48 protein-coding genes are annotated in these 57,671 nt (G+C 71.8%); 21 read left to right on the top strand and 27 right to left on the bottom strand.

The genetic code is table 11. From position 1 onward, the window contains the following. The first annotated feature begins 9 nt into the window (after window positions 1-9). The 5 genes from ACIB24_RS22510 (at window position 10) to ACIB24_RS22490 (ending at window position 3,856) form a co-directional block, all read left to right on the top strand. Window positions 10-297 (top strand): WXG100 family type VII secretion target, encoded by a 288-nt coding sequence (locus tag ACIB24_RS22510; RefSeq protein WP_398284454.1) that lies wholly within the window; start codon window positions 10-12, stop codon window positions 295-297. Between the two features lie 100 nt (window positions 298-397). After that, window positions 398-907, top strand: a complete 510-nt coding sequence (locus ACIB24_RS22505; protein WP_398284453.1) for a hypothetical protein — start codon at window positions 398-400, stop codon at window positions 905-907. 10 nt (window positions 908-917) lie between these two features. Beyond that, a complete protein-coding gene (locus tag ACIB24_RS22500) occupies window positions 918-2,279 on the top strand; it encodes a hypothetical protein (protein ID WP_398284452.1) in 1,362 nt (453 codons plus the stop codon). 57 nt (window positions 2,280-2,336) lie between these two features. Further along, the gene (locus ACIB24_RS22495; RefSeq protein ID WP_398284451.1) at window positions 2,337-2,672 is read left to right on the top strand and encodes a hypothetical protein; all 336 of its coding nucleotides are present in this window, start codon (window positions 2,337-2,339) and stop codon (window positions 2,670-2,672) included. A gap of 2 nt (window positions 2,673-2,674) precedes the next feature. Beyond that, complete coding sequence (locus tag ACIB24_RS22490) at window positions 2,675-3,856, top strand: S8 family serine peptidase (protein ID WP_398284450.1); 1,182 nt, start codon at window positions 2,675-2,677, stop codon at window positions 3,854-3,856. A gap of 804 nt (window positions 3,857-4,660) precedes the next feature. Here ACIB24_RS22490 and ACIB24_RS22485 read toward each other — a convergent pair. From ACIB24_RS22485 to ACIB24_RS22430, 12 genes are all read right to left on the bottom strand, one after another. After that, window positions 4,661-5,002, bottom strand: coding sequence for a hypothetical protein (locus ACIB24_RS22485; protein ID WP_398284449.1), 342 nt, complete (start codon window positions 5,000-5,002; stop codon window positions 4,661-4,663). 152 nt (window positions 5,003-5,154) lie between these two features. Further along, entirely contained in the window at window positions 5,155-6,618 is a 1,464-nt protein-coding gene (locus ACIB24_RS22480) for an alpha/beta hydrolase (protein WP_398284448.1), read from the bottom strand. Continuing rightward, complete coding sequence (locus tag ACIB24_RS22475) at window positions 6,615-7,454, bottom strand: hypothetical protein (protein ID WP_398284447.1); 840 nt, start codon at window positions 7,452-7,454, stop codon at window positions 6,615-6,617. Before ACIB24_RS22475 ends, ACIB24_RS22480 begins: the two co-directional genes overlap by 4 nt. Window positions 7,455-7,456: 2 nt before the next feature. Beyond that, window positions 7,457-7,900: a hypothetical protein gene (locus ACIB24_RS22470; RefSeq protein WP_398284446.1), complete on the bottom strand. Its 444-nt coding sequence runs from the start codon at window positions 7,898-7,900 to the stop codon at window positions 7,457-7,459. A gap of 1 nt (window position 7,901) precedes the next feature. Next, entirely contained in the window at window positions 7,902-8,444 is a 543-nt protein-coding gene (locus tag ACIB24_RS22465; protein ID WP_398284445.1) for an LppA family lipoprotein, read from the bottom strand. 68 nt (window positions 8,445-8,512) lie between these two features. Then, window positions 8,513-10,204 carry an alpha/beta hydrolase gene (locus ACIB24_RS22460; protein WP_398284444.1) on the bottom strand — a complete coding sequence of 564 codons (1,692 nt, stop codon included), beginning with the start codon at window positions 10,202-10,204 and terminating at the stop codon, window positions 8,513-8,515. Window positions 10,205-10,290: 86 nt separating this feature from the next. Continuing rightward, window positions 10,291-10,593, bottom strand: coding sequence for a hypothetical protein (locus ACIB24_RS22455; protein ID WP_398284443.1), 303 nt, complete (start codon window positions 10,591-10,593; stop codon window positions 10,291-10,293). Between the two features lie 25 nt (window positions 10,594-10,618). Next, window positions 10,619-11,800 carry a glycoside hydrolase family 113 gene (locus ACIB24_RS22450; protein ID WP_398284442.1) on the bottom strand — a complete coding sequence of 394 codons (1,182 nt, stop codon included), beginning with the start codon at window positions 11,798-11,800 and terminating at the stop codon, window positions 10,619-10,621. A gap of 4 nt (window positions 11,801-11,804) precedes the next feature. After that, the gene (locus tag ACIB24_RS22445; protein WP_398284441.1) at window positions 11,805-13,328 is read right to left on the bottom strand and encodes a glycosyltransferase family 2 protein; all 1,524 of its coding nucleotides are present in this window, start codon (window positions 13,326-13,328) and stop codon (window positions 11,805-11,807) included. A 131-nt stretch (window positions 13,329-13,459) separates the two neighbouring features. Beyond that, complete coding sequence (gene murD, locus ACIB24_RS22440; protein ID WP_398284440.1) at window positions 13,460-14,767, bottom strand: UDP-N-acetylmuramoyl-L-alanine--D-glutamate ligase; 1,308 nt, start codon at window positions 14,765-14,767, stop codon at window positions 13,460-13,462. 19 nt (window positions 14,768-14,786) lie between these two features. After that, window positions 14,787-16,298, bottom strand: a complete 1,512-nt coding sequence (locus ACIB24_RS22435; protein WP_398284439.1) for a diguanylate cyclase domain-containing protein — start codon at window positions 16,296-16,298, stop codon at window positions 14,787-14,789. Between the two features lie 38 nt (window positions 16,299-16,336). Then, complete coding sequence (locus ACIB24_RS22430) at window positions 16,337-19,081, bottom strand: putative bifunctional diguanylate cyclase/phosphodiesterase (protein ID WP_398284438.1); 2,745 nt, start codon at window positions 19,079-19,081, stop codon at window positions 16,337-16,339. 169 nt (window positions 19,082-19,250) lie between these two features. Here ACIB24_RS22430 and ACIB24_RS22425 point away from each other — a divergent pair, with 169 nt between their 5' ends. After that, entirely contained in the window at window positions 19,251-20,123 is an 873-nt protein-coding gene (locus ACIB24_RS22425) for an alpha/beta fold hydrolase (RefSeq protein ID WP_398284437.1), read from the top strand. Between the two features lie 26 nt (window positions 20,124-20,149). Here ACIB24_RS22425 and ACIB24_RS22420 read toward each other — a convergent pair whose 3' ends face one another. Both ACIB24_RS22420 and ACIB24_RS22415 read right to left on the bottom strand, forming a co-directional pair. After that, complete coding sequence (locus tag ACIB24_RS22420; RefSeq protein WP_398284436.1) at window positions 20,150-23,509, bottom strand: glucodextranase DOMON-like domain-containing protein; 3,360 nt, start codon at window positions 23,507-23,509, stop codon at window positions 20,150-20,152. 72 nt (window positions 23,510-23,581) lie between these two features. Further along, a complete protein-coding gene (locus ACIB24_RS22415) occupies window positions 23,582-25,144 on the bottom strand; it encodes a methyl-accepting chemotaxis protein (RefSeq protein WP_398284435.1) in 1,563 nt (520 codons plus the stop codon). 225 nt (window positions 25,145-25,369) lie between these two features. Between ACIB24_RS22415 and ACIB24_RS22410 the strand changes: the two genes are divergently transcribed. The 3 genes from ACIB24_RS22410 to ACIB24_RS22400 all read left to right on the top strand — a co-directional run bounded on the left by ACIB24_RS22410 (window position 25,370) and on the right by ACIB24_RS22400 (window position 28,823). Beyond that, window positions 25,370-26,017, top strand: coding sequence for a hypothetical protein (locus tag ACIB24_RS22410; RefSeq protein WP_398284434.1), 648 nt, complete (start codon window positions 25,370-25,372; stop codon window positions 26,015-26,017). A 64-nt stretch (window positions 26,018-26,081) separates the two neighbouring features. Continuing rightward, entirely contained in the window at window positions 26,082-27,596 is a 1,515-nt protein-coding gene (locus ACIB24_RS22405) for a flotillin family protein (RefSeq protein ID WP_398284433.1), read from the top strand. A 15-nt stretch (window positions 27,597-27,611) separates the two neighbouring features. Next, a complete protein-coding gene (locus ACIB24_RS22400; protein ID WP_398284432.1) occupies window positions 27,612-28,823 on the top strand; it encodes a toxic anion resistance protein in 1,212 nt (403 codons plus the stop codon). 22 nt (window positions 28,824-28,845) lie between these two features. Here ACIB24_RS22400 and ACIB24_RS22395 read toward each other — a convergent pair whose 3' ends face one another. Beyond that, window positions 28,846-29,814, bottom strand: a complete 969-nt coding sequence (locus ACIB24_RS22395) for a patatin family protein (protein WP_398284431.1) — start codon at window positions 29,812-29,814, stop codon at window positions 28,846-28,848. A 36-nt stretch (window positions 29,815-29,850) separates the two neighbouring features. Here ACIB24_RS22395 and ACIB24_RS22390 point away from each other — a divergent pair, with 36 nt between their 5' ends. Next, window positions 29,851-30,306, top strand: a complete 456-nt coding sequence (locus tag ACIB24_RS22390; protein ID WP_398284430.1) for a globin domain-containing protein — start codon at window positions 29,851-29,853, stop codon at window positions 30,304-30,306. On the opposite strand, the gene ACIB24_RS22385 is transcribed toward ACIB24_RS22390, so the two are convergent. After that, complete coding sequence (locus ACIB24_RS22385) at window positions 30,303-31,196, bottom strand: M15 family metallopeptidase (RefSeq protein WP_398284429.1); 894 nt, start codon at window positions 31,194-31,196, stop codon at window positions 30,303-30,305. The genes ACIB24_RS22390 and ACIB24_RS22385 overlap by 4 nt on opposite strands. 45 nt (window positions 31,197-31,241) lie before the next feature. On the opposite strand from ACIB24_RS22385, the gene ACIB24_RS22380 reads away from it, so the two are divergent. The 5 genes from ACIB24_RS22380 (at window position 31,242) to ACIB24_RS22360 (ending at window position 34,801) form a co-directional block, all read left to right on the top strand. Beyond that, window positions 31,242-32,021 (top strand): deoxyribonuclease IV, encoded by a 780-nt coding sequence (locus ACIB24_RS22380; RefSeq protein ID WP_398284428.1) that lies wholly within the window; start codon window positions 31,242-31,244, stop codon window positions 32,019-32,021. Window positions 32,022-32,228: 207 nt separating this feature from the next. Beyond that, a complete protein-coding gene (locus tag ACIB24_RS22375; protein WP_398284427.1) occupies window positions 32,229-33,410 on the top strand; it encodes a L,D-transpeptidase in 1,182 nt (393 codons plus the stop codon). Window positions 33,411-33,477: 67 nt separating this feature from the next. After that, window positions 33,478-33,846, top strand: coding sequence for an ArsR/SmtB family transcription factor (locus ACIB24_RS22370; RefSeq protein WP_398284426.1), 369 nt, complete (start codon window positions 33,478-33,480; stop codon window positions 33,844-33,846). Then, the gene (locus tag ACIB24_RS22365; protein ID WP_398284425.1) at window positions 33,843-34,340 is read left to right on the top strand and encodes an SRPBCC family protein; all 498 of its coding nucleotides are present in this window, start codon (window positions 33,843-33,845) and stop codon (window positions 34,338-34,340) included. The genes ACIB24_RS22370 and ACIB24_RS22365 overlap by 4 nt, the downstream gene beginning before the upstream one ends. A gap of 89 nt (window positions 34,341-34,429) precedes the next feature. After that, entirely contained in the window at window positions 34,430-34,801 is a 372-nt protein-coding gene (locus tag ACIB24_RS22360) for a DUF427 domain-containing protein (protein ID WP_398284488.1), read from the top strand. 28 nt (window positions 34,802-34,829) lie between these two features. Here ACIB24_RS22360 and ACIB24_RS22355 read toward each other — a convergent pair whose 3' ends face one another. The 3 genes from ACIB24_RS22355 to ACIB24_RS22345 all read right to left on the bottom strand — a co-directional run bounded on the left by ACIB24_RS22355 (window position 34,830) and on the right by ACIB24_RS22345 (window position 37,999). Then, window positions 34,830-35,324: a nitroreductase family deazaflavin-dependent oxidoreductase gene (locus ACIB24_RS22355; protein WP_398284424.1), complete on the bottom strand. Its 495-nt coding sequence runs from the start codon at window positions 35,322-35,324 to the stop codon at window positions 34,830-34,832. Window positions 35,325-35,436: 112 nt separating this feature from the next. Continuing rightward, window positions 35,437-37,131 (bottom strand): glycerol-3-phosphate dehydrogenase/oxidase, encoded by a 1,695-nt coding sequence (locus ACIB24_RS22350; protein WP_398284487.1) that lies wholly within the window; start codon window positions 37,129-37,131, stop codon window positions 35,437-35,439. Between the two features lie 127 nt (window positions 37,132-37,258). Continuing rightward, window positions 37,259-37,999 carry a hypothetical protein gene (locus ACIB24_RS22345; RefSeq protein ID WP_398284423.1) on the bottom strand — a complete coding sequence of 247 codons (741 nt, stop codon included), beginning with the start codon at window positions 37,997-37,999 and terminating at the stop codon, window positions 37,259-37,261. Window positions 38,000-38,300: 301 nt separating this feature from the next. Between ACIB24_RS22345 and ACIB24_RS22340 the strand changes: the two genes are divergently transcribed. Next, entirely contained in the window at window positions 38,301-38,609 is a 309-nt protein-coding gene (locus tag ACIB24_RS22340) for a WhiB family transcriptional regulator (protein WP_398284422.1), read from the top strand. Window positions 38,610-38,715: 106 nt separating this feature from the next. On the opposite strand, the gene ACIB24_RS22335 is transcribed toward ACIB24_RS22340, so the two are convergent. The 4 genes from ACIB24_RS22335 to ACIB24_RS22320 all read right to left on the bottom strand — a co-directional run bounded on the left by ACIB24_RS22335 (window position 38,716) and on the right by ACIB24_RS22320 (window position 44,173). After that, window positions 38,716-39,894 carry a D-alanyl-D-alanine carboxypeptidase family protein gene (locus tag ACIB24_RS22335; protein ID WP_398284421.1) on the bottom strand — a complete coding sequence of 393 codons (1,179 nt, stop codon included), beginning with the start codon at window positions 39,892-39,894 and terminating at the stop codon, window positions 38,716-38,718. A 249-nt stretch (window positions 39,895-40,143) separates the two neighbouring features. Then, complete coding sequence (locus tag ACIB24_RS22330) at window positions 40,144-41,214, bottom strand: hemolysin family protein (protein ID WP_398284420.1); 1,071 nt, start codon at window positions 41,212-41,214, stop codon at window positions 40,144-40,146. Beyond that, window positions 41,207-42,547, bottom strand: a complete 1,341-nt coding sequence (locus ACIB24_RS22325; RefSeq protein ID WP_398284419.1) for a hemolysin family protein — start codon at window positions 42,545-42,547, stop codon at window positions 41,207-41,209. Before ACIB24_RS22325 ends, ACIB24_RS22330 begins: the two co-directional genes overlap by 8 nt. A gap of 171 nt (window positions 42,548-42,718) precedes the next feature. Continuing rightward, window positions 42,719-44,173 (bottom strand): GuaB1 family IMP dehydrogenase-related protein, encoded by a 1,455-nt coding sequence (locus ACIB24_RS22320; protein WP_398284418.1) that lies wholly within the window; start codon window positions 44,171-44,173, stop codon window positions 42,719-42,721. 174 nt (window positions 44,174-44,347) lie between these two features. Between ACIB24_RS22320 and ACIB24_RS22315 the strand changes: the two genes are divergently transcribed. From ACIB24_RS22315 to ACIB24_RS22305, 3 genes are all read left to right on the top strand, one after another. After that, window positions 44,348-48,238: a multifunctional oxoglutarate decarboxylase/oxoglutarate dehydrogenase thiamine pyrophosphate-binding subunit/dihydrolipoyllysine-residue succinyltransferase subunit gene (locus ACIB24_RS22315; RefSeq protein ID WP_398284417.1), complete on the top strand. Its 3,891-nt coding sequence runs from the start codon at window positions 44,348-44,350 to the stop codon at window positions 48,236-48,238. A gap of 72 nt (window positions 48,239-48,310) precedes the next feature. Continuing rightward, window positions 48,311-48,487 carry a DUF6104 family protein gene (locus ACIB24_RS22310; RefSeq protein ID WP_398284416.1) on the top strand — a complete coding sequence of 59 codons (177 nt, stop codon included), beginning with the start codon at window positions 48,311-48,313 and terminating at the stop codon, window positions 48,485-48,487. 2 nt (window positions 48,488-48,489) lie between these two features. Continuing rightward, window positions 48,490-49,110 carry a GDSL-type esterase/lipase family protein gene (locus ACIB24_RS22305; RefSeq protein ID WP_398284415.1) on the top strand — a complete coding sequence of 207 codons (621 nt, stop codon included), beginning with the start codon at window positions 48,490-48,492 and terminating at the stop codon, window positions 49,108-49,110. 14 nt (window positions 49,111-49,124) lie between these two features. On the opposite strand, the gene ACIB24_RS22300 is transcribed toward ACIB24_RS22305, so the two are convergent. From ACIB24_RS22300 to ACIB24_RS22285, 4 genes are all read right to left on the bottom strand, one after another. Next, a complete protein-coding gene (locus tag ACIB24_RS22300; RefSeq protein WP_398284414.1) occupies window positions 49,125-50,582 on the bottom strand; it encodes a SulP family inorganic anion transporter in 1,458 nt (485 codons plus the stop codon). Between the two features lie 111 nt (window positions 50,583-50,693). Beyond that, entirely contained in the window at window positions 50,694-51,662 is a 969-nt protein-coding gene (locus ACIB24_RS22295; RefSeq protein ID WP_398284413.1) for a zinc-binding dehydrogenase, read from the bottom strand. Window positions 51,663-51,758: 96 nt separating this feature from the next. Continuing rightward, window positions 51,759-52,832, bottom strand: coding sequence for a hypothetical protein (locus tag ACIB24_RS22290; protein ID WP_398284412.1), 1,074 nt, complete (start codon window positions 52,830-52,832; stop codon window positions 51,759-51,761). 320 nt (window positions 52,833-53,152) lie between these two features. Next, window positions 53,153-54,430 carry an NADP-dependent malic enzyme gene (locus ACIB24_RS22285; RefSeq protein WP_398284486.1) on the bottom strand — a complete coding sequence of 426 codons (1,278 nt, stop codon included), beginning with the start codon at window positions 54,428-54,430 and terminating at the stop codon, window positions 53,153-53,155. A 332-nt stretch (window positions 54,431-54,762) separates the two neighbouring features. Here ACIB24_RS22285 and ACIB24_RS22280 point away from each other — a divergent pair, with 332 nt between their 5' ends. After that, entirely contained in the window at window positions 54,763-56,436 is a 1,674-nt protein-coding gene (locus ACIB24_RS22280) for an acetolactate synthase (protein ID WP_398284411.1), read from the top strand. A gap of 40 nt (window positions 56,437-56,476) precedes the next feature. After that, on the top strand, window positions 56,477-57,499 hold the full coding sequence (locus ACIB24_RS22275) for a LacI family DNA-binding transcriptional regulator (protein ID WP_398284410.1): 1,023 nt from the start codon (window positions 56,477-56,479) through the stop codon (window positions 57,497-57,499). The last annotated feature ends 172 nt before the right edge of the window (window positions 57,500-57,671 follow it).

Here is a 57,671-nt window from a genome sequence, read left to right as displayed (position 1 = left end):
GGGGTAATCGTGGGAGAGATCAAGGTCAACTTCGGGTCGCTGAGCAGCGGCGCCGCCGGCATCGGCGCGTCGTACCAGGCGCTCCAGTCGACGCTGGACGGGCTGGAGTCGCAGCTGGCGCCGATGGTGTCCACGTGGACCGGTGACGCGCAGCAGGCGTACTACGCGCAGAAGACCAAGTGGGAGCAGGCGTCGGCGGCGATGGCGACGATCCTGGCCCAGATGGGGCAGGCGGTCGACCAGGCCGGCAGCAACTACCAGCAGGCGGAGACGTCCAACCGGAACCTCTGGGCCTGACGCCCGGCCCGCAACGGGTCTCGGAGCTTGCGCTTCGAGACCCGTTGCGGGGTAACGGGACACGGGGTCCCAGGCCGGTTCGTACCGGAGGGGAAGCACGATGGCGGAAGGCCCGAAAGACTACCTGTACGGCCAGGATGAGAGCGTCAAACTCACCAACGTAAAGTCCGAGAACGACGTCAAGCCCCTCGAGGGCTATCCCCTTGACCTGCGTCCGGACCAGAACTGGCCGGGGCTCAAGAGCCCGGCCGGCTCCATGTACATCGACACCGACGCGGTCGAGCAGATCTCCAACTGGCTCCTCACACAGCTGGACGCGATCACCAGGGCTTTGACGCTCGCCAAGGACGCGGGAGGCGCCTCGTTCGGACCGACCAGCTGGCACGAGGCGAACCAGCTGGCCACCGCGAGCCTGATAGTTGCTCAAACTGTTTCGGACTACACACGGTCCCTGCGGGAGAGCATCCAGGTCGCATCCAAGTCGGTGGCCGGGGCATCCGAGACGGTGCGCCTGGCCGACGGAACTTCCGAGCAGGACATGTCGAACGTGGAGTCGAACATCGGCGGTGGGTCGGCGCAACCGTCGGCGAACTCTTTGTGGAACCAGTGAGGACGAAGCGATGAGCGACCAGGGGGACGGCGGCGCGCCGCAGATCGTCGAAAGGACCGCGGCGATCCCGAGAGACAGCAGTGGGCACCACTACACACGTACTGCCGAGCAGGTGGCGGCTGAATTCGCACAGCTGAATCCGAAATCGATCAGCGCGGCCTGCGTGAGCTGGCGGCAGGCGGCGAGCCTGCTCGGCGAACTGGCCAACGGGCTGAAGACCCAAGCAGCGATACCCCTGCAGGACGCCTGGCAGACCCCCGAGTCCTCCGCCAAGGCCCAGGAGCAGTTGCAATTGGCGCAGGCCACAGCCGCGGCGCTGGCCGATCAATGCATGCAGATGGCCCATGCGACCGATTACGCCGCGAAGTACGCCGAGTGGTACAAGGCCAATCTTCCGGACGCTTCGTTCACCCGCGCCGTCGGGGCTGCTGTGGGTGCGGCGGCAAGCAATGACCAGGTCGCCGTCGACTACATGACCGCCTTCCTCTCTCGCTATAACGAGGTGACTGCCAGCCTCCCGGCAGAGGTGCAGCAGAAGTTGTCCATGTCTGTCGTACAAGTTGACGACTGGAAGGCCAAGCAGCCAGAGAAGGTCGGCAGCACTGAGACCGGCACCATTCCCGGTGCGGGCGGGGGCGGCATCGGCGGCTCGGGCGCCCTGGGCGGCGGGTCCGGAGGCGGCGCTGGGGGCGTGCACATACCGGCCGGGATCGCCGGTGGCGGAGCCGGTTCCGGCAGCGGAGGTGGCGTCGCCGGCGGAGGCGGGGCCGACGGCCTCGGCGCGGCCGGTCCCTACGACGCGGGCAGCTCGCTGGCCGGTGGCGGCGCCGCAGGCGGTCTGGGCGGTGCGGGCGGCCTCGGGGCCGGCGGCCTCGGTGCCGGTGGCGCCACTGGCGCCGGCGGAGCCGCCGGACTCGGAGGTGCCGGTGGAGCCGGTCTCGGTGGGCTGGGTGCGGGACTAGGGGCCGGTGCGCTCGGCACCGGAGCCGGTGGTGCGCTCGGCGGCGGCAAGATGGCCGGTCTCGGTGGCCGGCTCGGGCTCGGTAAGGGTGGCGCCGGAGCAGGCGCCGGAGGCATCGGCTCGGGTGGCGGCCTCGGCGCCCGGCCCGGGGCGCTGGCCGAAGAGGGCGGTGTCCTCGGGCGCGGCGCCGGTCGCGGGGGCGTCGGTACCGGGCCGGGCGGGAACGCGGGTCGCCTCGGTGGTGGCGCCGCAGCCGAGGAAGGAGCGGCCGGTCGCAACGGCATGATGGGCAACCAGGGTGGCCGCGGCGGCCAGGACGAGGAAGAGCACGAGCGGTCGACCTGGCTCCAGGAGGACGACGACGTGTGGGGCGGCGACGGGGACGAGCCTCCGCCAGTGATCTCTCAGTAGTCTGCTCGCGACTCTGCGGTCTCTTCCGCACCAGCCCGGACGACGGAAGTAGGCAACGTGGCGTCGAAGCGTCAGGTTCGCACGACGACGACGACGGCGGCCCTGGCCGCATTCCTGATCGGACTGTCGCTCGCCGTCGCGCCATCCGCCACTGCGCGTTCCCTGCCGAAGGCGGGGAACGAGCAGTGGTGGTTCACCGCCCTCGGCCCCGAGGGCCGCGACGACTCCTCCGGTTTCGGCATCGCCCGCCCGCTGAGGGCGATCGTGGACAACGTCCCGGCCGACGCCCCCACCCCGATCTTCGACGAACTCGGCCTCGCCGCCCTCCTCGTCGCAATCGCCGGCGGCGCCATCGCGTTCATCCGCACCCGCCGACGACCCCACTCAGGTTGACCATGACGCGACGACTCACCGCCCTCACCGCCGCCCTGCTCCTGGCCGCGACCGCACTCGGCATCGGAACCGCCGCTCCGACGTCCGCCCGCGCCCTGCCGAAGCCTGACGAGGACCAATGGTGGTTCACGGTCTGGGGCATCGAAAAGGTCTGGGCCACAGGCGCTCGCGGCCAGGGCATCACGGTGGCGGTGATCGACGACGGGGTCGACGCCTCCCGGCCCGAATTGAAAGGGCGCGTCCTACCCGGGCTCGGATTCGACGGCAGTAACCCCTGGAAGAACTCGACGTCACGCGGGCATGGCACCGCGATGGCGGTCTACATCGCAGGCCAGGGTCACGCCTGGGCCGGCGCAGGAGTAGCCCCCGAGGCGAAGATCCTGCCGATCACCAACGGCCCCGGTCTGACCGATCTTGGCAAGCAGATCCGCTACGCCGTTGACCACGGTGCAAAAGTCATCAACATGTCCATCGCCACCGAGAACCCCTGCGACGACGCGATCGACCTCGACATCCCCGCAGCAGTCAGGTATGCCGTCGACCACGGAGCGCTGCTGTTCGCGGGCGCCGGCAACGATGGACGAAGGACGGACAACGTTCCTGCGGACTGTCCAGGTGTGGTCTCCGTGGCAGCCGTTGACGATCGGGCGAAGGTCTGGACCAAGTCGACCAGGAGCAGCAGCGTGGCGCTCGCTGCGCCAGGAGTGCACATGGCCAGTCGGAACTCCAAGGGTGCCGAGGGTTACTCGGACGGCACGAGCGACGCCACCGCGCTCATGTCAGGAGCTGCCGCTCTCGTCTGGTCCAAGTACCCCGACCTGACCAACCGCCAGATCCTCGCCCGCCTCTTGGCCTCGGCCAAGGACATCGGCCCGAAGGGGCCCGACGACGCCTCCGGTTTCGGTATCGCGTTGCCCCTGACCGCGATCCAGAAGAAGATCCCCGCCGACGCCCCCAACCCGGTCTTCGACGCACTCGACCGGGCTCTTCCCCCAGGCAGCGGAAATCCGACGTCCAGCCCGACGCCCGACACGGACACCGGCGGCGTCCCCGGCGCCTCCAGCGGGACCGCAGCTTCCTCGGGCCCGAAACCGGTCGTCATCATCGGCGGACTCGGCGCCCTGCTCATCGCAATCGCCGGCGGGGCCATCGCGTTCATCCGCACCCGCCGACGACCCCACTGACACTGAGCCGAGGGAGTCCACCGACCGAAGCTCCTGCAGCCTCAGTCGGACCAGTCACTGGGATGTGCCCGACGAGCATGACTGGCGGCCCGTCCTTGCCGCTGGCACCCCCTGCGTCGCAAGACTTCCTCGACCATCTTCTCGTAGCTGATGGTGTCGCCGTTCATGGCGTGGAACTTGGTCGGCAGGTCGTTGATCGAGCCCTGTCGTCCGTGACCCACGGCTTCGGGTTGATGTCGTCCGGGCCGGGAACGTCGACGACCACGCTGCGGACCTGCCCGTCCGCACCGCGTAGCACCTCGACCGCGATCTGGCCCTCGTCGTCCTTCTTGGAGGTTTACGGTCATGGCTTGTCAGCCACTGGACGTGGCCCGTACTCGCGGTCAACTGCGATCGACCGGTTTCCTCGGACAACGGTTCGTCGCTCCACGTGCCTCGCGCCTGCGAGGCGTCGCCGGAGGCTCCCCAGCCGATATAGATGGTTATGGATCGCAGAGGCGTGATTCGGCTGCGCCAGACAAGTTCTGTGGCCTTGTCGGACCAGCTCCCTACCCGGTCCTGCTGTGAGGCCGGGATGGTCAGGCTGACGGCCAGGACTCCTTGATCCGGCCAGGAGTCCTGATACGCGACATCGGCCGTTGTGATGCCCAGCTCACTCGCCAGTTCCGATTGAATGCGAAGCCTCTCGCGCTCGTTGGCGGCGGCGTCCGGACCGTCCCTTCGACGAACAGGCCGAGGCGATCGCGGCGCAAGCGACTACCTAAGGGATGAGCATGATCACTCGGCGTCGAATCAACACCTTGGTCATGCGTCGTCCGCCACCGGACGCGCCCCATACTTCGCCTGCAGCGCAGTCCGCCCGGTGTCGCCATCGAGCGGAGTCACGGTCTGTTGCCCCTGGATCTGCGGCTCGCCCGCCATCCCCCAGCTGATGAACAGAGTGATGGTTCTCAGAGGGCTGATGGTGCTCCGCCAGACCAATTCGGTCGCCTTGTCGGCCCAGACCGTCAGCCGATCCCTCTCGGAGGCGAGCAGGTCCATGCTGACGGCGACCAACCCGGTGTCCGGCCAGGCGCCCTGGTAGGCCACGGAGATGCCGGCTACTTGACCGGGAGGTCGCCGCCTGCTCACCGTGGCCAGCGCCACGGTCAACTCCTGCTCGACCCGATGGGCCTCGGCGACGTTCTGCGCAGTCCGATCCGGTCCCTTCGGGCCGGCCCCGGCCGAGGAGCAGGCCGTGGTCAACAGGAGTACGCCCCATCCGACCGGCGCCCCGAGCAGCGTCCTACGACTCATGGTCACCGAGGCACGCTCCCTGCTGCTGCACCCGGGTCCCGACTTGCCTGGTACCGGTTCGTCGTCACGGTGGTGCCCGAGGGGTTCTCCAGGAAGGGCGACGCACCGTCCTTGAATGTCTTGACCGAGGCGCTCGGTGACGCGTCGACCGCCTCGGCTCCGGGGATGTACGACTCCTTCATGCTGTGGGCCGTACCTGCACGGTGCTCCTGGCCGAGGACATCGAACGTGACGGTGGTGCGGTTGGCCGTGTCAGGGTTGTCGACAGCGTCCAGGTGAGGAACGACATCGGAATTGTTCTCGAGTGAAAGCACCTGAACATCACTCGGAACGGAGATCGCGGCGACCGGTGACCCGGCGGTCACGACGTGGGTCACGTTGTAGGGGGTGTGGCCGGCCATAGCGGTCGCCACGATGCCGCCCTGACTGTGCCCAACGAGCATCACCGGCGGTCCGTCCTTGCCACCGGGTACCCCGCTGCGTCGCAAGGCTTCCTCGACCATCTTCTCGTAGCTGGTGGTGTCGCCGTTCATGGCGTGGAAGTTGGTCGGCATGTCGTTGATGGTGCCGCTGTCGTTCGTGACCCAGGGTTTCGGGTTGAAGTCGTCGGTGCCGGGGACGTCGACGATGACGCTCTTGATCTGCCCGTCCGGCCCGCGCAGCACCTGAACCGCGATCTGCCCCATGTCCTGCTTCTTCGTCTCGTTGACGTAGTCGAGGCCCCGGATCAGGTCCGCGACGTTTCCCGGCGGCGTCCCCGGGACGGCCGGATCCTGGGACCGGTCGGCGAGATACCCGGGGCTGTCGGGGTATTGCGCAGCGAGCAGGCGCTGCGCCTCCAACTGGCTGACCTGGATACCCGTCGTGTTCGAGATGAGACTCGGCAGACCGCGCAGCAGGTGGTCGACGACACCGGGATGCTCCGTCACCAACCACTGCATACCGTCGACCAGCTGGTCCTTGCCCAGGTAGGCCGCACCGCCCGTGGCCAGCAACGCCAACGGGTTGACCAGCAGGAACGCGGCCGTCCCCAGCCCCGTCGCGGCCAGCATCCCGTCCAGCAAGCGCATCGACTCGGCCTCGAGCGCATCGGTGGCCTGGTACTTCAGCGACGTCAACCGGATCGTCGCCGCGTGCGCCGTCAGCTCCCCCGCCAGCAGCGTCAGACCGTGCGGCCCATCAAGCGCCTCCAACAACACGGCCTCGACCCTCGCCGCCCCACCCGGGTTCAGCACCGCAGACGCCAGCAGGTTCGGATCCACCAGGACGGCGTGCCCGCGCGCGACCGCCGCCAAGAACGTGGCCGCGGTGTCCTCGCTGAACAACGCGAGCCGCTCCAACTCGGCGTACTCCACCCGGACACTGGCCGCCCCACCGGTCACGTTCTCGACGACGACCGGCGGCTTCGGCTGCGAGGGCGCGTCCGGCAGGACGAACGGACCACCGAACGGCGAGGGTTCACTCACGCCGGGCCCCCTTCGCCCGCACCCAGATCGAGGGCCGTTGTCATCAGCGGGGCCAGCCAGCCGGGCAGGTCGGCGGCCTTGGCCGGGACCAGAGCGACCGGCTGCCGCGGCGTCCCGTCGGGTCGGGGCCGCAACCCGACCCACCCGGCGTCCGTCGCCAGCCACACCACCCGCCCACGCAGGCCCTCGGCGCCCCCGGGCCCAGGGACCGCCGCGAGCACGTCGACCAGCAGCCGACCGACGACGGCGTAGGGCAGTGACCCCGGCTCGTCCAGCGCCTCCAGGGGCACGACCTGCTCACCTGACGCCTCGGTCGCGGACTCGAGAACCGGCACCAGCCGGGCGATCTCGGAACCCAGCCGGACGGCGGGGGCCAGCGAGAGCTCGACCCCGCCGGCGTCGTCCGTGCGCACCAGGCAGACCACCAGCTCACCGGCCAACGCGACGTGCGCGAGCCGGCGCCCGGCCGGCACCTGGGCGTCTACGCGCAGCAGCACCTGCGGGGCGGCCAGGACGGCGAGGTCGGCCTGCACCGACGGGTGCACCTCGGGCTCGGCCTCGGGCCCGACCAGGACGCCGGACGCGCGCAGCTCCTCGTCGGGGTTCCGGACGTCCCCGGGCGTGGCCCCCTCCAGGGCGGCGGCGATGCGGGCCGACTCGGAACTCGATCCCGGCATCGACTCCGGGTCGGCCGCCAGCAGCGGGGGCGGTTGCAACTCCCCGGGCAGCGGCCGGGGCGCGAACTCGGCCAGCCGGCGCCACGCCAGCGCCGACAGCGCGAGCCGCCGCGGCTCCGCAACCTCCCGGGACGTGAACACCACCTGTGGTCCGGTCACTCTCAGCCCCCGATCTTCAGCTCGAGCCAGCGCGCGTCGCCGGGCGGCGGCAGCGACGCCCACCCGTCGCGCAACTCCTGCGCCGCCGTCTCGATGCCGCGCACCGCGTCGCCGGTGGCGGTCGACGCGACCCGCTCCAGGTCGTTCCACCGGTCCTTGAACCAGCCGGTGACCGCCTTCTCGGCGGCCGCGATCGCCGCCAGCCGCTCGCGCACCTCGGCCGCGTGCGCGATCAGGGCCTGAGCGGCCTCGTCGAGGGTGTCGGCGCTGGTGTTCGCGTGCGTCGTCTCCTCCCGCACCCGCTGCCGCCACTCCTCGGCCGCCGACGACGCCCACGTCGCCTGCTCGCTGCGCTGCAACCGGGCCTGCGCCTGTTCGCGCACCCCCTGCGCCTGCTCGCGGATGCCCACCGCGAGCCGCTCCAACTCGTCCGGGTCGCCGTACACGTCACTCCCCCACCGACGACGAGGACGACGAAGACGACGAAGACGACGGGGTGGGCGACTGCGCGAACGGGTCGGGCGGCACGTAGGGCGTGGGCTCCACCTGCCGGATGAAACACGCCCCGTAGACGGAGAGCACCACCCGACTGCCGTCCAGGAACCCGAACTCCACGGTGTCGCCGTAGCGGCCGTGCAGCACGACGTAGAAATTCGTCGGGCCCTTCTGCATGGCCTGCGACCCGGTGAACCCGTACCTCGCCCCCACCGCCGCCACCGCCTGCTCGGTCCGCGGCCAGTCCCCGACAGCGATCACCCCGACCGCATCCCCGCTGTCGTAGGTGGCCGAACCAGCGCCCTCGACCTTCGTGAACGGCGGCGCGCAGAGGCCCTGGTTGAAGACGGCCGACATGGTCGTCTTCCACCGCAGCGACGGCGTCACCTGCGAGAACGCCTCGCGCATCGCATCCAGCATCGCCAGATAGTCAGCCTGCGCCGACTCGAAACTCGGCCTACTCCGCAACTCCTGCTCGGCTTCCACGGAATCCATCCCTCTCGAACACCCGGCCGCCAGAACGACGGCGATCACGAGAACCGTCCAGGTTCGAAGCGCCCGACTCATGGGTGCCACCAGCCGTCCTGGTCGGTGTAACCGAAGTTCGTTCCGCGGACCGCCACGTCCTGCCGGTCGGCCACGACGGTCGCCAGGTTGTACTGGCTGGTGCTGCCGTCGTTGAGGTAGGCCGTGTGCAACGTGACCCCGTCCAGTTGGTGCCCGGCATATGCGGACCCCGGCGGAGCCATGGCCGCGCCCGTCTGCAACTGGTTCATCCCGGGCATGACGGTCGGGTCGGCACCGAACCGATCGAGGTCGCCGACCGGGTCCCACTTCGCCTCGGCGTAGGAGGCCGTCCCGGTCGGCACGTTCAACTGGTCGGTCGTACTCACGCCGAGCCCAGGTGAGCCGAAGAAGGCCGCTCGGTCGACCCCGGTGCCCGGCTGCTGCAAGGCGTACCCCGTCGTCGTCGACCCGTAGGAATGCCCGAGGGCGGTCAGGTCGGGGTCGGTCGACCGGGAGGCGTTGATCCCGCGGTAGAACTCGGCCAGGTGGTTGCCGCCGTCCTTCGCCGCCCCGGCCAGGGCGACGGAATTCCCCGAGGCAAGGCTTCCGGGGTCGACCTGCGGCGACTGGTACCCGATCCATGTGACCGCTGCGACAGAGTCACCATTCGCCAGCCTCGAGGCCCGCAACTGCAACTCGCGCATGTGGCCGTCGTACCCCTCCATCCCGGCCACCGACGACCCCAGCCCCGGGGTGAAGACCGCCACGTGCTTCGCGGTGTCGACATCGCCCACCGCAACGATCGCCTGCGGCCGACCCCGGGTGAGGTCCAGCCCCAGGATCTGGTGGCCTGGCTGCCCCGCCAGGGTGGTCACCGTGGCCAGGGCGGCCTTCTGCTCGCGCAGTCGGTCGAGTTGCTTGTCGAGATCGGCGTAGATGTCCGGGTCGTCGGCACCCACGTAGCCCCCGCCGCCCCCGTGGTTGCGCATCGCCTCGATCACCTGCTGCCTGCGGTAGTCCCGCTGGGCTTCCAGCACCGCGATCTGCTGGTCCACCGACGCACTCTCCTGACCGAGCCGGATGCGGTTGGCCTGGTCCCGAAACCGGGCCGGCACCCCGTCCCGGTTCCCGATCCACTCCGGATGCTTGTAGACCACCGCCCGCTGCTCGGCCGGCGAGAGACTGTCCCACCAGCCTGCGTTCTGCGCCGCCGTCCCCATCCCGTCCGGACCACCGCTCGGCGGCGCGTACAACCCGTCATCCCCGAACGCATCACCCACCTGCGTCGCCGCGCGCAGACTCGCCGGGTCCTGCGCCGCCAACTGGCTGCCCAGGACGCCGGAACGCAGCACCCGACACAGGTCCGCGTCCACCTCCGCCGCCTTCCGCACCGCCTGATCCATCCTGGTCACGCACTCCTGCACCAGGCCCCGACGCTCGGCATCGGCCACATCCGCATCGTGCTGCGTCGCATATCGCCGGCCCGGCCCCTCGACATCCGTGACCGTGCCCGTCTCACTGATCGACAGGCCGTTGGCCCGCGCGAAGGCCTCCACCGCCTCCACCGCCGCGCGCACCCCCGTGATCGCGTCCGCCGCCTCGAACAACCCCCGCCGTACCGCCGAGATCTCCATCAGCCGGTCCTCCAACTGCTCCCGCAGCCCGGCCAACTCCGCAGCAGCCCCCTCGGCGGCCCGCCCCACCCACCGCCGCGCGCCCGCCCGCCGCACCTCGTCGTCCAACGACAACAGATGGTCCTCAACCCTTTTCAGCCCTTTCCCGGCCGCCTCGACCGGCCCGGCATCCCAGCTCCGGACCGTCGACCACCCGGCACTCACGGCACGTCCCCACCGAGATCCGCGAACGCCGTGCCGCTCACGTCGTCACCGCGCTGGTAGCTGCGCGCCGAGACGTCGAGCTTCTCGCCATAGCCCTCCATCCGGGCCGACCAGACCGCGAACTGCTGCCGCCACCGGTCACCGACCTGGTGCATCAGCAGCGCCGCGTCGGCCCCCGGGATGCCGACGACGGCCCCCACCAGCGCGTCGTCCGGGCTGAGCCGCCTGGCCTGAGCGGCGGCCGAGGTGGCCGCACGGTCGCACGCCCGCAGCTCCTCGACGACCACCTCGAAATCCATGTGTCCCCCACTCGATCGGTCGAAACTACAGGCTGTCGAAGCAGGCCCGGATGGCCCCTTCGCTGGCCGGATACCCGGTGAAGTCGAGATGGCCCCGCTCCGTCGGGATCTTCGTGTGCGCGCCGTCGCCGAAATCGACCTTCCAGAAGTAGATCCCGCCGACCCGGCGGTCCTTTGTGACCCGGCACACCGCCTCGTACCAGGTCGGCTGGATCGTCGGGTCGTAGCTGCCGTGCGGCGAGAAGCTGCTCGGCTTGGTGTAGGCGCCCGACCAGGTGCCGATGCCGACCTCGCTGAACAGGATGTCGGGCAGCTTCCCCTTCGAGTGCTTGTCCAGCCACCGGTTCCAGGACGTCACCAGGTCCTTGACGTCGGCGTCGGCGTCGACGTAGGCCGGGAAGTAGGCGTCGACGCCGTGCACGTCGGCCTTGGGCGGCTTCAGCCTCAATGCGTACGAGTCCCAGTTCGCGTCGTAGGCCAGCTCGCCCGAGAACCGCTTCCGGGCGCTCTTGACCAGCCACTTCCAGTACCCGGACCTCTCCATGCTGTTCAGCTCCGTACCGAACGACACCGTCGCGACCCCTTCGCGCTCGGCCAGGCCCAGGTACGGCCACAGCATCGCCAGGTAGCTGTTGAACCAGTCCGACGGGGATTTCGGCTTGATGTTCCCGCGCCAGCCGACCGGTGGGTCGAGCGACTTCTCGTCCAGGATCGGGCGCAACGTGACCCGCAGGCCGGCCTTGCGGGCCTCCTCGACCAGGATCTGCATCCGCTGCGCCGACGGGGTTCCCGTGCGCGGACCGACCCGGCTGGACCAGCGGTTCTTCGTGTAGAACGGGAACGAGACCGACAGCGCGTTGGCGTGCAACCCGACGACGTAGTCGACCGTGGTCCGGGCCCGCTTCGCCACGACGGCAGCCGAGGCCCCGTCGTCCTTCCAGTAGACCTGGATGCCACGCTGCACATCGCCCGGCCGCCAGGGGTTCTCGACCCGCGGGCCGGGCGGCGGGGTCGGCTTCGGCTGAACCTTGACGACGCCCGCGAGGTCGGGGTGGTCGGTCCCGATCCGGACGCCGAGGCTGCTCGCCACGTCCTTCGCCGGGCCGGTCACCGCGGAGAGGGTGACCGGGTGGTCGCCCCAGACGAACGGGACGGCCACCACGACCGAGACCACGGCCGCGGGCAGCAGCATCAACCGACCCAGCATGCGCTCAGACCGGCTTCGCGATGACGGTGAAGCTGTTCTCCTTGCGGCGCAAGAACTTCAGGAAGCCGCGCAGCCCGCCGGCCCCCTCGAGCAGGGAGAACACGGGGATCAGCACGATCACGAGGATCGGCTCGTACCAGCGCCGCTTGCGCTCCCGCGACGACAGGGCGTTGAGCCGCAACCCCTCCCAGTAGGTCCAGATGATGTACCCGAAGTTGATGCTCCACAGCAGCACCGCCGACTGGGTCACGGGCGAGGTGTTCATCGACCCGGTGGCCCAGGCGATCAGCAGGACGACGCCCAGATGCTGCAGCGGGCCGAGGATCCAGGTGAACACCGACAGGCCGAGGAAGGCGCGGTACCGGAACGGGATCGACCGGTTGAACGCGAGCCCGACCAGACCCCAGGCCCACCGCTCGCGCTGCCGGACGAAGTCGCGCACGGTCGCCGGGGAGGCGCCGTAGCAGCGGCCGTTGAACCAGTCGCTGCGACCCGGGTACCGGTAGCAGAAGTTCAGCGCGAACTGCGAGTCCTCCACGATCGACGACGGGCCGAAGTCCCAGCCGATCGTCGCCTCCACCGACGCGCGGATGACCAGCAGCTCGCCGTGCACCCCGGCCACCGGAGTGCCTGTCCCGGTCAGGGCGCGGAACCGGGCGAAGTCGTCGGCCGGGCGGACGGCGTCGGCCAGCCACGTGAAGTAGTTGGCCGCGTTCTCGCGCGGGTAGCTGAGGATGCCCTGGGCCAGGTGCTTGGCGTCGGCGCCGGCCCGCCGCTGGCGGTGCACGAACTCGGCCAGCGCCTGCGCCGTGTCGGGCCCGACCCCGGTGTCGTCGTCCATGTGCAGGACCCAGATGTCCTCGCGCGCCTCGCCTTCGGTGATGCGCAGTTCGTGCGCGTAGTGGTTCGCCCGGGACTTGAACCGGGTCCCGGCGGGGGTGGCGTAGGACGCCGGGACGGTCAGCACCCGCAGCTGCTTGTGGCGCCGCGCGAGCCGCCGGATCTTGCCGCCCGCTTCGCAGCCCTCCTCGACCACGACGTCGACCCGCAGGTGCATGAAGTGCGCGGGCAGGTGCTTCACGAAGCTCAGCAACGACCGCTGCAGGGCCGGGTAGGTGTCGTCACGCGCGATGCTCGGCACCACCACGATCAACGACTCCTGCGTCACCAGCAGGGGCGGCGGGCTGTGCTGCTGCCGGCGCCAGCGCCACTTGAGCATGGCCACGCCCTGCAACCCGACCAGCACGCCGACGATCGGGAAGCACCACACGATCGTGACCGCCCAGCCCAGCGGCGTGCGGTTGACGTGGTACGAGCCGATGTACCAGACGAGCAGGATCGCGAAGGCCACGAAGAACGGGCTCAGGTGCGGCCGCCAACGCGCGTACTCCTGGTTGATCCGCACGGCCCGCCCCGACGACACCCCGACCAGGGGCGGAGGTGGCCAGCGGTCGGACCAGCGGGCCGGCCCCGCCTCGCCCGGGGCCGAAGACGGCGGCTCGGCCCGTGCGTCGGCGAGCTCCGTCATCCCCCGGTCTCCCCCAGCTCACCCGTCACAGAACACCACGAACCCACGCGAACCGCGTGGACGGTGTGAAATCTGCTCCGATTATGACCAGAGGTGCCGACGGGATGCCAGCGGTTCGCGGGCGAGCGCCGTCACGTCAGCTCGCGGACGGCGCGGGTGAAGACCTCGGCGCGTTCGCGGTAGTCGCGGAAGACGCCGAAGCTCGGGGCGGCCGGTGAGAGCAGGACGACGCCGTCCGGCACCGCCCAGGCGTGTGCCAGACCGACGGCCGTCACCAGGTCCGGACATTCGACCACGTCGACTTCCGCTGCACGCGAACGCAACTCGGCCGCGATCCGGGGCCCGCTGTCGGGCACCGTGAACACCCGCAGCGCTCCCCCGCGGGCCGCCAGCCCGTCGGCCAACGGCCCGTAGTCGATGCCGCGGTCGTCCCCACCGGCCAGCAGCGCGAGTCGACGACCGGGGAACGCGGACACGGCGGCGAGGGCGGCCAACGCGTTGGTGCTGAGGCTGTCGTCGACGAAGTCGACGCCGCCGACGGTGCCGACCGGGGTGAGCCGGCTGGGCAACGGCTCGTACGACGTCGCGGCCTTCTCCAGCAGGGCGGGGTCGTCCGCCCCCGGCACCCCGAGCCGCTGCAGGACGCGGGCGGCGACCAGGGCGTTGCGCCGGTTGTGGTGCCCGAGCAGGGGCAACACGTCGACCCACGCCGGGTGGGCATCCCCCACGAGATCCACGGACGGACCGAGCAACGACCGGTGGCGCGTCAGTTCGGCGTCGGCCGCGGGCACCACGACGGTCTCGACCCCGGGCCGGGTGCACAGCGAGAGCTTGTCGCGCACGTAGTTGTCGTACCCGTGGTGCCAGGTCAGGTGGTCCTGGGCCAGTGACGTCACGGCCACGACCCGCGGACCGGCCGTCACGCTGTACGCCTGGTAGCTCGACACCTCGACGATGTACCAGTCGGCCGGCGTCTGCGACGGGTCCCAGGGCGGCGTCCCGAGGTTGCCGCCCACGAAGACGCCGGCCCCGAGCCCCCGAGCCAACGCCCCGGCGACGGCCGTCGTCGTGCTCTTCCCCTTGGTCCCGGTCACGCAGGCGACCCGCGACCGCGGCGCCGACTCCAGCCACAATCCCAGCCCACCGAGCACCGAAACCCCCGCGCTCGCAACGGAAAGCGACTCGGCACCGTACGGGCTGATCCCCGGGCTGCGGACCACCACGTCGCACGCCACCAGGGCCTCGAACCCACCGGCGCCGAACCCGAGAACCGGGCGGTCGTCGTCCAGCCGACCGCCCTCCCGGTCGACGACCGCGGCCACCTCGACGCCCTCGGCGGCGAGCCGTCGCAGGGTGGAACGGCCCTCGACACCGACTCCCCACACCCCGACCCGCAACCCGCGCAGGCCGGACCAACCGGGAGTACGGGCAGGAGTCACACCCCGAGCCTACAAAGGCTCAGGCCGTCGGCTGGGCGATGCGTTGCTCGGCGATCGCGCCGTGGCGTTCCTCGGAGAAGTCCTCGACCCGGTTCTTCCCACCCGCCTTGGCCGCGTACATCGCGATGTCCGCGCACCGCACCAGGTCGGTCGCGGTGCGCTCACCGTCGCTCAGGGCCAGGCCGATGCTGCAGCCGACCGTGACCGCCGCGTTGCCCATCGCCACCGGCTCGAGCAGCCGGGCCCGCAGCGCGTGCGCGAGCCGGGTGGCCGCCGACCGGTCGGTGCTCGGCATCAGGACCGCGAACTCGTCACCGCCGAAACGGGCCGCCATCCCGTCCTTCCCGACGACTTCGACCATCCGGCGGGCGATCTCGACCAGCAGGGCGTCGCCCCCGCCGTGCCCGTAGGTGTCGTTGACCGTCTTGAAGTCGTCGAGGTCGATGACCATCACGGCCGCGGTGACACCGCGCGCCGCGGCCTCCTCGAGCGACACGGCGAGCCGGTGAAACACCACCGCCCGGTTCGGCATGGCCGTCAGCTCGTCGTGGTGGGCCCGGTGCTCGAGCTCGGCGTGGGCCCGGCAGGCGGTCTCGGCCATCGACATCTGCGCGGAGAGGGAGCTGAACGCATCGATCACCGACTCGGGGATCCGGCGGTCCAGGCCGAGCAGCAGCAGGTCGCCGTCCTCGCAGGTGTCGCCGTGGACCGCCCCCAGCACGTCGTGGTCGAGTTCGATGACGCGCCAGTGCCGGCGCCCACCGACCAGCCCGTCCAACGACTCCCCCGCGCCGCGCGCGGCGGCCTCGATCGGCACGGACAGGCCGACCAGGTCCTCGGCGACGCCGTAGGCCCGCAGCACGCGCGCCCGGACCCCGTGACGGACGACGGTCAGCACCACCAACCCGGGCGTCCGGGTTACCAGCTCACCTCCGGCCCTGGTGACGATCGAGCGCACCTCGTCCAGGTCCGTGCAGCCCAGCAGGCGCCGGCTGGTCGCGGCCAGCAGCGCCTCCCGGGCGCTGGTCTCGACCTGCGACTCGAGCGACCCCTTGAGCACCCGGATCAGCAGCGTGAAGATCATGAAGATCGGGATCAGCGACAGCACGCTCGGGTCGAGCGCACCGAAATCCGCATTCGGGTTGAACCGCACGGCCAGCGGCAGCACGGGCACGAGGAGGCCCGCCCGGACGGCGGCCCGCCGGGTGGAGCCGTAGAACGACTGGGCCACGACGATGCCGACGCACACCCCGGTGGTGGCCCGCGGGTCCTGGACGGCGGCCCCGAACACGACCACCAGCAGCGGCAGCAGCGGGTCGACGACCAGGACCTGGCCGCGGGCGTAGGTGAGGACCATCGTCAGCGCGATGGTCGCCATGGCCGCGAGCGCGACGCCCACTTCCGGGCCCGGCCGGGACGTGTCGAGCTGGCCGGTCAGCGCGACGGTCGCCAGCACACCGAAGACCACGGTGATCAACCGGATCCGGTTCAGGACCGGCATGGCGCTCAGGCGCCGGCGCAGCGAGTTCACATTTCTTGATCGGCCGCCGAAGCGCCGGAGTCAAGCGCTCAAGCGGGTTGACTGGCCGGGGTCACCCGGTCCCCGAGCAGCTCAGGGTCGGACGGCCGGCCCAGCAGGTAGCCCTGGATCAGGTCGCAGCCGAGCTCGTGCAGGACGGCGAGTTCCTCCTCCGTCTCGACCCCCTCGGCCACCGTCTTCAGGTTCAGGGCCTTGGCCATCTCGACGAGCGAGCCGAGCAGCGCCTTGCCGCGCTCCTGGGCCATGCCGACGACGAAGGACCGGTCGATCTTCACGATGTCGACGGGCAGGTGGGTCAGGTGGGCGATGGACGTGTACCCGGTGCCGAAGTCGTCGACGGCGATCCGGACGCCGAGCTCGCGCAGCTCGGTCAGTTCGGCGGCGGCGTCCGAGAGGTCGGAGAGCAGGACGGTCTCGGTGATCTCGATCAGCAGGCGCTCGGGGGCCACCCCGGCCTTGGCCAGGGCCGCCTTCACGTCGGGGACGAGCCGGTTGCTGCCCAGGTGGCGGCCCGAGATGTTGACCGACATGTAGATGCCCGGCAGCTGCCCCGCGGCGTCCCAGGCGGTGAGCTGGCGCAGCGCCTCGGCCAGCACCCAGCGGTCGAGTTCCAGCACCAGCTCGGACGACTCGGCCGCCTCCACGAACACGTCGGGGGCGACGACGCCCAGCTCCCGGCTGGTCCACCGGACCAGCGCCTCGACCCCGGCGGTCCGCCCGGCCGTGTCGACGATCGGCTGGTACTGCAACCGCAGGTCGGCGTCGTCGAGGGCCTGGCGCAACCCGTCGTGCACCTTGTGCCGCAGCTCGACCAGGCGGCGCAGCTCGTCGTCCAGCAGTTCGATGTGCCCGCCGCCCTTGCGCTTGGCCGAACGGATGGCGTCGGCCGCGTCACGTAGCAGCGCGGTGGCGTCCTGCAGCCCGTCGAACGCGACGACCACCCCGGCGCTGGCCCCGACACCCGGTGGCAGGCCGGCGTCGCGCAGCCGGGTGGCGTTCAGCGGCGCGAGCTCGGTCAGCGTCAGCTCGCCGAGCCGGTCGAGGATGCGCCGGGCCAGCTCCATCAGCACGTCGACCGAGTCTGTCTCGGTGATGATGACGAACTCGTCGGAGTCGAGCCGGGCCACGATGTCCCCGGTGCGCACGGTGGTCGAGATCGAGGTGGCCACGTGCTTCAGGACGGCGTCCCCGGCGCCGGGCCCACCCAGGTCGTTGATCAGCCCCAGCCGGTCGAGGTCCACGTGGATGACGCCCAGCCCGCCCGCGGTCCGGTTCACCCTGGCCAGGCCGTGCTCGAGGGCGACGAGCGCCGACGCGCGGTTCAGCAGGCCCGTGAGCCCGTCGTGGGTGGATTCGTAGCGCAGCTGGTCCTCCAACTGCCGGCGCGCGTCGAGCGACTGGGACAGCCGCTGGACCGACGCCTGCACGGCCCGGCCCATCGCGCCCGGGACGGTCTTCTGCAGCGACTCGTGCCGGGTTTCACCGGCGGCCAGCGCGTCGGCCTGCTGCTGAAGCAGGATCAGGTTCTGGGCCATCTCGTCGAACGCGCTGCTCACGTCGTGCACCTCGCGCGGACCGCCGGTCGCGGTGACGGGTTCGAGATCTCCGTCGGCGATCCGGCGGGCGCGGGCGGCGACCTGGGCCAGCGGCCGGGTGACGACCCGGGTGAGCAGGCCGACCCCGGCCAGGGCCCCGAACGCCGCGGCCAGCATCACGAACCAGATCTGGCGGTAGGCGTCGTCGGCCTGCGTGCGGATCGCGCGGGCGTCGCCGCTCACCTGCTGCCCGGCGACCTGCACCAGACCCTTCAGCGAGTCGAAGTGCCGCAGGCCGATGGACAGGAAGGCCCGGGTCAGCAGGTTGGTGCCGGCGAGGTCGCTCCTGGGCGCCACGCCGTCGAAGGACTTCGAGGCCCAGCGTTTACCGAGCCGGTCGAAGAAGACGCCGATCAGCCGGGCGTCGCCGCTGTTGTCCACCTCGGTGAACTTCTTGGCGATGGCCCCGGCCGACGACAACCGCAGCTGGTTCGAGTAGGAGCGGTAGAGCGCGTTGGCGGTCACGTACGCGAGCCGCGGGCTGGTGACGTAGCTGTTCGGGTCGATGGCCGGGAACTTGGTGGCCACGGCGACGTCGCCCAGGGCGAACACCGAGGCCCCCTCGTTGGCGAAGGCGACGACGAGCTCGTAGGCCTGCCGCAACGACTCGAGGTCGCGCCGCAGCGCCGAGATGGCCGAGCCGGTCACGGCCAGCGCGTCCACGCTCTGCTGCATGTCGTCGATCTCGGACAGGACCTGCGTCTGGACCACCTTCTGGGCCTCCCACAGCCCGTCGAGCGCGATGTTGCTGCGCGCCCGGGTCAGGGGCCCCTTCATGGCCGCGCGGGCCGCCTCGGTCCGGGCGCGGACCGGGGCCACCCAGGCGTCGTCCGGCAGGGTGGCCAGCGCGGCGTCGGTCGCGGCCTGGCTCTCGCTGAGGAACCGGTCCACGTCCAGCCCGATCGCCTGGCCCACCTCCCGACTGTCGACCTTGCCGAGGTTGGCCAGGACGATCGTGGTCGGGATGCGCTCGCGGGCGACGGCCGCGCCCAGCGCGACCACCTTGACCAGGTGGCTGGTGCTCACCTCGACGACGCGGGCCTGCCCCCGGGCCTCGGAGCGGCCGGCGGCGGAGACGTAGAGCTGCAGGCCGATGGCGGTCAGGGGCACGAGGACCAGCGCGGTCAGCCATACGGCCAAACGCGCCGGCCGTCGGCGGCCCAGCCCCACGAACCTCACGCTGCGTGAATCGGCTGATCTCCCCCGATGCTTGAACCGAAGCCGGCCCGCGGGGGACACGCCGCACCGTTCCTTGCCCGGCCCGGCGCCCGCCGGGAGGCTGGGCGGCGACGGACACGGAGCACGAAGCACGGCGCACGGATGCCCGATTCGGACGTGAGGGCATGACATGGGCTGGATTGCGGCACACGCCCGGACCCTGACCGCCGCCCTGCTGGCGCTGGCACTGGCCGCCTGCGGCGGCGGAGGGTCGGGGACGACGCCGCCCACCTCGAGCGCCCCGGCCTCGCCGGAGCCGACGGTCGCCTCGCTCGAGGGCAGCTTCGTGGTGAACGGCTTCGGCGGGCACGGCCTCTACCTGAGCTGCCGCGGCACCGGCTCGCCCACCGTCGTCTACCTGCACGACAGCGTCGCCGCCGGCGCGGGATCGGCCCCCCGCAAGGCCGGCACGGCGTTCGCGTCGATCGTGGAGGACGATCAGCGGGTCTGCCTCTACGACCGGCGCGGAGTGGGCGACAGCGACCGGGTGACGGGGCCGCAGACCCCGGCCGACGCCCTCGCGGACCTGCAGGGCCTGCTGAAGAAGGCCGACATCGGCGGACCGTACGTGCTCGTCGGCTCCGGGTTCGGCGGGCTGCTGGCGTACCTGTACGCGAACGGGCACCGTCGGGCGGTGACCGGGCTCGTGCTGCTCGACTCCCCGTTCCCGGGCCAGGCCGGCACCGAGGCCCTGCAGGCGGCCTCCGGCAGCGACGAGACCGACAGCCCCGAACACCTCAGCCGGTACGAGACGCTCCGGGCCGCCCAGCGCTACGCCGGTCGCGAACCGAGGATCCCGCTGGTCTACCTGACCTCGACCGCAGGCACCGGCACGACGTCGAGCACGCCCGCGACCACGGCGGACGTGCGGGCCGTGGCCCGGCGGGCCGCGTTCGTGAAGCGGTTCCGGCCCGGGAGCCTGATCCCGGTCGCCGCGGCCCGACCCCTGGAGACCACCGCGCCCAAGAGGGTCGCGGACGCCGTGCGCGCGGTGTCCGACTGACCGCCGAAGCACCGCCGAAGCACCCGTCAGGGCACAGGGACGCCGGCGATCACCACCGGGCCGAGCGTCGGGTCGAGCTCGGTGGCCTGGTCGACGCCCGCCGGCGTGATCACGTCCATCGCCTTGGGGGCCGTCCCCGGGTCGATCGCGCAGACGGGGCTCACCCCGCCCGGGGCGCACAGGCCGAACTGGAACGGCTGGGCGGTGGGGGCGAACGAGCGGGCCTGGTCGCCGCTGAAGCCGTCCTGCCCGTGCAGCACGACGGCGAACGACCACCCCGGACCGGGGGTGCCGAGCGCGGCCAGCGGGACGATCATCGTGATGTACCGGGACGTCTGGCCGGCCTGCACGGTCACGTCGCCCAGCGAGGCGCCGGCCGCGTCGACGAACACCGGCGCCGCGAAGCCCTGCACCTCGATGCGCCGGCTCCAGGCCGAGCCGGCCGCGATCGTGTAGTTGCGGGAGGCGAAAGCGGCTGCCGTGGAGGTATCTCCGGCGCCCGGCGTGTGCACGTAGACGTCGAGCAGCTGAGCGCCCAGTGCCGATCCGAAGGTCGGTGACAGGTCGCGGGTCTGCACCCGCAGGACGGCGTTCTGGCCGCTGACGATCACCTGGAACCGCTGGATGTCGAACGCGCCCGGGGTGAAGTCGCCCGAGGTCGGGTACGCGAACGGGCCTGGCCCGTGGTCGTCGCCGGTCGGGTCGGTGACGTCGAGCACGGTGGTGCCGGTGATGAAGTCCGACACCACGGCCCGGCGTGCGTAGCCGGTCGACCCGTCCGGTGCGGTCACGGCGACGGTGATCACCGACGTCCCGAACGGCGACGGGACGGTGGCCGAGAACGACCCGTCCGCAGCCGCCTTCACCGTGACGGTGGACGACGCTCCCCCGGTGTCGACCGCCGTGGAGGCGACGTCGACGGTCGCGCCCGGCGTCGTCGTCCCGGTGATCGGGACCGTCGCGGTGGTGACGACCGCGCCGTCGGCCGGGGCGGTGACGGTGACCGGCGCCGCGCCCGGCGCGGTGGGCAGGTACCGCGCGCGGACGGCGTCCGGCTGCTCCAGCGGGCGGGTCCCGCCGGCCAGGCTCAAGGTGAGCCGGACCTGCTGCGCCTGGGCCCAGGTCAGCGGCGACGCCGAACCGGCCGCCTGCCCGGCCCGGAACCCGATGGACGCCGTCGCCGGGTCGGTGCCGTACGGCGAGGCGGCGAGATCGGGATTCTCCCAGTCCTGTTCGGGCACCAGCCCGACGCCGGAGGAGTACCGGTTCATGCTGAGCAGGAGTTGCGCCGCACCGGCCCGGTCACCGGTCTGCAAGCGCTGCTCGGCGCGTTCGCCGTTCAGCACCGGCCAGAGGTGCCCGGAGCCGGAATTGCCTGCGGGCCAGGGCTTCCCGGTCGGGGCACAGTCGGTGGGGTCGGGTTCGTAACAGTCTCCGTAGCCGTCCTCGGTGCCGGCGCTCGACGTCCCGTAGCGGTAGTACCCGACCCCGCTCGGCGTGGTCCGGGCGATGGTCGAGTCGACGACCGGCAGCGACGCCTGCACGTCGGGATCGGTGGGCGACAGCGCACCCAGCCGGGTCAGTTCGAGGAACCCGGCGTCGATCACGGACCGCTGGTCGGCGGTCGGGCCGCCGTTGCCGAGCCCGTACGAGACCGCGGCGTCCGGGTCGCCGGACTTGGACAGCCGGATGAAGTACCGGCCGGTCGCGTACGGGCCGGTGGTCGTGACCGTCCAGCCCTTGATGCTGCGCTGGAAGTGGTCGGCCGTGGCCCGGTACACGCGCGCCGACGCATGGTCGCCCTGGGCGTCGGCGATGCGGCCCGCGGCCACCAGCCCGGCGATCTCAGCGGCGATGGTGGACGGCGAGTAGCCGCTCTGCTCCTCCCACCGCTCCGAGCCGAAGCTCGGGCCGTGCGCGACGACGAAGTCGGCGGCCTTCTTCACGTGGTCCGTCCACAGCGCCGAGTCACCCGAGAGCCCGGCCTGGTAGGCCATCAGGATCGGGTAGGCGGTCTCGTCGAGCTGATCACCGCCGGAGTCGTTCGAGAGCTTGCCGTTGACCAGGGAGTTGCGCGGCATCCGCCCGTCGGCCAGCTGCTGCCGCTCGAACAGGAACCGGGTGGTGGCCCGCGCGGTGGCCAGGTCCCCGTCGGTGAGGAAGCCGGTGAACGCCTCGTACAGGTCGCGGGCGAAGATCTCGCGGTACGAGCCGAACCAGACGCCCTTGCCGTCGGGCGCCTCCCCGGCCGACACGGCCTGCCCCCAGGGGCTCGCGAGCGAGGCGACGACCGCGCCGGGGAACGTCTTGTCCTCACTCGCCTTCAGCACGTTGGCCGACAACCAGTACGCGGCGCGCAGTTTCGAAGCGTCGGCGGCCCTGAGGCCGGGGAAGGAGGCCGGCGGGCGCTTGAGCCGGGCGTCGTAGGCCGCCCACCCGGCGACGTACTTCGCCGCGGTGCGGGCGAACGGCGCCTGCGCGGCCGCACCGGCCACGGAGACCGCCGACGTCTGCGTCTTCCCGTAGCCGAGGGCGAGGGTGAAGCGGCCGTCGCGCCCGACGTCCACCTGCCCGGTCTGCACCACGTTCCCGTGCGTCGCGGTCGTGTACGTCGTGCCCAGTGTGTGGTCGGCGTCGAGTTGGGTGAGACCGTCGCTCGCGGTGCCCGCGAACCCGCTGCTGGCGGCCAGGAACGGCTTGTCCGCCCGCAGCGCCCCGAACAGCGGGACCGCGTAGTCCCGGTTCGGCGCGTTGGTCTCGGTGACGGTGTCCGAGCTGACCAGGGCGGTGGTGGCGTCGACGGCGGCGTCGTCCGCGCCGCCGTCGGGTGCTCCCCCGCCACCGTTGCCGTTCATGGTCGCGTCGTAGCGCACGTACACCTTGAGCCCCGCGACGCCCCGGGCCGGCACCAGCCGGGTCCGCACGACCACCGCGTCCCGAGCCGGGTCGGTGACGAAATCGCTGACCAGCGAGTACTTCCCGCTCTTGGCGGTGCTGGTGACCTGGCAGGCCATCCCGCCCGGGTCGAGGCTCTTCACGGTGTACGTGGTGTCGCGGGTCTGCAGGTCGGTGAAGGTCGAGCCGTCGGTGACGACGTACTGCATCGTCTCGACGTTCGTGGTGTCGATCGTCGGCGCGTAGACGTCGGAGAGCACGCCACCGGCGACCGTGTACCAGACCTTCGACGTCGTGTTCCGGGCCGTGCCCAGGCAGTCCTTGCGGGCCAGGTCGAAGTGCGAGAGCGCCCCGGGCCCACCGGGCGCCGCCGGGACGACGGCGGCCCCGGCCGGACCGCCGGTGACCACCAGTCCGAGCGCCGAGGAGAGGGCCGTGCCGGCGCTCAGCAGCAGAACCAGGACACCCGATCGCCGACCCCGTCGTCGCATGTTCCCCAGCGTCGACCCGCCGTCACGGAATGTCTAGGTGCTACCCATGGGTCACATTCGCCCGGTTCTCGATCAGTAGCGGAAGCCGGAGACGATCCCGGCCAGCTCCTCGCTCATGGTCTGCAACTGCTGGGCGTTGGCGCGCGCCTCACCCATCGACGACACCGTCGCGTCGGCGGCCGAGGCCACCCCGGTGATGCTCTGCGCGATCTGCGCCGAGCCCGTGGCGGCGGTCCCCACCCCGGCCGTGATCGACTGCGTGGTCGCCGTCTGCTCCTCCACCGCGCTGGCGATGGTGGTCTGGAACTCATTGATCCGGGTGATCACCGTGGCGATCTCGGCGATCGAGCGGGCCGCCTGCTCGGCGTCGCCCTGGATCGTGTCGACGCGCTGGGAGATGTCGTCGGTGGCCCGCGCGGTCTCCTGCGCCAGCTGCTTGACCTCCTCGGCCACGACCGCGAAGCCCTTGCCTGCGTCGCCGGCCCGGGCGGCCTCGATGGTCGCGTTCAGCGCGAGCAGGTTGGTCTGCTCGGCGATGCTGGTGATCAGCCGCACCACGTCACCGATCTCGCGCGACGAGTCGCCGAGCTGGTTCATCGTGCCGGTGGTGGTGGCCACGGCAGCCACGGCGCCGGTCGCGACCTCGGCCGCCTCCTGCGCGTTGCGGGCGATCTCCTCGATCGAGGCACCCATCTCCTCGCCGCCGGTGGCCACGGACTGCACGTTCTGGGACACCTCGTCGGCGGTGCGGGCCACGACCCCCGCCTGGTCCGAGGTCTCCTGGGCCGAGCGGTCGACCCGCTCGGCCACCTCGCCGAGCGACAGGGCCGTCTGGTTCAGGCTGCCGCTGGTGCGATCGATCGAGGCGAAGACGCTGCGCAGCCTGGCGGCCAGGCCCTCGACGCTGCGGGCCATGGCGGCCACCTCGTCGCGTCCCCGCGTGTCGACCTCGACCTGCAGGTCACCGGCCGCCACCGACGACAGGGCCGCGTCGAGCGCACCGATCCGCCGCACGAGCGCCCGGCCGAACAGCACCAGGCCGCCGCACAGCACCAGGCCGCCACCGACGGTCAACAGGAGCAGCACGAGCCGCATCCGGGTGACCGCGCCGTGGACCCGGTCCTGCTGCTCGGCCACGCCGCTCTGGAGCAGGCCCTTGGCCTTGTTCACCGCGGCGGTCTGCTTGGCGGTGGCCCCGTTGTAGGCGGCGCTGGCCTCGGCGAGCCCCTTCGGGGTGCTGAGGTCGAACTTCGTCACGTCGAGCTTGTTGTACTCGTCGCGGGCCTGCTGCACGGCGTCGATCGCCGCGTGCTCGGCGGCGCTCAGGTCCGCCTCGTCGAGGCTGGACACCAGGCGGCCCATCTCGGCCGACTCCGTGGCCATCAGCTTGTCCTGCTGGGCCTTGGTCTGGGGGTAGGCCGTCGCCACCACGCTGTCGTACTTCACCGACAGGTCGAGGAAGGCGTACCGCTCGATCTGCTCCTTGGCCGCCAGGTACGTCCTCAGCCGGGCCTCGGCGTGGGTCGCGTGCCGGGACTCGATCGCCACCAGCGGGGCGATGACCGCGAGGCAGAGCAGCATCCCGACGCTCAGGACGGCCATCAGCCGCTTGATGGACAGGGCGGCGAAGGACACGACGACTCCTCGGGGGGTGCGCTGGGCTGCACGACAACTCGGGAGACAAGATCGGCAGCCGGGACCGCGGCCTTGATCCCTGAGGGTGGATCCGCCGGGCCCGCCGGGGTGGAACTCCCGCAGTGGCGGCCTCGTTGCCTCGTCAGGAATTCGGCAGCGGCCGGGCCCCGGGAGGCTTAGATTGAGCCCGTCGCACGGGGTACGCGGCACGAAGGGGGATCGTCGGTGACCGGGTCGGAGATCGTGTTCGCGTCGGTCGGCGCGACGGGATTCCTCCTGCTGCTGGTCAGCCTGCTGCTCGGCGAGTTCCTCGAGCACGACCTCGGGGCCGGTCACGGGGCCGAGCTGCCGCACGGGGTCGAGGTCGGGCACGAAGCCCACCTGGAGCACGCCGGCGGCGCCGCGCGCGATGTGGAGCTGCCGAGCGAGACCCGGGCCCTGCAGAACGGTCCCGGCCTCTACGAACCCACCTGGCGCAGCATCCGGGTGCTGGCCGCCGCCGCCGTGGGCTTCGGGGCCTGCGGCTACCTCGCCGCGAGCGTCGGCCTGCCGACCCTGCTGAGCTGGCCCGTAGCCTTCGCCGGGTTCGTCGCGGTCGGAGCCGGGGTGTACCAGGTGATTCTGAAACCCCTGGCCCGCCAACAGTTCAACTCGGTGATGAGCCGCTACAGCTACGTCGGCCGGGATGCCGTCGTGACCCTCGACATCCTCCCCGGGGGCACCGGTCAGGTCACCTTCCACGACCGCCAGGGTGCGCGCGTCACGCAGCAGGCGAGTGCCGACCTGCCCGAGGGTGTCACCAAGGGCTCGCTCGTGCGCATCGTCGACCTCATGGACGGCGGGGTCGTCGTCCACCACAACACGTTCGGCTGAGCCGAACCACTGACTTCACCACCCCAGGAAGCCCGTCACCGGGCAGAGAGAAGAAGGAACTTCGATGAGCGTCACCTCCCCAGTCGTCATCGCCCCCGTGGCGGTGGTCGTCGTCTTCGTCCTCGTCGCGGCCCTGTACGCGAAGAACTACGTGAAGGTGCCGCCGAACATGGTGGCCGTCTTCACCGGTCGTGGCCGGCCCAAGATCGTGCGCGGCGGCGCGCGGTTCCGCGTGCCCGTGCTGGAGCGGGTCGACTTCATGAGCCTGGAGCCGTTCAACATCCAGGTGAGCGTCGGCAACGCCATCTCCAGCAACGGGGTGGGGATCGCCGTGGACGTGGTCGCGCTCATCCGGTTCGGTTCCACCGACGAGGCGATCGAGACCGGCACCCAGCGGTTCCTGACCGCCAACCGGGAGGAACTGAAGAACCAGCTCACGGAGATCATCTCGGGCAACATGCGCGCGATCTGCGCCAAGATGACGGTCGAGGATCTCAACAGCAACCGTGACCAGCTGACCCGCGGGGTGGCCGAGGAGGCCGGGGCCGCCCTGGGCGCGATCGGCATGGAGCTCGACGTCCTCACCATCCAGGACGTGCGCGACAAGAACGGGTACATCGAGGCGCTGGGTCGCAAGCGGATCGCCGAGGTCACCCGCGACGCCGAGGTCGGCGAGGCGCAGGCCCGCCGGGACGCTCGGATCGCCGCGGCCCAGGCCTTCCAGGAGGGCCAGACGGCCGAGACCAAGTCGCGCGAGGCCATCGCCGAGGCCGAGCGGGCGCTGGCCATGAAGCAGGCGGCCATCGACACCGAGGTGAAGGCGGCCCAGGCGCGGGCCAACCAGGCGGGACCGCTGGCCGAGGCGGAGGCGCGGCGGGCCGTCGTCCTCGCCGACGTGCAGACCGAGAAGGAGCGCACCGAGCGGCAGATCGCGGTCGAGCAGCAGCGGGCCGCCCAGCGCCAGCAGGCGCTGCAGGCCGACGTGATCGCCCCGGCCGAGGCCGACCGCAAGGCCGCCACGGCCAAGGCGGAGGGCGCCAAGGCGGTCACCATCGCCACCGCGGAGGCCGCGGCCCGGCAGCGGGAACTGCAGGGTGAGGCCGACCTGAAGGCCCGCACCGCGGGCGCCGCCGCCCTCCAGCGCGAGGGTGAGGCGCAGGCCGAGGTGGACAAGGCGAAGCTGCTGGCCTCCGCCGAGGGTCAGAAGGCCGCGCTGCTCGCGGAGGCCGAGGGTCAGAAGGAACTGGCGGCCGCACTGAGCGCCTTCAACGACGAGGCCGCCCGGCTGCGGGTCCTGCCCGACCTCATCGCCGCGCTGCCGCTGATCGCCCGCGAGGTGGCCGCCCCCATGGGCAACATCTCGAACCTGACCGTGCTGTCGGGCGGGGGCACCGGAGACGACGCCCTCTCCCGGGTCGCGGGGTCGGTGCCGACCCTGCTGCTGCAGGTCCTGGAGACGGCGAAGGCCGGCGGCATCGACCTGCCGGCCCTGCTCGGCGAGGTGACCGGCCGCACGGGCCAGCCCGAGCCCGGTGCGGTCGCCGCCAACGGGTCGAAGCCGCACACCCCGGCGAAGTAGTCCCGAGGAGGAACGATGTCCGAGGCCACACCCCTGCCTGCCGACACCTCGTCGCTCGCGCTGACCCCGCCGGACCCGGTGCCCGCCGTGACCACGACGCAGGCTCCGGAGCTGGCCCCCGCCGTCGATCCGGCGGCGGTGCCCGGGCTGGACGCCATGGTGGACCGCTACCTCGACTCCGTCCTGACCGCCGAGGCGAGGTCGCCCGAGTTCGCGGCCCGCGCGGAGGACGTCCGCACGATGGGCGACGTCGACATCCGCAAAGCGGCCGAGACCTCGAACCGGCTGCTGAAGGTCCCGGTCCGGGCCGTCGACTCCGGCGGGTTGTCGAGCGGTTCGCAGGTCGGCCAGACGCTGCTCGACCTGCGCCGCACGGTGGAGGACCTCGACCCCCAGGGGGCCGGCGCTCCCCGGAAGCTGCTCGGCGTGATCCCGTTCGGCGACCGGTTGCGCAGCTACTTCCAGCGGTACCAGTCGGCGCAGACGCACCTCAACGCGATCATCCAGGCGCTGTACCACGGCCAGGACGAGTTGCGTCGCGACAACGCCTCGCTGAACCAGGAGAAGCAGGCGCTCTGGCAGACGATGGCCCGGCTCCACCAGTACGTCTACGTCGCCGAGCGGCTCGACGCGCAGCTGAGCGAACGCATCGCCGCCCTCGAGGCGGGCGACCCGACGCGGGTGAAGGCGCTGCGCGAGGACGTGCTCTTCTACGTGCGGCAGAAGCACCAGGACCTGCTCACCCAGCTGGCCGTGAGCATCCAGGGTTACCTCGCGACGGACATCGTCATCAAGAACAACCTCGAGCTGATCAAGGGGGTCGACCGAGCCACCACGACCACGGTCTCCGCCCTGCGCACCGCGGTGATCGTCGCCCAGGCGATCGCCAACCAGCAGCTCGTCCTCGACCAGATCGCGGCCCTGAACTCGACGACGTCGGGGATGATCGAGTCGACCTCGAAGATGTTGCGCGACAACTCGATCCGCATTCAGGAGGGGGCTGCCTCCGCCGCCGTCGGACTGCCCGAGCTGCAGAACGCCTTCGCGAACATCTACGCCACGATCGATGCGATCGACACCTACAAGGTGCAGGCCCTGGACACGATGGCCGCGACCATCGGCGCCCTGGAGGCGGAGACCGTCAAGGCCCGCGGCTACCTCGACCGGGCCCACAGCGACGGTTCCCGCCCGGCCACCGCCGCCGGCACCTTGGAGATCGGAGGCTGAGGCCCGGTCGGAGGAGACCCGGTCAGAGACCGGCGACCGGGGCCAGGACGGCGAGCGCGGCCTCCCGACCGAGGTTCACCGCGCGCTGGAGCAGCCGGGGGTCGCGGGCCGTGCGACTCACGACGGGGGACCCGACCGGCGGCCGGATCTGCACGGCGGCGGGCAGGGCGAGCAGGTCGGTCTCGTCGACCCCCCGCAGGGCGTGCCGGGCCAACCAGGGCTCCAGCGCCCCGGGGGCGCGCCGGGCCAGGTACCGGCCGGCCACGCGCAGCTCCGTGCGCGACGGCGGCGGCACGACCTCGTCCGGGCGCCGGGTGCGCAGCACGAGCTGGTGCGTCGCCCCGCCGGCCGCGGCGCTGCGGAAGGGGATGTTCTCCACCACCCCGGCGTCCACCCACGAGCGCCCGGCGAACTCCACGGGCGGCCCGGCCAGCACCGGCATGCAGGCGCTGGCCATCAGGGCCGTGCGCAGCGACCGCTCGTCCGACACCCAGGGCGCGAGGTCGACCGCGGCCCCGGATCCGCCGTCCGTGGCGATCGGGTGCAGGGTCACCGGGTTGGCCAGGGCGGCGGCCGCGTCCAGCGGGACCAGCTCCACGTAGGCGGTGTTCAGCAGGTAGTCGATGTCGGCCACGACGCCGCCCCGCAGTACCCGGCTCGGCCTGATGAAGGTGCTCATCAGGTTCGGGTGCAGCCAGCCCGCGATGCTGAACTCCGACTGACCGGCCAGCAGGAACGCCCCGATGATCGCCCCGGCCGACGAGCCGTACACCGCGTCGAAGCAGGGCAGCAGGCCGAGCTGCTCGACGGCGATGGCCATCCCGTGCGAGTAGGTGGCCCGGGAACTGCCGCCCTCGATCACCAGGGCCAGGCGTGCGCCGTCCGTGCGGTGCCCGGGCCGGCTGCCCTCCCGCAGGCGCCGGGCCAGCAGGTCGAGCACGGGCTCCAGCGCCGCCGGACCGGCGACGGAGGTCTCCTCCACATCAGTCATCGCGGACAACCTACGACCCGGGCCATACTGCCGACCATGGTGGGGAGCGTGTACGTGGCGGCGGGCGGGGACGACGGGGTGCGGCGGCTGGCGGAGGCCTGGCACCGTCGGGTGCTGGCCGACGAGGTCGTGTCCCACGCGTTCAGCCACGGCTTCCACCCGGAGCACACCGAACGGCTGGCGGCGTACTGGGCCGAGGCCTGGGGCGGGCCCGCCACCTTCTCGACGCGCTACCGCGGCGACGACACGCTGGTGCTGCGGATGCACGCCGGGCAGGGCCGCCACGAGGAGATGGACGACCGCGCCGTCGCCTGCTTCGACCAGGCCCTGGCCGACGTCGAGGTCACCGACGAGCGGCTGGCCGCGACGTTGCACGACTACTTCGCGTGGGTCGTCGCCGAGATGGCCGGCTATCCCGAGTCCCCCGACCAGGTTCCGGACGGTCTCGCCGTGGCCCGCTGGTCGTGGGACGGGCCGCTCGAGAGCGTCTAACCACCCGTCGAGGAGAAGTGCATGAAGTCCTTCTTCGACGAGTAGTCGCCGCCCCAACCCCACCCGATGGACCGGAAGGCCTTCACCGGCGCCGAGTTCCGCGTGATGATGCCCGGCCAGCCGCGCCGACGGTCCGTGTACGAGCGGGCCAGCTCGGGCAGCACGGTGGAGCCGGAGACGTACGGGTTCTGGAACGGGTCGAGGTCGACGGCCAGCCCGTAGGCGTGCTGCGACCAGGACGTCGCCCCGCGCACCGGGCGGCACGCGAACGCCGCGGTCACGTTGCCGTCGCCGGTCGGCTTCGCGTCGAGGTCCGCCTGCGACGTGATCCGCATCTGCTCGATCGGCCACCCGGCGGCGAACAGCTTCCGGAACACGGTGACGAGGTCGGTCGCGACCGACCGGTTGACCAGCAGTTCGCCGGTGTGGGCCCGGCCGTCGAACCCGCGGAAGCTCACCGTCACGTACCGCAGCTGGGACGCCGCGACCGGGCAACGCGCCGACCAGGTCGAGCGGGCCAGGACGTCGGCGGGCACCTTCACGACGTGGGCGTGGAACCGCCCGTCCGCCGGCGGGGGCAGCAGGTCGACCGTGATGATCCGGCGCGGGGCAAGGGATTTCGGCGTCCTCCCGGTCCAGATGCCGAATCCGCTGGAACCGGTCTTCAGCACCCGGGTCCCGAGCCAGGACGGCGCGGGCGTGGCGCCGTTCAGGGCGGGCGTCGGGCTCGGGGTGGTCACGGCCGACGGGCCGGTGGACGACGGGAGCGCGGGGGTCGTGGTCGCCCCACTCGAGGGGGTGCTCGGTGCGGAACCCGCCGAACCGCAGGCCGACGTCGTCCCCACCAGAACGGCGAGCGCGACGGCCACGGCGCAGCGCGAGCGGTTCACCGGGTCAGCCTCGCAGTTGTCGGTGCCGGGTTCTAGGTTGGGGTCGTGGCTCTCAACTCGGCATTGATCGGTGCGCATGTCGACTCCGCCGACCCGCTCGTCCACGGCGCGGCCGTGGGCGCGGAGGCGGTGCAGTTCTTCCTCGGCGACCCGCAGGGGTGGAAGAAACCGCCGCCTCACCCGAAGGCCGAGGAGATCAAGGCGTCCGAGCTGGGCGTCTACATCCACGCGCCGTACCTCATCAACGTGGCGAGCACCAACAACAAGATCCGCATCCCGAGCCGGAAGATCCTGGCCGAGCACGCCACGGCCGCCGCCGGGGTCGGCGCGAAGGGACTGGTCGTGCACGGCGGCCACGTGACGCAGAAGGACGACCCGCAGGTCGGCGTCGAGAACTGGCGCAAGACGTTCGAGCGGATGCCCGAGGGCGGCTACGGCGTCCCGATCCTGATCGAGAACACGGCCGGTGGCGAGAATGCGATGGCCCGCACCTTCGACCGGCTGGGCCGGTTGTGGGAGGCGGTCGGCGAGTACGGGCCCGGGTTCGTGCTCGACACCTGCCACGCCTGGGCCGCGGGCGAGGAGCTGGCGGGCGTCGTCGAGCGGGTCAAGGCGATCACCGGCCGCATCGACCTGGTGCACGCGAACAGCTCCCGCGACGAGGCGGGGTCCGGCGCCGACCGGCACGCCGCCTACGCATCGGGCACGATCGACGCCGAGCTGATCGTGCAGATCTGCCGGGAGGCGGGCTGCGACGTGATCATCGAGACGCCCCTGGAGACCATCGCCGACGACGTCGCGTACCTGGCGAAGGCCCTGCGCTGACCGTTCCGCGTGGTCAAAACCTGCTGTTCACCTGGGACGTGTCGCGAGTGGCGGAAGTGCCGGGCCCGCGCGGGTACGATGGTCAAGGAGATTTAACAGTGGTCGGCAGCGGCCACCCCGAAAGGACGGCCCGCACTGATCCGCAGGACGCACGCCTCCGGCCCGGAGCGCCACCGGCGCCCGGGTCGGCTTCTGTCTGCCGCCTCCATGATCACGGCCGCGGCCCTGAGCGCCGTCTTCCTGGCCGGCTGCAACGACTCCGGCCCGACGGGGGGCGGCGGGGCGGCGGCCTCCCCCTCGCCGACGAACCCGACGGTCAGCCTGTCCAAGGAGAAGGTCTCCTACCTCGACCCGGTCAAGCTCGTGGTCGCGAACGGCACCTTCCAGTCGGTCCAGGTGCTGACCGCCGACGGTGAGCAGCAGCTCGAGGGCTCCGTCTCGGCCGACAAGACGTCCTGGGTCTCCGAGGAAGCGCCGCGCCCGGCGTCCGCGTACTCGGTCGTCACCCAGGTGACCGGCGCGACGGGCGGCGCCGCGCAGACCAAGACGCTCGACTTCACGGTCCAGAAGGTGCCGGACGCCAAGAAGGTGTCGTTCACGGTCACCCCCGACGACGGCACCACCGTCGGCATCGGTCAGCCGATCGACGTCCGGTTCCTGGTTCCGATCACGAACAAGGCCGGCATCGAGCGGGCCATGTCGGTGACCACGAAGACGCCGTCGGGCGAGGCGGTGCAGGGCTCGTGGTCCTGGCTGAACGACCAGGAGGTGCACTGGCGGCCCAAGGAGTTCTGGACGCCGGGCACCAAGGTCACGCTCGACATGAAGATCGCGGGCGTGAAGGCCGGCAACGGCCGTTACGGCCGCAAGGACTACTCGGAGACCTTCACGATCGGCGCCTCGCACGTGACCCGTTACGACGCCAAGAAACTCCAGGTCAAGGTCTACCGGGACGGCAAGCTGAAGGACACCTGGCCGTCCGGTTCCGGCCGTCCCGGCCTGGAGACCTACAGCGGTACGTACGTCGTGCTGAACAAGTCCAAGGTCATCAACATGGACTCCTGCTCGGCGCGGATCACCTGCGACAAGAAGGACCCGGACTACTACTCCGAGAAGGAGTACTGGGCGACGCGGATCACGGCGTCGGGCACGTTCCTGCACGCCGCCGACTGGGACCCGCAGTTGGGCAAGGCGAACGTCTCGCACGGCTGCATCCACCTGTCCGGCACCGACGCCGAGGACTTCTACAACCACGCGGTCCCCGGTGACGTGGTGATCGTGACCAACACCGGTCGCGGCCCGCAGGAGCGCATCGCCACGCAGGACCCGGGCCTCTACGACTGGAACCTGTCCTGGTCCAAGTGGACCAAGGGCTCGGCCCTCAAGTAACCCGTCCCCTCTCCGGCCCGAACACGGCCAGGCTTGACGTATGCCTATATAGGCATACGATGGCGTCATGGCCAGGGCAGCGACCACGACGGACGCCTTCAACGCGGTGGCGGAACCGCGGCGACGGGAGATCCTCGACCTCCTCGCCACCGGCGAGAGGCCGGTGACCGACCTCGTGGTCGCGCTCGACCTGGCCCAACCGCAGGTGTCGAAGCACCTGCGGGTCCTGCGGGAGGTGGGGCTGGTGGAGTTCCGGGACGAGGGCCGGTTGCGCATCTACCGGCTGAACGGCGCCCCCCTGCGCCAGATCTACGAGTGGGTGTCCGCGTTCCAGGCCAGCTGGGAGCAGCGCTTCCGGCAGCTCGACGCGGTGCTGGAAGACCTCATGACCACCGAGAAGGCGAACGAGCAGTCCGGACGAAGGGAAGACCGATGACCGTCACGAACGGCACCACCACGCACAGCGCGGTGGTCACCCTGCCGAGCGACACGACCATCCTGATCGTGCGCGAGTTCGCCGCCCCGCGGCCCCTGGTGTGGCGGGCCTGGACCGAGCCCGAGCTGATCAAGCGGTGGTGGAGCGGGCAGCGCGGCGAGACCACACTGGTCGAGAGCGACTTCCGGGTCGGCGGCCGGTGGCGTCAGGTGATGGTCGCCACCGGCGGCTTCGAGGTGGCCTTCCACGGCGAGTTCCGCGAGATCGTGGAGCCCGAGAGGATCGTCCAGACCGAGACCTTCGAGGCCTTCCCCGACGCCTACTCGGTCAACACCCTCACCTTCACCGACCTCGGCGGCGACCGCACGCGGGTCGAAATGCTGATCGAGCACACCGAACCGGCCCACCGGGACATGCACGTCCAGTCCGGCATGGAGGGCGGCCTCCAGGAGGCGCTCGACCTGCTCGAGCAGCTCGCCGTCACCCTGGGGTGATCCGAGCGAACTGACCGCCCGGCCTATTCGGAGGCTGCATCCGGAATGGGCCGGGCGGTCCGCGGGTTGCCACTGGTGTGACGAACAAGATGGTGCTGCTGCCCGGACCCAAACACCCCATCACCGTCGTGCCGTCGCCCACCCGCGTGGTCGTGCGGGTCGGGGACACGGTGCTGGCCGACTCCCGCCAGGCCCTGGTGCTGCGCGAGGCCGACTACGCGCCCGTCGCGTACATCCCGCGTGCGGACGTCGACCTGACGGCCCTGGAACGCAGCGACCAGACGAGCTACTGCCCGTTCAAGGGCGAGGCCGCGTACTTCAGCGTCCCATCCGCCGGGGAGCGCGGCACCGACGCGGTCTGGACCTACGAGGAGCCCTACGAGGCCGTGTCGCAGATCAAGGACCACGTCGCGTTCTACCCGAACCGGGTCGACGCGATCGAGTACCTGCCGCTGGACTGACCTTTCGGCTCTTTCCGCGTCAGCAGGCTCAGCGGGGTACGAGCCGGAACACGCGGGGCACCCGCTCGCCCATCCGCCCCTTGTAGGCGGTGTAGAGCACGGCCATCCGCTCGAACCGGTCGTACAGGCGATCGCGTTCGGCCCCGGTGACCGGCTCGGCCCGTACGGCGGTGCGCTCACCGCGCACGAGCACCCAGGCGTCGGCGTCGGCCAGCAGGTTCTCGGTCCAGAGCGGGTGGTCGGCCCCGCCCCAGTTGGTGCCCACCACGACGAGCTCCCCCGCGTCGTCGCGCACGTAGCAGAGCGCCTGCTCGACGGGCCTCCCGCTGCGCCGGCCGGTCATGGTCAGCATCAGCGTCGGGATGACGTGGTCGGTGAAGTTCGCCCGGCCCTTCGTCAGCCGGACCAGGGCCCGGTCGACGGGCGGCAGCACCCGCCGGAACACCTGCGAGCCGTACCTGGTCGCGGCGATCCGCCCGATCGCGCCCCGGTACGCACCGACCACCCTCGCCGTCACACCCACGGGCCGATCGTCGTCCGGCCTGGCCCGCAGCGCAAGGCGTGATCGGCGCAGCCGCCGGGTTCGAGCGAGCTTCACTCACCCGGGTGCGGCACCCACCGTGATCTTGTCGACGTCAGGCCGTGGGCACGATGTCGGGCGCCCCGAGCCGCGCCGCGTCGGCGGTGGCGTCGTCCGGCTGCTTCTGCGACTCCCGCTCGGCAGCCACCCGCGACTCGTAGTGCTCGATCTCGCGGTCGACCTGCGCCTGGCTCCAGCCGAGCAGCGGCGCCATCAGCCGGGCCGCGGCCGGGGCGGCCGCCAGACCCCGGTCCCACGCCTCGATGGAGATCCGGGTGCGCCGGGCCAGGACGTCGTCCAGGTGCCGGGCCCCCTCGAACAGCACGGCGTACGGGATCTCGGCCAGCAGGTAGTCGTCCGCACCCGGCACCGGGTCGGCCAGGCCCGGATCGTCGGTGACCAGGGTCAGCACCTCGTCCACGAGCGACCCGTAGCGGCGCAGCAGGTGCTCGATGCGCGCCACGTGCAGCCCCGAGGCGCGGGCCAACTCGTGCCGCTGGTTCCACAGCGGCTTGAACCCCTCGGCGCCGGCCAGCGGGACGTCGGCCGTGCACGAGTCGGGCACCCGGGCGTCGAGCCCGCGGGCCGCCTCGTCGACGGCGTCGGCGGCCATCACCCGGTACGTCGTGTACTTGCCGCCCGCGACGACGACGAGGCCCGGCACGGGGTGGGCGACGACGTGCTCGCGGGACAGCTTCGACGTCGACTCCGACTCCCCCGCCAGCAGCGGCCGCAGACCCGCGTAGACGCCCTCGACGTCCTCGTGCCGCAGCGGGCTGGCGAGCACCGAATTCACATGCTGCAGAATGTATTCGATGTCGCTGGCGCTGGCCGCGGGGTGCGACTTGTCGAGGTCCCACTCGGTGTCGGTGGTGCCGACGATCCAGTGCCGCCCCCACGGGATGACGAACAGCACGCTCTTCTCGGTGCGCAGGATCAGCCCGGTCTGCAGCGGCAGCCGGTCGCGCGGGACGACGAGGTGCACGCCCTTCGAGGCCCGCACCCGGAACTGCCCGCGGGTGTCGGCCATGGCCTGGATGTCGTCGGTCCAGACCCCCGTCGCGTTGATCACCTGCTTGGCCCGGACGGTGAACTCGCGCCCGGTCTCGAGGTCGACGACGTGCGCGCCGGAGACCCGCTCGCCGACCCGGTCGAAGCCGACGACGCGCACCCGGTTCGCGGCGAGCGCGCCGTAGCCGACCGCCGTCCGCACGACGGTCATCGTGTGCCGCGCGTCGTCCACCTGCGCGTCCCAGTACTGCACGGCCCCGGTCAGCGAGTCCTTGCGCAGGGCGGGCGCCTCGCGCAGCGCGCCGCGGCGGGTCAGGTGCTTGTGGCGCGGGAGGCCGGCGCCGTAGCGCGAGGACGCGGCCATCGCGTCGTAGAGCGCGATGCCCGACCCGACGTAGGGCCGCTCCCACGCGGCCTGCAGCGGGTAGAGGAACTTCACCGGGCGGACGAGGTGCGGGGCCAGCCGGTTGAGCAGCAGGCCGCGTTCCTGCAGGGCCTCGCGGACGAGCCCGAAGTCGAACATCTCCAGGTAGCGCAGGCCCCCGTGGATCAGCTTGCTCGAGCGGGACGACGTCCCGCTCGCCCAGTCGCGCGCCTCGACGATGCCGGTGCGCAGGCCCCGGGTCACGGCGTCGAGCGCCGCCCCGGCGCCGACGACGCCGCCGCCGATCACCAGGACGTCGAGCTCACCGCCCGACTCCAGTTCGCGCAGCGCAGCGGACCGTCGCTGCGGCGACATCTCGTTCTGCACGCCCTGCACGCCGTCCACGTCCCTTCACGAAGCTTCCGCCCCGCTCACCATCCTCCGCCCGATTCGTTTCGGTTTCCCACCGGGACGGCTTGAGGCCGGTGAACAGCGTGGGAAGTCAGCGTTCCGGCAGCTCGGCGTAGCGGGCGTCGACCCGGGCGTCGAACTCCGCCACGGCGGGCGCCAGCTCGTGCCGGCTCAGGACACCCGCGACGCCCTCGGCCGCGGCACCCACCGTGCGGTCGTCGTCCACCGGGTCGTCGTCCTCCCGGCGCACCAGGCGCCGGGCCGCCTTCACCGCCGCCCCCGTGAGATCCCTCCCCCGCGAGAGGCTCTCCCCCAGAGCACCGGTGAGGACCTTCAGGTCGAGCTCCTCGAGCGCGGCGTCGTAGGCCCGGCGCAACCGGCGGGCCTCGGCCTCGCGCGCCTTCTCCGGCGCCGCCTCGGGGAGGCCGCCGCGGGCCAGGTGGCGGTGCAGGGTGCGGGCCAGCAGGACGGTGGCCAGCACGTCGGAGGGCACCCCCTTGACCGAACCGAACAACGCCACGTACTTGCGCACCGGGAAGAGCAGGACCCGCCGCGGGATCGAGGCCACGTAGCGCCGGACCTGGTGGGCGGTGCCCTCGGCGCCGCCGTAGACCGGCTCGATCTGCGACACCCCGTAGCCACGACCGTGCGCCTTCAGGGTCCGCGAGACGGCCAGCCGGGTGGCGCGGTCGCGGACGAGGTCGTCGACGAGCGGGACCGGCACGAACCGGGCCGCCGCCACGACGATCCCGTAGGCCGCCCACTCGGTGACGAGGCGGGCCGGTGGCTCCGAGGGGCCCGCGTCCTCGCGCTGGTTCCGGCTGTCGATCATGGCGCGAGCCTAGGCGGGGGGTGGCGCGAGGGCCCGTCGGGAGGCCCTGCTGAAACGATTCGCTGAAACGATTCGCGATCCTCGGGTGTCCCAGACTGAAACGATTCGCCCGCCATGTGCTCGCTGACCTGGGCTAATGCCAAGCATCCAAAAAAGTTGAACAACTTCTGCGTCGAAAGGGTTGAACAACTTACGACGCGGTGGCTAGAGTCCTGATCACTCGCACGGCGGCGGCTCCAGAAACGGGCAGACCAGCACGGCGGCTCACCAGATTCTGTGATCGAATTCGGAGGACCCTGAGATGGCTGAGCTCTCCCGACTTCCCGTCGCCGTAGCCGATGTCTGGGAATGGCAGCTCGACGGCGCGTGCCGCGAGGCCGACCCCCGCCTCTTCTTCCACCCGGACGGCGAGCGCGGCCCGGCCCGCCGCAAGCGTGACGCCGCGGCCGTCGCCGTCTGCGCCGGATGCCCCGTGATCGAGCAGTGCCGCCAGCACGGGCTGAGCGTTCGCGAGCCGTACGGCGTGTGGGGCGGCCTCACCGAGGACGACCGCGAGGACATCTACCGGGCCGAGCGCGTCGCCGCCCGCCAGCAGCGCCTCGCCAGCTGACCACTGCGCTGATCATGCACAAACGCAGCATCTAGCTCAGGTGAGGAGTCCACTCACCGGCCGGAGATGCTGCGTTCGTGCGTGATCAACGCACAGAGGGACGACGTCACTCGCCGGCGACGTACTCCCAGTGCCACGGCTCGTACGGGCCGCTGCCGCCGGAACGGGCCCAGTCGGGGTTCGCGAACCCGTAGGCACCCGCGTTCTCGCGCAGCCACTGGAACCGCGAGCCGTACCCCTTCTCGACGCCGTCGCACAGGTCGACCGCCAGGCCCCAGCCGTGATTGCTGGTGCCCGCCGGAGCGGCCAGGCCCGGCTTCTGCGCCCGGAGGGCAGCCTGCTGCGAGTACGAGCGGTAGGCACTGTTCAGGCAGATGTTCTCGCCGAAGTGCCTCTTGTAGGCCACGTTCATCTTGGCCAGGGCCACGGCCGCATCGCCGCGCAGCTTGTACCGGCCGTCCCACAGCGTGCACAGCGCGCTGCTGGGCAGCTGGCCGTTGCGGGCGCCCTTGGCGTGGTTCTTGCCGTCGCAGCCCGGCAGCACCGAGCGCTCCCCCGAGCGCGAGGCCCGGCTGACGATCACGGTGCTCGGCGCGGCCAGCAGCCCGCCGTCGCTGCTCAGGGTGGTCGACGGGACGACGCTGAGCGCCTCGACGCCGGTGGACGACGTCACGCTCGTCATCGGGTTGAGCGCGGTCTTGGCCGCCGGGCCGGCCATGGCCCCGCTGATCGGCGCGGCGATGGTGGCGATGCCGAGGACCCCGGCGATGCCCGCCTGGCGGCCGCTCAGCGCGAGATTCGGCGTGCGCCGCCCCTGCGGGCGCTGCGCCTGCTCGGGCCGCCGGGCGCTGCGCCGGGTGCCGACCGGGCGCGCCGGGCCCGGGAAGGCCGGGTAGCTGTACGGGTTGGGCGGGACCGGGCCGGGCTGCGTGCGCTGCCGCTCCGGACGGCCCGACTGGCGCGACTGCGGACGACGGTCCTGCCGCTGGTCCTGCCGCTGGTCCGGGCGCTCCTGGCGCGACTCGGGGCGTCGCGACGCCGGTTGCGGGGCGCGCGGATCGGTGCGCAGGTCGACGCGGGGCAACCGGCCGGTCTCGATGGCCCGCTGCTCGCGCCGCGTCATCGGCTGACGGGCGGGCTGCGCAGCGGGACGCGGAGCCGGACGGGTGCCGGTCTGGAGGAGGTCGCGAGTCCGCGGAGCCAGGTTGGCCGGACGGGGGCCGAAGTTCGCCGACGGGATCGGGCGACCGTGCCCCGAGGAAGCGTCGGCGCGATGCGACGGCACCTGGCGTCCTCCCTGGTGTTGCTCGGCCGACAACGGCCCCGCGAACGGGGAATGACCACATCCTGCAAGGACTGGTCACGGAACTATAAAGGGGTCTCCAGTACCGGAATCAAGTCGCCGAGGGACACACTTCACTCTGCGTTGCCTCGTGAGCACAGCGTCACCAAAAGGTGGGGCGTCTCACCACCGCGCTTCGGATGAGCCCGCTGCAACGCTTGCCCCTGGATTCCCCCCGGACGCACGCGTCCCTCACACGCCGACGTCGTCGCGTCGGGTCGCGTCCCGGACCTCGCCGACGAGCTCCTCCAGGACGTCCTCCAGGAACACCACGCCGGCCGTCGTCCCGTCACGGTCCGCGACGCGGGCCAGGTGCGTCCCGGCCCGTTGCATGGTCTCCAGCACCTCCTCCACCTCGGCCTCGGTGAGCACCGTGGTCAGGCTGCGGATGCGCTTCTCCGGCACCGGTTCCTCGTGCCGCCCGTCGTCGGCGTAGAGCAGGTCCTTGATGTGCAGGTAGCCGACCAGCTCCCCGGTCGTCTGCGGCGTCCCCTGCGGGTCCTCCGCCGGGCTGACCGGGAACCGGCTGAAGCCCGTCCGCGCGACCATCCGGTCGACGTCCGCCGGAGTGGCCCCGAACGGGACGGTCATCAGCCGCTCCACCGGCACCATCACATCGCCCGCGCGCCGGTCGCTGAACTCGATCGCGCCGGTCAGCAGCCCCTGGTCGACCAGGCCCTCACGGGCCGACTCGTTCACGAACGAGGCGACCTCCTCGAGCGTGAAGGCGCTGGCCACCTCGTCCTTGGGGTCGACCCGCAACAGCCGCAGGCACATGTTCGCGACCCAGTTCAGCACCACGATGATCGGCGAGACCGCCCGGGCGATCGCCACCAGCGGCGGCGCCAGCAGCAGGGCCGCGCGGTTCGGGCCGGCCAGGGCCAGGTTCTTCGGGATCATCTCGCCGATCACCACGTGCAGGTAGACGACGAGCGTCAGCGCGATCGCGAACGCCACCGGGTGCAACAGGTCCTCGGGCAGGCCGAGCGCCCCGAAGGGCCGCTCGATCAGGTGGGCGACCGTCGGCTCGGCCACCGCCCCGAGGCCCAGCGAGCAGACGGTGATGCCCAGCTGCGCGCAGGCCAGCATCAGCGAGACCCGCTCCATCGCCGACAGCACGGTGCGGGCGCGCATGCTGCCGGCCTCGGCCAGCGGTTCGACCTGGCTGCGGCGCGCGGAGATGACCGCGAACTCGGCGCCGACGAAGAACGCGTTCAGCAGCAGCAGGCCGACCGTGATCAGGATGCCGTTCAGGTCACTCATCGCCGGCCCCCTCCGACGTAGCCGACGCCTCCGGAGCGGTCTCCGGCACCGGGACCAGCCCGACCCGGTCGACCCGGCGGCCGTCCATCCGCTCCACCTTCAGCACGGCTCCGGGCACCGACACCTCGTCGCCGACCGTCGGGATCCGGCCCAGCTCGGCCATCACGAACCCGCCGAGCGTCTCGTAGGCCGGGCCGTCGGGCACCGGTAGTCCGGTCACGTCGCGCACCTGGTCGGGGCGCATCAGACCGGGCGCGGCCCAGCTGCCGTCGCGCCGCTGCACGAGCCCCGGGCGACTGCGGTCGTGCTCGTCGGCGACCTCACCGACCAGCTCTTCGACGACGTCCTCGAGCGTGACGACCCCGGCCGTACCGCCGTACTCGTCGACGACCACCGCCAGCTGGTAGCCGGGCTGGCGCAGCTGCAGCAGCAGCGGGTCGAGCCGCACGGTCTCGGGCACCCGCAGCGCCTCGGTCATGAGCGCGGCCACGGGGACGCCGTCCCGCTTCTCCTTGGGGACGGCGACCGCACTCTTGAGGTGCACGACCCCCAGGACGTCGTCGAGCTCGCCGTCCACGACCGGGAACCGGCTGTGCCCCGAGCGGCGGGCCAGGGCCAGGACGTCGGCGGCCGGGTCGTCACGCTGCAGCACCAGCGTGCGCACGCGCGGGGTCATCACGTCGGCCGCCGTGCGCTCGGAGAAGCTCAGCGAGCGGGTCAGCAGCCGGGCCGTGTCCCGGTCGAGGGTGCCGGCCTCGGCCGAGTGCCGGACCAGCGAGGCCAGCTCCTCGGGCGAACGGCCGCCGGACAGTTCCTCCTGCGGCTCGACGCCGACGCTGCGCAGGAACCGGTTCGCCGAACCGTTCAGGACGACGATCAGCGGGCGGGCCGCGGCCGTGAAGGCCCGGTGGGCGCCCGTCACGAGCTTCGCGGTGCGCAGCGGTTCGGAGATGGCGAGGTTCTTGGGCACCAGTTCGCCGAACACCATGGAGAAGGCGGTGGCCACGGCCAGCGCGACCCCGACCGAGACGCCGTCCGCCGCGTCACCGAGGCCGACCGACTCCAGCGGCCCCCTGAGCAACGCGGCCAGCGACGGCTCGACCAGGAAGCCGACCACCAGCGTGGTGATGGTGATGCCGACCTGGGCGCCGGACAGTTGGGTGGAGAGCGTCCGGACGGCGGACAGCACGCCCACCGCCCGCTTGTCCCCCTTCTCGACGGCCCGCTCGACGGTGGAACGGTCGAGCGCCACGAGGGAGAACTCGGCGGCGACGAAGATCGCGGTGCCGGCGGTGAGCAGGACGCCCAGACCGAGCAGGAGCCAGGCGGTCACCGGCAGATCGACTGTCTCATGGGGTGTCTGTCAGGCACCTTGGTCATCGTAGTGGCGGCAACGCCCACCGCCCGCCCGCGGTTCCCTCTGAAGTTGATCATGCAGAAACCTCGCGCCTGGCTCGGGACGGGCGTTCGCCCACCCCGGGGAAGGCGCGAGGTTTCTGCATGATCAACTTCCAAAGGTGGGCAGGGGGCGGCCCTCGTCGTAGCCGGCGTGCGACTGGACGCCGACCACGGCCCGCTCGGCGAACTCGGCCAGGTCGCGGGCCCCGACGTAGGTGCAGGCACTGCGCACGCCCGACGTGATCTCGTCGAGCAGGTCCTCCACGCCGGAGCGGCCGGGCTGCAGGTACATCCGACCGGTCGAGATGCCCTCTTCGAACAGGGCCTTGCGGGCCCGCTCGAACGGCGAGTCACCCCGCGTCCGGGCGGCGACCGCGCGCGCCGACGCCATGCCGAAGCTGTCCTTGTAGGCGCGGCCCCGCTCGTCCAGCAGCACGTCGCCGGGGCTCTCGTGGGTACCGGCGAACCACGAGCCGATCATCACCTGACTGGCCCCCGCGGCCAGCGCGAGGGCGACGTCGCGCGGGTGCCGCACGCCGCCGTCCGCCCACACCGACTTGCCGAGTTCCTTTGCAGCGCGGGCTGTTTCGAGCACCGCGCTGAACTGCGGACGGCCGACGGCGGTCATCATCCGGGTCGTGCACATCGCCCCCGGACCGACCCCTACCTTCACGATGTCGGCGCCGGCGGCGACCAGGTCGCGCACCCCCTGCGCGGTGACGACGTTGCCCGCCACCACCGGCACCTGCGGGTCCAGCCCGCGCACCTCGCGCAGCGCGTCCAGCATCTTGTCCTGGTGGCCGTGCGCGGTGTCGACGACCAGGCCCGAGACCCCGGCGTCCAGCAGCGCCTTGGCCCGCGCGGCGACGTCCCCGTTGATCCCGACCGCCGCCGCCACCCGCAGCCGGCCACCGGCGTCCGCCGCCGGGGTGTAGATGGTCGAGCGCAGCGCCCCGGTCTGGGTGAGCAGGCCGACCAGGCGGCCGTCCCGGACGACGGGTGCGGCCTTGCGCCGGGCCCCCGACAGGGCGTCGAACGCCGGCTGCAGCCCGCCGTCCGCCTCGATCCGGGCGGCCTCCAGCACCAGCGGGCGTTGCGACATCACCTCGTGCAGCTGGGTGAACCGGTCGACGTGGCGACAGTCGTTCTCGGTGACCACGCCGACCGGGCGCCCCTCGCCGTCCACCACGACCACGACCCCGGAGGCCCGCTTGGGCAGCAGGGTGAGGGCCTCGGACACGGTGGCGTGCGGGCCGAGCGTCAGGGCGGTCTCGAAGACCGGGTGGCAGGCCCCGACCCGGGCCACGACGTCGGCGATCACGTCGGCGGGGATGTCCTGCGGCAGCACTCCGAGGCCACCGCGGCGGGCGATCGTCTCGGCCATCCGGCGGCCGGTCACCGCGGTCATGTTGGCGGCGACGACCGGGACCGTCGTCCCGGTGCCGTCGGCGGTGGTGAGGTCCACGTCGAGCCGCGACGTGACGGACGAGGCGTTCGGGACGAGGAACACGTCCGAGTAGGTCAGGTCGTGGTGAGGCGTCTGGCCGTCGAGGAATCGCACGTTCGCCCAGTCTAATACCGGACCGCGGGGACGCCGATGGGCCACGTGTCGGTGATCACCGTGAGACGTGTTGATCGCCTACGGCGAACCCGACACGTCTCATACCTGTCCGGACACCGAATCGCGTTAAGGTTGATCCGACGAATTTCTCACCCGGAAGAAGGCGAAACGCCGGTGTCGCAGTTCTCGGAGCAGTCGGCCACCGAGTTCGGTCCCAACGAATGGCTCGTGGACGAGCTGTACCAGCAGTACCTGGCTGACAAGTCGTCGGTGGATCCGGCGTGGTGGGAGTTCTTCGCCGACTACTCGCCACCGGACGCACCGGGCGGCACGAGCAGCGCCCGACCGACCGCCGGCGGGTCGGCGTCCAACAGCTCCGGCGACTCGCTGATCGGCGTCCCCGGCGGCGAGACCGGCCAGCGGGTCGCGCCCGCGGGCAACGGCACCGCGCCCCGGCCCAACGCCCCGGCCCCGAGCGCCGCGTGGCCCGCCGCCCGCCAGACGGAACCGGCCGCGTTCACCCCGGCCCCCGCGCCGGCCGCACCCGCCGCGGCTCCCACGGCGGCGCCGTCCCCGCAGTCGACCCAGGCCACACCCACCCCCGAAGCTGCCGCCCCCGCGGCCCCCGCCGCGAAGGCGGCGCCCGCGCGGACCCCGCGTGACGTCCAGGCGCCGAGCACCGCCCCCAAGGAGACCCGCGAGGCCGAGGTCGTGCGGCTGAGGGGTCCGGCCGGGCGGGTGGTCGCCAACATGGAGACCAGCCTCGAGGTACCCACCGCGACCAGCGTGCGCGCCGTCCCGGCGAAGCTGCTGATCGACAACCGCATCGTCATCAACAACCACCTCAAGCGCACCCGCGGCGGCAAGGTCTCCTTCACGCACCTGATCGGCTTCGCGCTGGTCGAGGCGCTGGCCGAGATGCCGGAGATGAACGCCAGCTACACCGAGGACGAGGGCAAGCCCGCCCTCGTCCGCCCGGCGCACGTCAACCTCGGCATCGCGATCGACCTGGCCAAGCCGGACGGGTCGCGCCAGCTGCTGGTCCCGGCCATCAAACACTGCGAGACGATGGACTTCTCGGAGTTCTGGGCCGCCTACGAGGACGTCGTGCGCCGGGCGCGCACGAACAAGCTCGGGGTCGAGGACTTCCAGGGTGTCACGCTCAGCCTGACCAACCCGGGCACCATCGGCACCGTGCACTCCGTGCCGCGGCTGATGAAGGGCCAGGGCGCGATCATCGGCGTCGGGGCGATGGAGTACCCGGCCGAGTACCAGGGCGCCTCCGAGGAGACGTTGGCCCGGCTGGCGGTCAGCAAGATCATGACCCTGACCTCGACGTACGACCACCGCATCATCCAGGGCGCCCAGTCCGGCGACTTCCTGCGGATCGTGCACTCGAAGCTGTTGGGCGAGGACGGTTTCTACGACCGCCTGTTCCAGGCGCTGCGGCTGCCCTACGAGCCGGTGCGCTGGGTGCGCGACATCTCGGTCGCGCACGACGACGAGATCAACAAGACCGCCCGGGTCCAGGAGCTGATCCACTCCTACCGGGTCCGCGGCCACCTGATGGCCGACACCGACCCGCTCGAGTACAAGCAGCGCCGCCACCCGGACCTGGACATCACCTCGCACGGGCTGACCCTGTGGGACCTCGAGAGAGAGGTCCCCACGGGCGGTTTCGGCGGGGTGCCGCACGCGAAGCTGCGGCACATCCTCGGCGTCCTGCGCGACACATACTGCCGCACAGTCGGTATCGAGTACATGCACATCCAGGACCCGGAACAGCGGCGCTGGCTGCAGGCCCGTCTGGAGCGCAAGTACGAGAAGCCCTCCCGGGAGGAGCAGTTCCGCATCCTCGGCCGACTCAACGCGGCCGAGGCGTTCGAGACCTTCCTGCAGACGAAGTTCGTCGGGCAGAAGCGGTTCAGCCTTGAGGGCGGCGAGAGCGTCATCCCGCTGCTGGACGAGCTGCTCTCGGCGGCCGCCGAGGCCGACCTCGACGAGGTCTGCATCGGGATGCCGCACCGCGGCCGGCTCAACGTACTGGCCAACATCGCGGGCAAGAGCTACGGCCAGATCTTCCGCGAGTTCGAGGGCCAGCAGGACCCGCGCTCCGTGCAGGGTTCCGGCGACGTGAAGTACCACCTGGGCACCGAGGGCGAGTTCACCGCCGCCGACGGCCAGACCACGAAGGTCTACCTGGCCGCCAACCCCTCCCACCTGGAGGCGGTGAACCCGGTGCTCGAGGGCGTCGTGCGGGCCAAGCAGGACCGCCTGAACCTGCGCGGCGAGATGTTCTCCGTGCTACCGGTTCTCATGCACGGCGACGCGGCCTTCGCCGGGCAGGGCGTGGTGGCCGAGACGCTGAACCTGTCCCAGCTGCGCGGCTACCGCACCGGCGGCACCGTGCACGTCGTGGTCAACAACCAGGTCGGTTTCACCACGGCGCCCTCGTCCTCGCGGTCGTCGGTGTACGCGACCGACGCCGCCCGGATGATCCAGGCGCCGATCTTCCACGTGAACGGCGACGACCCCGAGGCCTGCGTGCGCGTGGCCCGGCTGGCCTTCGACTTCCGGATGGAGTTCGACAAGGACGTCGTCATCGACATGGTCTGCTACCGGCGCCGCGGTCACAACGAGGGTGACGACCCCTCGATGACCCAGCCGCTGATGTACAACCTGATCGAGGCCAAGCGGTCGGTGCGCAAGCTGTACACCGAGGGCCTGATCGGCCGCGGCGACATCACCGTCGAGGAGGCCGAGCAGGCGCTGCGCGACTACCAGGGCCGGCTGGAGCGGGTGTTCACGGAGACCCGCGAGGCCCAGCAGGCGCCGGCCCCCGAGCGCACCGACGTCACCGCCGGGCTCGACCTGCCCATCGCCCAGCAGCACGCGGACGACGAGACGGCGCCGCACCCGACGGCCGTGGAGCCCGCCGTGCTCAAGCGCATCGGCGACGCCTACGTGTCGCCCCCCGAGGGCTTCACCGTGCACCCGAAGCTGATGGCGCTGCTGGAGCGGCGGGCCTCGATGGCCAGCGAGGGCGGGGTCGACTGGGGCTTCGGCGAGCTGCTGGCCCTCGGCTCGCTGCTGATGGAGGGCGTGCCCGTCCGCCTCACCGGGCAGGACACCCGGCGCGGCACGTTCACCCAGCGGCACGCGGTCCTCACCGACAAGATCACCGGCGACGAGTGGACCCCGCTGGCCGAGCTGACGGAGGAGCAGGCCAAGTTCTGGACGTACGACTCGCTGCTGAGCGAGTTCGCGGCCATGGGCTTCGAGTACGGCTACTCGGTCGAGCGGCCCGACGCGCTCGTGCTGTGGGAGGCCCAGTTCGGCGACTTCGCGAACGGCGCGCAGACCATCATCGACGAGTTCATCTCCTCGTCGGAGCAGAAGTGGGGTCAGCGCTCGTCGGTGACGCTGCTGCTGCCGCACGGCTACGAGGGTCAGGGGCCGGACCACTCCTCGGCCCGGATCGAGCGGTTCCTGCTGCTGTGCGCCGAGAACAACATGACCGTCGCCCAGCCCAGCACCCCGGCGTCGTACTTCCACCTGCTGCGCCGCCAGGCCTACGCCAAGCCGCGCCGGCCGCTGATCGTCTTCACCCCGAAGTCCATGCTGCGGCTGAAGGCGGCGGCCTCGGCCGTGGAGGACTTCACCAGCGGGACGTTCCTGCCGGTGATCCCCGAGTCGCAGTCGCTGGGAACCGTCGACCGGGTGCTGATCTGCTCCGGCAAGATCTACTGGGACCTGGTGGCCGAGCGGACCAAGCGCGGCGACACCAGCACGGCGATCGTGCGGTGCGAGCAGCTCTACCCGCTCGACGTCGCCGGGCTGAAGGCCGCGTTCGCCCCCTACCCGGACGCGCAGCTGGTCTGGGTGCAGGACGAGCCGGCCAACCAAGGCCCGTGGCCGCACGTCGCGCTGACGCTGCCGCAGGAGCTGGCCGGGCGGCCGTTGCTGCGGGTGTCGCGCCCGGCGTCGGCGTCGCCCGCGAGCGGTTCCCCGAAGAAGCACCAGGCGGAGCAGGCGGCGCTGATCGCGCAGGCCTTCAACCGCTGACGCTGCGTAGGTAGCTCGGCCGGGCGCGTGCCGTGCCGAGCTACCTACGGTCACGTCCGCCACAATGTGCACATGTACTTCACGGACCGAGGGATCGAGGAGCTGGCGGAGCGTCGCGGCGAGGAGCAGGTGACGCTGTCGTGGCTGGCGGACCGGCTGCGTGACTTCGTCGACCTGAACCCCGAGTTCGAGACCCCGGTCGAGCGGTTCGCCACCTGGCTGGCCCGCGCCGACGACGAGGACGAGTGACGATGCCCGCGGCCCCGCGCGAGGAGATCCGCATCGTCGTGCTCGGTGACGAGCTGGTGGCCGGTGTCGGCGACGCGAAGGCGTTGGGCTGGGTCGGCCGGGTGGCCGCCCGCACGCCGCACGACGAATGTCCGGTGAGTGTCTTCCAGCTCGCCGTGCCCGGCGAGAGCACCGCCGACCTGGCGGCCCGCTGGTGGGGCGAGAGCTCGCTGCGCTACGGCGACGCCCCGGCCGCCGGTGGCGACTGCCGGCTCGTGGTCGGCCTGGGCCACCGGGACGCGCAGGCCGGGTTGTCGGTCCCCCGGGCCCGGCTGAACCTGGCCAACGTGCTGGACGACGCCCATTCGCGCCGGTTGCCGGCGTTCGTCGTCGGCCCGCCGCCGGTCGCGGACGCCGAGACGAACCGGGCCGTGGAGGAGCTGTCCCGGACGTTCGGTGACGTGTGCCGCCGCCGCGAGGTGCCCTACGTCGACACGTTCACGCCCCTGGCCACCCACGAGACGTGGCTGACCGACCTCGCCTCCGGTGACGGGCTGCGGCCGGGGCAGGCCGGCTACGGCCTGATCGCCTGGCTGGTCCTGCACAACGGCTGGTACGACTGGCTGGGCCTCACCCGTCCCTGACCTGCGCCCGTGGTTCAGCTGACGTTGAGCTGACCCGCGAGGCGTTCGTGTCGCCGGGCCGAGTCGTCGTTCAGGCCCACGAACTCGACCGTCGTCCCGTGCCGGGCGTATCGGGCGGCGACGGCGTCCATCGCCGCGACCGACGAGGCGTCCCAGACGTGCGCGCCGCTGAAGTCCACGACGACGCACGCCGGGTCGCCCGCGTAGTCGAACTGCTCGACCAGGTCGTTCGACGAGGCGAAGAAGACCTGCCCCCGCACGGCATAGCGGCGCGTGCCGTCCTCGACCGCCGACGGCACCACCTCAACGAGGTGCGCGACCCGGCGGGCGAAGAGCACCGAGGCCACGAGCACCCCGGCGATCACGCCGTAGGCGAGGTTGCTGGTGGCCAGCACCACGGCGACCGTCACGACCATGACGGAGGTCTCGCTGCGCGGCATCCGGCGCAAGGTGGCCGGGGCGACGCTGTGCCAGTCGAACGTGGCCACCGAGACGAGCACCATGACGGCGACGAGGGCGGCCATCGGGATGCGCGAGACCAGCGGTCCGGCGGGCAGCACCAGGGCCAGCAGCAGCGCCCCGGCCAGGAAGGTGGACAGCCGGGTCCGGGCCCCACTGACCTTCACGTTGATCATGGTCTGGCCGATCATCGCGCAGCCGCCCATCCCGCCGAAGAAGCCGGTGACGACGTTGGCCACCCCCTGCCCCCAGCTCTCCCGAGTCTTGTCCGAGCGGGTCTCGGTCACGTCGTCCACGAGCTTGGCGGTGAGCAGCGACTCGAGCAGACCGACCAGGGCCACCGCCACGGCGGTGGGCAGCACGAGCCGCAGCGAGTCGAGAGTGAAGGGGACGTCGGGCAGCCCCGGTACCGGCAGGGACGTCGGCAGCGCGCCCTCGTCGCCCACGGTGGGCACGGCCACGTGCAGCCCCCACGCGATCGCCGTGACCACGCCGATGGCCACCAGCGGGGCCGGGACCGCCGGCGACAGCCGCGGCAGCCCGACCATGATCAGCAGGCCCAGGGCCAGCAGCGGGTAGACCGCCCACGGGACGTCGACCAGATGCACCAACTGTGCATGGAAGATCAAGATGGCCAACGAGTTCACGAACCCGACCATCACGCTGCGCGGGATGTACCGCATCAGGGCGGCGATGCCCGCGAGCGCCAACCCCACCTGGATCAGGCCCCCCAGGACCACGGCGGCCACCACGTAGGGCAGACCGTGCGCGTGCGACAGCGGCGCGAGCACCAGGGCGACCGAGCCGGTCGCGGCCGAGATCATGGCGGGGCGCCCGCCCGTGAAGGCGATGGTGACGGCCATCGTGGCCGAGGCGAACAGGCCGACCTTCGGGTCCAACCCGGCAATGATCGAGAACGAGATCGCTTCGGGGATCAACGCGAGGGCGACCACGAGGCCGGCGAAGAACTCGCGCCGCAGGAGTGCGGCCGGATACTCGGACAGGAGTGACAAACGAGCTTCCTCCGGACGGCGAAGAACTCGATCAGCACCGACCGAGACAGCCCCGCCACTGTAGTCCGCCGCCGCGAAGACTCCCTGAGAGTCCGCTCAGCAGTAGTCCGTTCAGGGCGTCAGGACGATCTTCCCGACCACGTCGCCGGACTGGATCCGCTCGATGCCGGTACGCGCCTCGCTCAACGGCAGCACGCTGTCGATGACGGGCCGGACGCCGGTGACGCGGAGGAACTCGACCAGCCGGTGCAGCTCGTCGCGGGTGCCCATCGTCGAGCCGATCACCCGCAGCTGGAGGAAGAAGATCCGGTTCAGCTCCGTGGCCTTCGGGTTCGGGCCGGACGTCGCCCCCGAGATGACGATGGACCCGCCGGGCTTCAGGGACCTGACGCTGTGCGCCCAGGTCGCGGCGCCCACGGTCTCCATCACCGAGTCGACCCGTTCCGGCAACCGCTCCCCCGAGTCGAACACGGCGGCGGCGCCGAGCTCCAGCGCCTTGGCCCGCTTCTCCTCGTCCCGGCTGGTCGCCCAGACCCGCACCCCGGCCGCCGCGCCCAACGCGATCAGGGCGGTCGCGACCCCGCCGCCGGCGCCCTGCACGAGCACCGTGGACCCGGGCGTCACAGCGCCCTGGGTGAACAGCATCCGGTAGGCGGTCAGCCAGGCGGTCGGCAGGCAGGCCGACTCCTCCCAGCTCAGCTCCGGGGGCTTCGGGACCAGGTTCCGGCGGGGCACGACGACGTACTCGGCCAGGGCGCCCTGGTACCGCTCGGACAGCAGGGAGCGCTTCGGGTCGACCGTCTCGTCGCCCTTCCAGTCCGGGTCGCCGATGACGGCGTGGACGACGACCTCGTTGCCGTCCTCGTCGTAGCCGGCGGCGTCGCAGCCCAGGATCATCGGCAGCCGGTCGGCGGGCAGCCCGACGCCGCGCAGGCTCCACAGGTCGTGGTGGTTCAGGCTGACGGCCTTCACCTTCACCCTGGCCCAGCCCTGCGGGACCTCGGGTTCGGGGCGCTCCCCCACGACCAGGCCGTCCAGCGGCTTGTCGGGGTCGATGGCGGCGGCGTAGGCGGCGAGCATGCTCAGCACGCTAGCGGGCGCCCCGGCAAACGACGGCGCGGGGGCCGTGAACCAGGTCACGACCCCCGCGCCGGGGAGTGCTTCAGAGCAGGGCGATCACTCGGTGCCCTGCGAGCGGGCCCGGCGCTCGCGCAGGTCGATCGGCGAGGCCCCGGAGCTCGTCGGGTAGATGACGTCGTCGAGACGGTCGGGGGTGGACAGGTCGTCCTCCTCGTCCAGCTCGGCGTCGGCCAAGGCGCCGTCGACCTCGTCGCCGGCCGCGGGAGCGGCGGCCGCCACGGGCTCGGTGGTGACGGTCTCCTCCGACAGGTACGAGGAGTAGGACGGGGCCGGCGCGGCGGCCGGGGCCGGCGCGCTGCTGCTCGAGGGCTCCGGCAGGGGCGTCGGGTCCTCCAGCGGGGCCAGCGCGGGCGCCGTGAGGGGCTCCTCGACCGGACGCGGCGCGTGCACCACGGCCTCGACGACCTGGGCCAGCGACCCGGCCTCGGTGTCGCGGTCGAGCAGGTCGGCCAGCACGTCGCGGATCTGGCTGAGCCGCAGCACGGCCTCGCCGTGGGTCGCGGTCAGCGTCTCGAGGCGCTGGTGCGAGACGTCGTTGACCGCGCTGGCGCGGCGCTGGGCCTCGTCCAGCAGCTCCTGGGTCTGGCGGACGGAGGCGAGCCGCAAGCGGTCGGCCTCCTCCTTGGCGTGCTGCATGGCGGCCGTGGCCTCGCGGCGGGCCTCGGCGAGCTCGCGCTCCCCGGTCTCGCGGGCGACGCGCACCGTCTCCTCGGCCTCGCGGCGGGCCTCGGCCAGCTCACGGGCAGCCTGGTCCTGAGCGTTGGAGCGCAGGGAGGCGATCTCGCTGTCCGCCTTCTGGCGCTCCTGCGCGGCCTCCTCGTTGGCCAGCTTCAGGATCTGCGACAGGCGCTCCGAGATCTCCTCGTGGACCGGCTTGGCCTGCGGCTCCTCGGAGCGCACCCGGTCGAGTTCGCCCTTGACCTCATCGGCCTCGCTCTGGGCCCGCTGCAGGTCGGCCCGCGCGACGGCGAGGTGCTGCTCGAGGGTGGCGATCAGCTGGTTGCTGCGCGCCATGTACTCCTGCACCTGGACGCGGTGGTACCCGCGTACCGCGATGTCGAAGGAGTCCTCACGGTGTGTGCCGGACGCGCCGGACTGGTTCTCGTCCATCAAGCTCTCGCAACTCCCAGCTCACACGACATGACAGTCAGGACTCTTCCGTCCCGACGACCTTTAGCGCAACCTCTTCGCCCTGACCAGTGGCGGTGCTGACCCGAACGGCTTAGCACTCTACGACCACCGATGGTCACAGAGCGCAACGTTCGGGCAATTCCGCCCCTATCGGACGATCTTGGCGTAGCGCTTCCCATTGCTTCGGCACAAGCACAGCGGAATTTAGCCCCACCAGCAACATCAGTAAGCACGCCGCTCCGGCATGTCGTGTTTCGTTTCGGAACCACGACAGGCCGGAGGCAGGTGCTCACAGCCGGTCAACGCCGGGCGATGCCCTCCGACCGGGCCGCCTCCGCGACCGCGGCCGCCACGTTGTCGACCACCCGCTCGTCGAACACGCTCGGCACGACCTCGCCCGCGCTGGGCACCTCCACGGTGTCGGCGATGGCCACCGCGGCGGCCAGCTTCATGCCCTCGCTGACCCGCGTGGCCCGCACGTCCAGAGCCCCCCGGAAGATCCCCGGGAAGGCCAGGACGTTGTTGATCTGGTTCGGGAAGTCGCTGCGCCCGGTCCCGACCACCGCGGCGTAGCGGACCGCCACGTCGGGGTGCACCTCCGGGTCGGGGTTGGCCAGGGCGAACACGATCGAGTCGGTGTTCATCCCGGCGACGGCCTCCTCGGGCACCGTGCCGCCCGAGACGCCCACGTACACGTCGGCCCCCGCCAGGGCCTCCGCGATCCCGCCGGACACCCCGCGCGGGTTGGTCTGGGCGGCCAGCTGCACCTTGTGCGGGGTCAGGTCGGTGCGGTGGGCGCCGATCACGCCGCGACTGTCGGTCACCACCACGTCCCGGACGCCGGCCCGGGCCAGGATCGCCGCGATCGCGACACCGGCGGCACCGGCGCCCGAGATCACCACCCGCAGCCCGGCCAGCGGCTTGCCGACCACGAGCGCCGCGTTGCGCAGGGCCGCCAGCACCACGACCGCCGTCCCGTGCTGGTCGTCGTGGAAGACCGGCAGGTCGAGCCGCTCCTGGAGGCGGCGCTCGATCTCGAAGCAGCGCGGCGCCGAGATGTCCTCCAGGTTGATCCCGCCGAACGTCGGGGCCAGCCGGGCGACGGTCTCGACGATCTCGTCCGGGTCGGTCGTGTCGAGGCAGATCGGCACGGCATCGATGTTGGCGAAGTGCTTGAACAGCATCGCCTTGCCCTCCATGACGGGCATGGCCGCGCCGGGGCCGATGTCGCCCAGGCCCAGCACCGCCGTCCCGTCGGAGACCACCGCGACCGTGTTGCCCCGGCCGGTGTAGACGTCGAGCAGGGTCGGGTCGGCGGCGATCGCCCGGGACACCTCGGCCACGCCCGGGGTGTAGGCCAGGGACAGGTCACGGCGGGTCCGCAGCGGCGACTTGGCCACCACCTCGAGCTTGCCGCCGACGTGCATGGCGAAGACCGGGTCGGCCGGGTCCGGGTGCTGACTGGCGCTCGCTCCGCTCGCTGGGTACTGCTGAGAGCCGGGCCGAGCGTCGGCTACGCCCTGCGCACCGGCGGCACCGGCGACGGCCGCGGCGGCGGCGTCGGCGAGCGGGGCCATCTGGGGCAGCGGGGACGTGGGCAACGACTCGAGCATCTCGGCGGACATCAAAAACCCCTCACGGGAACGCACTGACGAAAGGGACAGAGCGACTCGCTGTGGCCTGACTCCGAGAGCGGTGTGCGGTCGGCGACCAAGCGGTCGCGACCCGGCGACACGGTGGAGTCGCATGGGGCCGAACGGGGTTCCGGGTAGGAACCGGGCGGGGGTGACCCGCGGGTCACAGTCTGCCATAGGTCCCACGATTGCTGCGACCCCGCAAAGTGCCGCGCACCACGTTCGGCGCCCTTATGCCTGCTGCCGCCAGAAGAGCGCCGAGTAATGTGCGCCGCATGAGCGAAGGCGCCCAGGCAGTGGGAAGACTCGAGGGCCACGGTGGCGAGCTGGCCGTGGCGTCCGCCCGCGCGCACGGTGTGCAGGCCATGTTCACCCTGTCCGGCGCCCACGTCTTCCCGCTCTACGACGGGGCGGTGAAGGCCGACCCGCCACTGCCGCTGATCGACGTCCGGCACGAGCAGACCGCCGTGTTCGCCGCCGAGGGCCTGGCCAAGCTGACCCGCACCACCGGGCTGGCCGTCGTGACCGCCGGCCCGGGCGTGACCAACGCGGTCAGCGCCGTCACCACGGCGCACTTCAACGGCTCCCCCGTCCTCGTCATGGGCGGGCGCGCCCCGCAGTTCCGCTGGGGCACGGGGGCCCTGCAGGAGATGGACCACCCACCGCTGCTGCACACCGTGACCAAGTACGCGGGCACCGTCGAGGGGCCTGAGACCGTGGCCCAGGAGGTGGACGCCGCGCTGCGCCTGGCCGCGTCGCCGCACCGCGGCCCGGTGTTCCTGGACGTCGCCATGGACCACCTCTTCAGCCGGGCCGAGGCCCCCGTCCCGGTGCCGCAGGGCCACACCCCGACCGCACCGGACGACGACGCCCTCGACTCGGTCGCGGGCCTGCTGGCGCAGGCCGAACGGCCCGTGCTGGTGCTCGGCTCGGACGTCTGGGTGGACGGCGCCGAGGCCGCCGCCCGCGCGCTGGCCGACGACCTGGCCCTGCCCGTGATCGCCAACGGGATGGGCCGCGGCGTCCTGCCACCCAGCCACCCGGGCCTGGTCACGCGGGCCCGCTCGGCCGCGTTCGGGCGGGCCGACCTGGTCGTGGTCGTCGGCACGCCGCTGGACTTCCGGCTGGGGTACGGCACCTTCGGCGGCAAGGACGGAGCCCCTCAGGCCCCCGTGGTCCACCTGGCGGACCACCCGTCCCAGCTGGCCGGGCACGTGTCCCTGGCTGCCTCGGCGGCCGGCGACCTGAGCCTCGTGCTCGAGGGCCTGCGGGCCCGGGTCGACCGGACCGGCGCCCACCCGCACGTCCCCGTCTGGCGGGCCGAGCTGCGCGCCGCGCACGAGGCCGCGGTCGAGGCGGACGCCGAGCTGCTCACCTCGCCGAGCGACCCGATCCACCCGGCGCGGATCTACGGCGAGCTGGCCGCCCAGCTGGCCGACGACGCCGTGGTGATCGGCGACGGCGGGGACTTCGTCTCGTTCGCCGGCCGGTTCGTCGAGCCGGGCCGCCCGGGCCGCTGGCTCGACCCGGGCCCCTTCGGCTGCCTGGGCACGGGCCTGGGCTACGCGATCGCGGCGCGCATCGCACACCCGTCGTCCCAGGTGGTGCTCCTGCTCGGCGACGGCGCGGCCGGGTTCTCGCTGATGGACGTCGACACGCTGGTCCGGCACAAGCTGCCGGTGGTGATGGTGGTCGGGAACAACGGCATCTGGGGCCTGGAGAAGTTCCCGATGCAGTTCCTCTACGGCTACGACGTGGCGGCCGAGCTGCGCCCCGGCACCCGCTACGACGAGGTGGTCAAGGCGCTGGGTGGGGACGGCGAACTGGTCACGTCCCCGGACGGGCTCGCCGGGGCGCTGCGGCGCGGCTTCGACAGCGGTGTGCCGTACTGCATCAACGTGCTGACCGACCCCGGGGTCGCCTACCCCCGCTCGACGACGGGCGTCTGACCCCCATCCGTTCGTGATCAGAGTGGGCCACAATGCCGGGATGACTACGGGAGCCCTGCCGCGGCGGGTCACGGCCCGCGACGTGGCCCGGCGGGTCGGTTGCTCCGTCGCGACGGTCTCACTGGTGGTGAACGGCAAGGGTGAGGGCCGGGTCGCCTCGTCCACCCAGCAGCTGATCTGGGAGGCGGTGGCCGACCTCGGCTACCGGCTGAACCAGACGGCGAGCGCGCTGGCCCGCGGCCGGTCGAGCACGATCGGCTTCGTCTGCCCGGACCCGACCAACCCGTTCTTCTCGATGGTCCTCGAGGGCCTCTCGGGGGCGCTGGACGACGAGCTGTCGCTCACCCTGCTGATGCCCAACCAGGGCAGCGACTACGACCTCGGCACCCTGCAACGGGCGCTGGCCGGCGACTTCGCGGGGCTGATCATCGCCACCCCGGGTCGGCACCTGATGGACGGTTTCGTGCCCACCTGCCCGACGCTCCTGCTGGACGCCGCCGAGGCGCACCCCCGGATCCCGGGCATCGACCTGGACGTCGTGGGCGCGGCGGGGCAGCTCGCCGACCACCTCGCCGGGCTGGGTCACCGGGCCGTCGGCTACGTGGGCGTCAGCCGGGACAAGGCGTCGCTGCAGACCCGGCGTCAGGCGCTGGCCTCCAGCCTGGAACGGCTCGGCTCGGCGGTGGTGGCCGACCTGGAGCTCGACGTCCTGACCCTGAGCTCGGCGCGCGACGCGTTCAGCACGGCCTGGCCGGCCTGGGACGCCGCCGGGGTCACGGCGGTGGTGTGCGGCGACGAGCTGCACGCCTACGGGGTGCTGCAGGCGGCCCGGACCCTCGGCATCGACGTCCCCGGACGGCTGTCGCTGGTCGGGTTCAACGACCTGCCCTACTCGGAGCTGGTCCAGCCGAGGCTGACGTCGGTGAACCTGTCGGCGCTCGACCTGGGCGCGGCGGCCGGGGCGGCGCTCCAGGAGTACCTGATCACGGGCGAGCCGCCGGCCACCACGATGCTGCCGACCCGGCTCGTGGTCCGGGAGTCGACCGCCCGCGCCTCCCGCTGACCTCTCCCCCCCCAGCGCTGATCATGCACAAACGCATCGTCTCCCCGTTGATCATGCGCAAACGCATGATCCGGCCGGCGTCCTAGGTGTAACCGGCCATCAGGTTGGTGACACGACGCGGCTGATCGGGGGCTGGCCTCCGAGGGCGTGGTGACCTCGCTGAGTGTTGTAC

Source organism: Spongisporangium articulatum (genome assembly GCF_044465595.1).
Lineage (GTDB): Bacteria > Actinomycetota > Actinomycetes > Actinomycetales > Kineosporiaceae > Spongisporangium > Spongisporangium articulatum.
Note: the sequence above shows the minus strand (reverse complement) of the source record. Positions and strands in the feature narration are given on the sequence as shown.

Coding starts and splice junctions, on each gene's coding strand:
- ACIB24_RS22365 (WP_398284425.1), top strand. CDS start 33,843: ATGACCGTCACGAACGGCACCACCACGCACAGCGCGGTGGTCACCCTG.
- ACIB24_RS22360 (WP_398284488.1), top strand. CDS start 34,430: ATGGTGCTGCTGCCCGGACCCAAACACCCCATCACCGTCGTGCCGTCG.
- ACIB24_RS22505 (WP_398284453.1), top strand. CDS start 398: ATGGCGGAAGGCCCGAAAGACTACCTGTACGGCCAGGATGAGAGCGTC.
- ACIB24_RS22345 (WP_398284423.1), bottom strand. CDS start 37,999: ATGATCGACAGCCGGAACCAGCGCGAGGACGCGGGCCCCTCGGAGCCA.
- ACIB24_RS22285 (WP_398284486.1), bottom strand. CDS start 54,430: ATGGCCCCGCTCGCCGACGCCGCCGCCGCGGCCGTCGCCGGTGCCGCC.
- ACIB24_RS22450 (WP_398284442.1), bottom strand. CDS start 11,800: ATGCTGGGTCGGTTGATGCTGCTGCCCGCGGCCGTGGTCTCGGTCGTG.
- ACIB24_RS22425 (WP_398284437.1), top strand. CDS start 19,251: ATGGGCTGGATTGCGGCACACGCCCGGACCCTGACCGCCGCCCTGCTG.
- ACIB24_RS22445 (WP_398284441.1), bottom strand. CDS start 13,328: ATGACGGAGCTCGCCGACGCACGGGCCGAGCCGCCGTCTTCGGCCCCG.
- ACIB24_RS22295 (WP_398284413.1), bottom strand. CDS start 51,662: ATGCTCGCCGCCTACGCCGCCGCCATCGACCCCGACAAGCCGCTGGAC.
- ACIB24_RS22350 (WP_398284487.1), bottom strand. CDS start 37,131: ATGTCGCCGCAGCGACGGTCCGCTGCGCTGCGCGAACTGGAGTCGGGC.
- ACIB24_RS22420 (WP_398284436.1), bottom strand. CDS start 23,509: ATGCGACGACGGGGTCGGCGATCGGGTGTCCTGGTTCTGCTGCTGAGC.
- ACIB24_RS22275 (WP_398284410.1), top strand. CDS start 56,477: ATGACTACGGGAGCCCTGCCGCGGCGGGTCACGGCCCGCGACGTGGCC.
- ACIB24_RS22395 (WP_398284431.1), bottom strand. CDS start 29,814: ATGACTGATGTGGAGGAGACCTCCGTCGCCGGTCCGGCGGCGCTGGAG.
- ACIB24_RS22310 (WP_398284416.1), top strand. CDS start 48,311: ATGTACTTCACGGACCGAGGGATCGAGGAGCTGGCGGAGCGTCGCGGC.
- ACIB24_RS22370 (WP_398284426.1), top strand. CDS start 33,478: ATGGCCAGGGCAGCGACCACGACGGACGCCTTCAACGCGGTGGCGGAA.
- ACIB24_RS22500 (WP_398284452.1), top strand. CDS start 918: ATGAGCGACCAGGGGGACGGCGGCGCGCCGCAGATCGTCGAAAGGACC.
- ACIB24_RS22400 (WP_398284432.1), top strand. CDS start 27,612: ATGTCCGAGGCCACACCCCTGCCTGCCGACACCTCGTCGCTCGCGCTG.
- ACIB24_RS22465 (WP_398284445.1), bottom strand. CDS start 8,444: ATGGATTCCGTGGAAGCCGAGCAGGAGTTGCGGAGTAGGCCGAGTTTC.
- ACIB24_RS22455 (WP_398284443.1), bottom strand. CDS start 10,593: ATGGATTTCGAGGTGGTCGTCGAGGAGCTGCGGGCGTGCGACCGTGCG.
- ACIB24_RS22390 (WP_398284430.1), top strand. CDS start 29,851: ATGGTGGGGAGCGTGTACGTGGCGGCGGGCGGGGACGACGGGGTGCGG.
- ACIB24_RS22490 (WP_398284450.1), top strand. CDS start 2,675: ATGACGCGACGACTCACCGCCCTCACCGCCGCCCTGCTCCTGGCCGCG.
- ACIB24_RS22375 (WP_398284427.1), top strand. CDS start 32,229: ATGATCACGGCCGCGGCCCTGAGCGCCGTCTTCCTGGCCGGCTGCAAC.
- ACIB24_RS22305 (WP_398284415.1), top strand. CDS start 48,490: ATGCCCGCGGCCCCGCGCGAGGAGATCCGCATCGTCGTGCTCGGTGAC.
- ACIB24_RS22290 (WP_398284412.1), bottom strand. CDS start 52,832: ATGGACGAGAACCAGTCCGGCGCGTCCGGCACACACCGTGAGGACTCC.
- ACIB24_RS22405 (WP_398284433.1), top strand. CDS start 26,082: ATGAGCGTCACCTCCCCAGTCGTCATCGCCCCCGTGGCGGTGGTCGTC.
- ACIB24_RS22340 (WP_398284422.1), top strand. CDS start 38,301: ATGGCTGAGCTCTCCCGACTTCCCGTCGCCGTAGCCGATGTCTGGGAA.
- ACIB24_RS22330 (WP_398284420.1), bottom strand. CDS start 41,214: ATGAGTGACCTGAACGGCATCCTGATCACGGTCGGCCTGCTGCTGCTG.
- ACIB24_RS22280 (WP_398284411.1), top strand. CDS start 54,763: ATGAGCGAAGGCGCCCAGGCAGTGGGAAGACTCGAGGGCCACGGTGGC.